The sequence below is a fragment of the Micromonospora sp. RHAY321 genome, from assembly GCF_023896955.1.
Lineage (GTDB): Bacteria > Actinomycetota > Actinomycetes > Mycobacteriales > Micromonosporaceae > Micromonospora.
Genome location: NZ_JAMHIW010000003.1, coordinates 1 through 56340 on the forward strand (window position 1 = coordinate 1; position 56340 = coordinate 56340).

Consider the following 56340-nt stretch of genomic DNA (forward strand, 5'->3'; position numbering starts at 1 on the left):
GTGGTGCGGCGGAGGGCTGCCTCTGGATCCAGGTCGGCGTGGCGGGCTGCGGCGACCGTGGCCAGGAGGCTGGCGCCGAGTCGTGCCTCCTCGTCCACCTGGGAGTCGGCCAGTGGGGGTGGGACGGCAAGGCCGACCCGTGCCGCCCGGTCCAGGATCTTCGCGGCCAGGGCGAGGGCGGGCTGGCTCAGGGCCACACCGTCCAGCACCGACTCACGTGCCTTCTCGGCCTTCTTGATCCGCTCCCAGTTGGCGGTGATCTCCTCCAGGGTGCCCGTCTCCGCACCGGCGAAGACGTGCGGATTGCGGCGGATCATCTTGTCGACCAGGCCACCGGCCACGTCGTCGACGTTCCAGCGCTCACCCTCGGGCAACTCCTCGGCGAGCCGGGCGTGCAGCACCACCTGGAGCAGCACGTCACCCAACTCCTCGCGCAGCGCGTCCGTGTCACCGGCGCTGATCGCGTCGTACGCCTCGTAGCTCTCCTCCAGCAGAAAACCGGCGAGGCTGCGGTGCGTCTGTGCCCGCTTCCACGGGTCGCCGCCCGGGGACGCCAACCGGTCCATGACGGCCACCGCGTCCAGCAGCCGGGCACCCGGCGGGTCCCACGAGCCGTACATCAGCTCCAGCTCGGCCAGCCCCGGCTCCCGGGCCAGCCGCAGACCCAGCTCCCGGGCCAACGCCTCGTCGCCGGCCGGACCGGCCAGCCACACCGCCGCCCCGTGCGCCGCCACCGTGTCCAGCAGCGGCTGTGTCGCCGGGCCCTCCACGACGGTGACCTCGGCGCCCGCCTGGCGCACGGCCGTGACCAGCTCGCTCTCCGCGCCGGTCAGCACCGGATGCGCGCGTACGACATCCCAGGCGGCCGAGGTCATCAGGCCGGCCGGCAGCCGGGGTGAGGTGACCAGCAGGACGATCCGTGCCGACATGCTCAGCTGGCCGTGCCCTCGGTCTCCGGGGCGGCACTCGACGCCGCCGGCTCCGGGCTGGAGATGTCGGTGACCGGACCATCCTCGTTGATGTACGGAAGCGAGTAGAAGACCAGCGACTGACCGGTGCTCACCACCGACGGCACCCCGACCGCCCGGTAACGCGGGTTGATCGAGACGTCGACCTTCGTCGCCTCCTCCTCCAGCGCGGTGCTGAGGGCGGTGGCGGCGCGGACGAAGCCGGCGTCGCCGAACGCCCGGCGGACGTCGGCCACCGGCATCCCGCCCTGGATCGCGCCGGTCTTCGTGAGGGCCTGGTAGACGGCCATCACCGAGTCGTCGCTCAACTCGGCGGGCGGAAGCTGCTGGTTGAGCACCTGGAGCAGGTCGATCCACTCGCCCCAGAGCTTGGTGTACTCGGTGCTGGCCGGCACCCGCAGGTTCTGCTCCAACTGCTGCGGGGTCACCTCGTCGGGCACCTGGAGGTTCTTCGCCGCCGCAACCCTCTTGCCCAGCTCCAGGCTGACCAGCAGGTTCACCACGTCCTGCCGGGTGACGGCGGACCGCAGCTGCTCCGGCGACGGCGTCGCACCGGCCTGACCGGCCTCCTGCCGGACAGCGTCGCCGTACTTCGCCTGCACGTCGGCGTAGATCTCGTCGACCCGCTGCACCGAGTAGGTGGCGTCACCGACGTACGCGGCGACGTCCGGTGCGGACTTCCCGCAGGCGGCGAGGGAGAGGACACCCAGGGCCGCGACGCTGGCGGCGGCGATCAGACGGCGAGCACGCATGCCCGTCACTCTCTCATGCCCTCTCCCGTGCTGTGACGGCCCCCACCTCACCCGGCCGCCACCGCCAGTGGGGCGGGGGCGCCCAGCACATCGGAGAGCAGTTGGGCGCACCACTCGAGCAGCGCCTGGTCGCGCAGCGGCTCGCCACCGACCCGACGGGTGGTCGGCCGGGGCACGCTGACCTGGTCGGTGGCCTGCTTGTAGACCGCGTCCGGGTGGTAGCGCTTCAGCCGCATCTGCTTCGAGTCGGGCAGCGGCAGCGGCCCGAACCGTACGTGCTTGCCCTGCATCGACACGTCGGAGAGGCCGTACCGGCGGGCCAGCAGACGGAACCGGGCGACCGCCACCAGGTTCTGCACCGGGGCCGGAGGCTCCCCGTACCGGTCGGTCATCTCGGCGACCACCTCGCGCAGCCGCTCCTCGTCACGCGCCTCGGCGAGCTTGCGGTACATCTCCAACCGCAGCCGCTCCACGCTCACGTAGTCGTGCGGCAGGTGCGCGTCGACCGGCAGGTCGATCTTGACATCGGCCTCCTCCTCCGGACGCTCGCCCTTGAACGCGGAGACCGCCTCGCCGACCATCCGCACGTACAGGTCGAAGCCGACGCCCTCGATGTGCCCGGACTGCTCGCCGCCGAGCAGGTTGCCGGCGCCCCGGATCTCCAGGTCCTTCATCGCCACGTACATGCCGGCGCCCAGCTCGGTGTGCTGGGCGATCGTGGCCAGCCGCTCGTGGGCGTGCTCGGTGAGCGGCTTCTCCGGCGGGTAGAGGAAGTAGGCGTACGCCCGCTCCCGGCCCCGCCCGACCCGGCCACGGATCTGGTGCAGCTGGGCCAGACCCAGCAGGTCGGCCCGCTCCACGATCAGGGTGTTGGCGTTCGGGATGTCGATGCCGGACTCCACGATCGTGGTGCAGACCAGGACGTCGAACTCCTTCTCCCAGAAGCCGACCATGACCTTCTCCAGGGCGTCCTCGCCCATCTGACCGTGCGCCACCGCGACCCGGGCCTCGGGCACCAGCTCCCGCAGCCGCCGCGCCGCCCGGTCGATCGACTCGACCCGGTTGTGCAGGTAGAAGACCTGCCCGTCACGCAGCAGCTCCCGGTGGATCGACGCGGCGACCTGCCGGTCGTCCTGCGCCCCGACGAACGTGAGGACCGGGTGCCGCTCCTCCGGCGGCGTGGCGATGGTGGACATCTCCCGGATGCCGGTGATCGCCATCTCCAGGGTGCGCGGGATCGGGGTGGCCGACATGCTCAGCACGTCGACCGAGGCGCGCAGCGTCTTCAGGTGCTCCTTGTGCTCGACACCGAAGCGCTGCTCCTCGTCGACGATCACCAGGCCCAGCTGCTTGAACCGGGTGGCGGTCTGCAGCAGCCGGTGGGTGCCGATGACGATGTCGACGGTGCCGTCGGCGACCATCTCCAGCGTCCGCTCGGTCTCCTTCGGAGTCTGGAACCGGGACAGCTGCCGGATCTCCACCGGGAACTGGCTCATCCGCTCGGCGAACGTGTTGTAGTGCTGCTGCACCAGCAGCGTGGTCGGCACCAGCACCGCTACCTGCTTGCCGTCCTGCACGGCCTTGAACGCCGCCCGGACCGCGATCTCGGTCTTGCCGTAGCCGACATCACCGCAGATCAGCCGGTCCATCGGGACGGTCTGCTCCATGTCCCGCTTGACCTCGTCGATCGCGGCGAGCTGGTCCGGCGTCTCCTGCCAGGGGAACGCGTCCTCCAGCTCCCGCTGCCAGGGCGTGTCCGGGCCGAACGAGTGCCCCTTCGACGCCTTCCGGGCGGCGTAGAGCTGGATCAGCTGCGCGGCGATCTCCCGAACCGCCTTGCGGGCGCGGGCCTTGGACTTCTGCCAGTCCGAGCCGCCCATCTTGTGCAGCGTCGGCTGCTCGCCGCCCACGTAGCGGGAGAGCTGGTCGAGCTGGTCGGTCGGGACGAACAGCCGGTCGCCGGGCTGGCCCCGCTTGCTGGCCGCGTACTCGATGACCAGGTATTCCCGGCTGGCGCCGTTGACGGTGCGCTGCACCAGCTCCACGTACCGGCCGATGCCGTGCTGCTCGTGCACCACGAAGTCGCCGGCCTTGAGCTCCAGCGGGTCGATGGTGTTGCGCCGCCGGCTCGGCATCTTGCGCATGTCGCGGGTGGAGGTGCCCCGGCCGCCGGTCACGTCGTTGCCGGTCAGCAGCACGAAGCGGGACGCCTCGTCGACGAACCCGCTGCCCAGCGCGCCGCAGGTGACCACCAGCTCGCCGGGAACGGGCGCGGTCGGCACCTCCTCGGCGAGCCGGGCACCCAGCCCGGCGTCGCGCAGCACCTCGACCGCACGCTGGGCCGGGCCGTGCCCCTCGAAGACCAGCGCGATCGACCAGCCCTCGCCGGCCCAACGCTTGAGGTCGTCGACCACCCGTGCGGTCTCACCGTGGTAGAGCGGGGCCGGCTGGGCGGCCAGGGTCACCGCGATGGCGTCGTCCGGGGTGACGGCCGCCTGCTCGGGCGCGTCCTCCCAGGGCTGCCGCGGCTCGGCGGTGTCCGCCTCCGTCAGGCCGAACGGGGACAGCGTCCACCACGGCTGGCCCAGCTTGCCGGCGGCGGCGCGCACCTCGCCGAGCGTGCGGAAGGCGGCGGCGCCGACGTCCACCGGCGCCTGGCCGCCGACCGCTGCGGCGGCCCAGCTGGCCTGGAGGAACTCCTCCGAGGTACGCACCAGGTCGTGAGCCCGGGTGCGGATCCGCTCCGGGTCGCACAGCAGCACGTGGGTGCCGGTGGGCATGGTGTCGAGCACCAGCTCCAGGGAGTCGGGGCCGACGAGCACCGGCGCCAGCGACTCCATCCCCTCCACCGGGATGCCCTCGGCCAGCTTGTCCAGGATCTCGGCCAGCTCGGGGTGCTCCTGCGCCAGCGCGGCGGCCCGGGCCCTGACCTCGGGGGTCAGCAGCAGCTCCCGGCAGGGCGGCGCCCACAGCAGCGGGACCTGCTCGATGGTGCGCTGGTCGGCGACGGCGAAGGTGCGGATCTCCTCCACCTCGTCACCCCAGAACTCGACCCGCGACGGATGTTCGTCGGTGGGCGGGAAGACGTCGAGGATGCCGCCGCGCACAGCGAACTCGCCGCGCTTGGTGACCAGGTCGACCCGGGCGTACGCCATGTCGATCAGCCGGCGGGCGACCTCCTCCAGGTCGGCCTCCTCGCCGGCGGCGAGCTGCACCGGCTCCAGGTCACCGAGCCCCTTGAGCTGCGGTTGGAGCAGCGAGCGGACCGGCGCCACGAGCACCCGCAGCGGCCCGGTGCGGCCGTGCGCGTCGGCCGACTCCGGGTGCGCCAACCGGCGCAGCACGGCCAGCCGGCGGCCGACGGTGTCCGAGCGCGGGGAGAGCCGCTCGTGCGGCAGGGTCTCCCAGGACGGGAAGACCGCCACCTGCTCGGCCGGCAGCAGCCCGCCCAGCGCGGCGGCCAGGTCGTCGGCCTCGCGGGTGGTGGCGGTCACGGCCAGCACCGGCCGGCCGGCACCGCCAGCGACGCCGTCGGGGTCGGCGGCGACGGCGGCCACCGCGAACGGGCGCAGCGCCGGTGGGGCGGTGATGTCGAGGCCGTCGACCTGCGCGGCACCGGAGCGCGCCAGGTCACGCGCCCGGGTCAGCCCGGGGTCGGCCAGGGCGGCGGAGAACAGACCGGTGAGCATGTGATCACTTCCAGGGGAGTCGACGCACACGACGGCTGCCCCTCGTCCGGTCGGACGGGGGGTGCACGACGACCAGCCTATCCCCGTCGACCGACACCCATCCCCTTCCGCCCAGGTCCGCCGCGCCGCACGCCCCGCACCACCGAGATCCACACAACGAGCCGCGCGGAGATTGATCTTGACCGGTCGCCGATCGGTGTGGTCGGGTTTCCACATGAGCGAGCAGTGCAGGGCGCAGTTCGACGCCGAGGTGAGCTTCGCCAACGGTGGTGGGCTGCGGACCGAGGGGTTCCGGCTGGACATCCCGGGTCGGGAGATCACCGACGAGGACCTGGCCGCGCTGTTCGTCCGGCATCTCGGGCTGTTGATGGTCGCGGAGGTCCGGATCAGCGCGAAGACGATCATCGAGGAGCCGCACAAGGGCGGCCGAGGCGTCGCCGCCGGTGAACCCGGCACCGGCCGGCGGCTGGTCGAGCTGAGCCACGTGATCCGCGACGGGATGACCACCCTGCCCGGCTGGCCCGGCCCGCAGATCGGTGACTGGCTGACCTTCGCGGCGTCCCGGGCGAACTACGCGCCGGGCACCGAGTTCCGGGTGGCCCGGATCGACATGATCGCCAACACCGGCACGTACCTGGACACCCCGGCGCACCGCTGGGCCGACGGCGAGGACCTGACCGGGGTGCCCCTGGACCGGCTCGCCGACCTGCCGGGCGTGGTGGTCCGGGTGCCGGCCGGCACGCGGGCGGTGGACCGGCTGATGCTGGCGCCGTACGAGGTGGCCGGGCGGGCCGTGCTGCTGCACACCGGCTGGTCTGCGCACTTCGGCACCGAGCGGTACGGCGCGCCGGAGGCGCCGCACCTCACCGGGGACGCCGCCGAGGCGCTGGCCGACGCCGGCGCGGCCCTGGTCGGCATCGACTCGATCAACATCGACGACATGAGCCCGGCGGCCGGCGGAGTACGCCCCGCGCACAGCACGCTGCTCGCCGCCGGCATCCCGATCGTCGAGCACCTGACCGGCCTGGACGCGCTGCCGCCGAGCGGCTTCCGGTTCACCGCCGTCCCGCCCCGGATCGCCGGCATGGGCACCTTCCCGGTCCGCGCCTTCGCCGTCGTCGGCGACTGAAGCGCGGTCGAGGGCCGACGGGGACAGGTCAGTAGCGCACCGAGATGCGGCGCTCGACCGCGTCCACCAGGACCTCCCCGCCGTACGGGACGATGAGCTGCGGGTCGGTGTGCCCGAGGTCGACGTCGAAGACCACGACCGCGTCCGGGGCGTACTCGGCGCACGCCCGGGTCACCGCGGCCCGCTGCGCCTCCGCGTACGCCCGACGTTCGTCGAGGGTGTGCGGCCGGTCGAAGTCCCACGCCTTGGCCCGGCCGACCAGCACCGCCGGGAAGCCGGCGAGCAGGCCGCGCTCCCCCATGCTGCGCAGGATCCGGTAGACCTCGGTGGCCGGGGGCAGCTCCTCGGAGGTCTCGACCAGCAGCACCGAGCCGGCCAGCGACGCCGTCGGGGCGACCCGGTCGGCGGCGAGCAGCCAGTTGAGGACCTCCAGGTTGCCGCCCCAGGTGCGTCCGCGCACCACCCGCGCCGGCCCCTGCCAGTGCCAGCCCTCCCCCGGCAGCATCACCGGCTCCTCGGCCAGCGTGGCCGGGTCGCGCCAGTCGCGCGGTTCGTCGCCCCATTCGGTGGCCGGGGTGAGGTCGTACCAGTCGGTGGTGAAGAGCGCCGCGCGCAGTGAGTCGAAGGTCAGCGGGTGCGGCACGCCCGGCCGGCCGAGGTGCACCAGCACCGACCCGCCGTGGTACGCCACGATCCCCAGCCGGTGCAGGTGGTTGAGCACGTTGGTGTTGTCGGAGTAGCCGAAGTAGGGCTTGGGGTTGGCCCGCAGCACGTCGTCGTCGAGATGCGGGGTGACCGTGAGCAGGTCGTCCCCGCCGACGGTGGCGAGCACCGCCGTGATGCCCGGGTCGGCGAAGGCGGCGGTCAGGTCGCGGGCCCGGTCGCGCGGGTCGGCCCCCATCACGCGGGTGGTCGGGTACTCCACCGGCTCCAGGTCGAACTCCTCGCGCAGCCGGCGCAGCCCCAGCTCGTACACGTGCGGAAAGAGGCCCGGCAGGCCGGCTGAGGGTGAGACGACGGCGACCCGGTCGCCCGGCTTTGGCTTGGTGGGGTATCGCGGAGCGTCCATGATCGAACGGTAGCGGTCCGGGCCAGCGGATTTCCGCCCCGAGAAACGCCACAAACAGGGCAAACGCCACCCTAGGCTGACCTGGTGGACGAGGCGCCGGAGGTCCGGGTACGCGACTGGCTGCCCCGCACCGTCGGCCTGCTGCTCGGCACCCTGGCGCTGGCCACCGCGTTCATCGCCGCCTATGTCGGCGCGTTGCACCAGCCCAACCCCCGGGACGTGCCGGTCGGCGTGGCGATGGGCGACCAGCCCGCGCGCAGCGTCCTGACCGCCGTGCGCGACCGCACCAACAAGATCAAAGCCGTCGGGTACGACGACCCGGGTGCCGCCAACGATGGCCTGACCAGCCGCGAGGTGTACGCGGTGCTCACCTCCACGCCCGACGGCGGGCTGGTCCTCACCACCGCCAGTGCCGGCGCGCCGGCCGCCACCGAGCTGGTCGTCCAGGTGCTCACCAGCGCTGCCCAGCAGGCCCGGCTGCCGCTGCGCGTGACCGACGAGGTGCCGGTGGCCGGCAGCGACCCGCGCGGCCTGGTGCCGTTCTACCTGGCCATCGGGTACGTCCTCGGCGGCTACCTGGCCTCGACCGTGCTCGGCATCTCCCTCGGCACCGCACCGCGCACCCTGCGGCGCGCCGGCCTGCGGATCGGCGCGCTCGCGGTGCACAGCGTGGCGCTCGGCATCATCGGCGCGGTGATCGTCGGCCCGGTGCTGGACGTCTGGAACCACGACCTGCCGGCCGTCGCCGGCGCCGGCATGCTGGCCGCCTTCGCCGCCGCGATGGTCGCCGCCGCGATCCAGGGCTGGCTGGGCGTGCTCGGCACGGGGCTGGTCATCCTGCTGCTGGTGGTGCTGGGCAATCCCGGCTCCGGCGGCATCTACGCCCCCGAGTTCCTGCCCACCTGGCTGCGCGGGATGCACCGGTGGAACGTGCCCGGGTTGGCCACGGATCTGATCAAGTCGGCGGTGTACTTCGACCGGCGCTCGATCGGCTGGCCGGTCACCGGGCTGGCGCTCTGGACGGTCCTCGGGCTCGTCGCGCTGATCGCCGCCACCCTGGTCCGGGGCCGTCGGGCGGCACCCACGCGGGCCGTTGAGTGATCTCCGAGGTGTTCCGCGTCACGGCGCGCCATCCGGGGAGCCCCTCCTGCCATCGTGCCCCGCGCGGATACCATCCAGGGAGTCGGACAGCGCTGTCCTTCGTACTCACGTAAGGAGCGCATCGTGACCGACCAGCACGACCACGACGGCCCGGACGCCGCGCTGCGCGCCGACATCCGCCGGCTCGGCACCCTGCTCGGCCAGACGCTGGCCCGCCAGGAGGGCCGCCCGCTGCTCGACCTCGTCGAGGAGATCCGCGCCCAGGTCCGCACCGACGCCCCGGCGGCCGCGCAGCGGCTCGGCGGGCTCGACGTGACCACCGGCACCAAGCTGGCCCGCGCCTTCTCCACCTACTTCCACCTGGCCAACATCACCGAGCAGGTGCACCGTGCCCGGGACCTGCGCCGCCGCCGCGCCGTGCAGGGCGGCTGGCTGGACCAGGCGGCCAAGATGATCGCCGAGCGCGGGGTGCCGGCCGAGGAGATCGCCGCCGCCGCCCGCCGGCTGGCGGTCCGGCCGGTCTTCACCGCGCACCCGACCGAGGCGGCCCGCCGCTCGATCCTGTCCAAGCTGCGGGCCATCGCCGACGAACTGGACACCGAGACCGCCAACGCGATCCTCTACGGCGCCAGCGACGAGGGCCCGGCGAACCGCCGGCTGGCCGAGCTGCTGGACCTCATGTGGCAGACCGACGAGCTGCGGCTGGACCGGCCGGACCCGACCGACGAGGCCCGCAACGCCATCTACTACCTGCGCGACCTGTACGCCGAGGCCGCCCCACAGGTGCTCGACGACCTCGCCGACACCCTGCGCACGCTGGGCGTGGAGACCTCGCCGACGGCCCGTCCGCTGAGCTTCGGCACCTGGATCGGCGGCGACCGGGACGGCAACCCGTTCGTCACCCCGGCGGTGACCCGCGACGTGCTGGCCATCCAGCACGAGCACGGAATCGCGGCCACCGAGAAGGCGATGGACCACCTGATCAACGAGGTCTCCGTCTCCCGCCGGCTGCGGGGCGTGTCACTGGATCTCTCCGCCAGCCTCGCCGCCGACCTGGACGCGCTGCCCGAGGTGGCACCCCGGTTCCGCCGCGTCAACGCCGAGGAGCCGTACCGGCTCAAGGCGCGCTGCGTGAAGGCGAAGCTCGCCAACACCCGGCAGCGGTTGCGGCAGGGCACGGCGCACGTGCCGGGCCGGGACTACCGGGGCTCCGCCGAGCTGATCGCCGACCTGGAGCTGCTGCGCGCCTCGCTGGCCCGCAACTCCGGGCAGCTCACCGCCGTCGGCCGGCTGGCCTCCACCATCCGGACCGTCTCCGCGTTCGGTCTGCACCTGGCGACCATGGACGTCCGGGAGCACGCCGAGGCGCACCACGCGGTGCTCGCCCAGCTCTACGGGGCCGTCGGCGAGATCACCGACTACCCCGCGCTGACCCGGCTGGAGCGCACCAAGCTGCTCGCCGACGAGCTGACCGGACGTCGGCCGCTGTCCACCGTGGACACGCCGCTCTCCGAGTCGGCCCGCAAGACGTTCGACGTGTTCGGCACCATCCGGGAGGCGCAGGACCGGTTCGGCGGCGAGGTGATCGAGTCGTACATCATCTCGATGACCCTGGGCGTCGACGACGTGCTGGCCGCGGTCGTGCTGGCCCGCGAGGCCGGCCTGGTGGACGTGCACAGCGGACGCGCCCGGATCGGCTTCGTGCCGCTGCTGGAGACCCCGGCCGAGCTGAACGCCGGCGGCGAACTCCTCGACGAGTTGCTGTCGCTGCCCGCGTACCGGGCGCTGGTGACGGCCCGGGGCGACGTGCAGGAGGTCATGCTCGGCTACTCGGACTCCAACAAGGAGGCCGGGATCACCACCAGCCAGTGGTCGATCCACCGGGCGCAGCGCGCGTTGCGCGACGTGGCCGCCCGCCACGGTGTGCACCTGCGGCTGTTCCACGGCCGGGGCGGCACGGTGGGGCGCGGCGGCGGGCCGACGCACGAGGCGATCCTGGCGCAGCCGTACGGCACGATGGACGGCGCGATCAAGGTGACCGAGCAGGGTGAGGTGATCTCCGACAAGTACACCCTGCCGTCGCTGGCCCGGGAGAACCTGGAGCTCACCCTCGCCGCCGTCCTCCAGGCGACGCTGCTGCACACCGCTCCCCGGCAGCCGGCCGAGATGCTCGAACGGTGGGACGCCACGATGGACGTGGTCTCCTCCTCCGCGTACCGGTCGTACCGGTCGCTGGTCGAGGACCCGGACCTGCCGGCGTACTTCTGGGCGTCCACCCCCACCGAGCTGCTCGGCGCGCTGAACATCGGCTCCCGGCCGGCGAAGCGCCCGAACACCGGCGCGGGGCTGTCCGGCCTGCGGGCCATCCCGTGGGTGTTCGGCTGGACGCAGACCCGGCAGATCGTGCCGGGCTGGTTCGGCGTCGGCTCCGGGCTGGCCGCCGCCCGGGAAGCCGGGCTGGCCGACGTACTGGCCGAGATGAACCGCAACTGGCACTTCTTCCGCACGTTCCTGTCGAACGTCGAGATGATGCTGACCAAGACCGACCTGAGCATCGCCCGCCGGTACGTCGAGACGCTGGTGCCGAAGAAGCTGCACCCGATCTTCGAGCAGATCGAGCAGGAGTACGAGCTGACCAAGCGGGAGGTGCTGGCGGTGACCGCCTCGCCCGCGCTGCTGGAGAACTCGCCGGTGCTCCAGCGCACCCTGGCCGTGCGGGACACGTACCTGGAGCCGCTGCACCACCTCCAGGTGGCGCTGCTACGGCAGTACCGGGAGTCCGGTGCCGCCGGACGGGCGGTGGCCACCGCCCCCGGCGGCCGGCGCGCCCCGAGCGACGGCACGGCCCTGGAGCGGGCGCTGCTCACCACGGTCAACGGCATCGCCGCCGGGATGCGCAACACCGGCTGAACGACGACGGAAAAGGCCCCGGTCACACTGACCGGGGCCTTTTCGCGTGTCACTCACCGATGGTCAGAAGTCCCCACCGCCGAAGTCGCCCCCACCGAAGTCCCCACCGCCGAAGTCGCCACCCGCGTAGTCGCCCCCGCCGACGTCGCCGCCCTGGTCACCACCGTCGAAGCCCTGGTCACCGCCGTCCCCACCCTGGTCGACGCCGTCGCCGAAGCCCTCCTGGTAGCCCTCGTCGTAGCCGTACCCCGGGTCGGCGAAGGCGGGCGAGAACAGGGCGTCGGCGATCAGGATGCCGCCGAGTACGCCGGCGCCGGTGCCCAGCGCCGTCTTCCACCACGGCGTCGAGTACCAGCCGGCCGGCACGGGCCGGCCCTGATACCGCCCACCCGGGTAGTAGTAGGGCGTTTCCCGGCCGGGCTGGGGGCCGGCCCGGAAGGTCTGCCCCTGCACGTCGACCTCGCGCTCCCTGGTGAGCTGCCCGGCGCCACGCGCGGCGGCCAACTGCGGCAGTTCGGGGCCGGGATCGATGCCCAGCGCCGTCCGTGCCGCCCGGATGTACGCCAGCCCTTCCAACGCGGTTTCCCGGGCCAGCGCGAACTGGTTCGAAGTGCGCGCCTGCTCCAGCTGCGAGCCCGCCGCGTTGTACCGCTCACCGGCGTCGGAGAGCGCCTGGCGGACCGCCGGCTCGTCGCCGTGCAGATTCATCAACTGGCCGCCGAGGCGCTCGTACCAGCGCTGCGCCTCCGCGCGGGCGTCGCCCAGCTCGGTGCGTCGACGGGCGGTGGTCTGCGCGCGGATGAGCGCCGCGGCGCCCAGTGCGCCGACCAGCACGATGGCGAGGCACAGCACAAGTTCCATGTCTTCGAACGTACCCCCGGGTGTCCCGTCGTATCCGTCTGGCAAGCTCCGGTGATGGACGTCTCGACGCTGCTCCTGGTGATCGTGTGCCTCGGCGCCGGCGGGGCGGTGGGCTGGTACGCGGCCCGGTCCCGGTCGGCGGCCGACATCGCCCGGCTGGACGCCACGCTGACCGCGACGCGGGAGGGCGAGGGCCGGCTGGAGCAGTCCATGCGGGCGTTGAGCTACGAGGCGACCGCCCAGTCCCAGGAGGCGGTGGCCCGCGCGGTGGCGCCGCTGCACGACACCCTGCGCCGCTACGAGCAGCGGGTGGCCGAGCTGGAGCACGACCGGATCGACGCGTACGCCGAGCTGCGGGAACAGGTCCGCTCGATGAGCGCGGTCTCCGGCGAGCTGCGCACCGAGACCAAGCAGCTGGTGGCGGCCCTGCGCGCGCCGCAGGTGCGGGGCCGTTGGGGCGAGCACCAGTTGCGCCGGATCGTCGAGGCCGCCGGCATGCTGGAGCACTGCGACTTCTCCGAGCAGGTCACCGCCGACGCCGACGGGCAGGTGGTCCGCCCGGATCTGGTGGTCCGGCTGCACGGCGGCCGGTCGGTCGTCGTGGATGCCAAGGCGCCGTTCGACGCGTACCTCACCGCGATGGAGGCCCGCGACGAGCGCGGCCGGGACACCCACCTCGACGCGCACGCCCGGCACCTGCGCGGGCACGTCGACGCGCTGGCCGCGAAGTCCTACTGGTCCGCGTTCGACAGCTCACCCGAGTTCGTGGTGCTGTTCGTCCCCGCCGACCCGTTCCTCGACGTGGCGCTCCAGCGTGACCCGACGCTGCTGGAGCACGCCTTCGCCCGCAACGTGGTGCTCGCCACGCCGGCCACCCTGGTCGCCCTCCTGCGCACGGTGGCCTATTCCTGGCGGCAGGAGGCGCTGGCCCGCAACGCCCTGGCGGTGCACACGCTGGCGAGGGAGCTGTACAGCCGGCTCTCCACCCTCGGTGACCACGTGGGCAAGCTCGGGTCGTCGCTGGCCGGGGCGGTGACCGCGTACAACCGCGCGGTCGGCTCGCTGGAGGCCCGGGTGCTGGTCAGCGCCCGCAAGCTCGCCGAGCTGGGCGTCTCGGACGAGGAGCTGGCCAGCCCGGCCCAGGTCGAGCTGACTCCCCGCCAGCCGCAAGCACCCGAGTTGCTGGACGACGCCGTCCCCGCCGACCGCGACCGCTGACCGGCCGGCGGGGGCCGCAGGCCGGGGTCAGCTGCGGCGCGCCCCCTCCACGACGAACGGGGTGCCCTGCTGGCAGGTGGTCATCATGCCCGGCTCGACCCGGCCGGTGACGGTCACCCGGGCGCCTGCGGTGAACACCTCGCGGGGGCCGCCGATCAGCAGGTAGCCGTCCAGCAGCACGCAGTTCGGTTCCACCCCGCTGGTGATCGTGCCGGTCAGTTCGGTGGCCCCGACCGGCGGCGGGATGCTGGGTCCACCTGAAGGTGGCTTGGGCGTCGCGGTGGGCACCGGTGTCGCCGTGCCGGGGGTCGACGGGACGGACGCGGACGGGGTGGGCTGCCCGGTGACCGGTGACGGCCCACTCGGGGTGGAGGTGGCGGGGCCGTCCGTGCCGCCGCAGGCACTCAGCGCCGCGCAGGCGATCAGGGCGGGGACGACGAGCCGAAAGGTCCTCATGCCCGGTTCGACGTTGCGGGGTGGCGGAGCGTTCCCGTGGCGGCCCGACCCGGGCTGATCAACCGCGTGCCGCCGCGGCCTTCATGTCCCGCTTCAGCTCCTGGGGCAGCGAGAAGGTGAGCCGCTCGTTGGCGGTGGTGATCTCCTCGACGTCGCCGAAACCGCGCGCGGCCAGGTGGTCCAGCACGTCCCGCACCAGGTCCTCCGGGACGCTCGCGCCGGAGGACACGCCGACCGTGCGCGCGTCGACGAGCCAGGCGTCGTCGATCTCGTGGGCGAAGTCGACCAGGTGACCGGCGCGGGCGCCAGCGTCCAGGGCGACCTCGACCAGGCGCACCGAGTTGGAGGAGTTCGTCGAGCCGACGACGATCACCACGTCGCACTCCGGGGCGATCTCCTTGACCACGTGCTGGCGGTTGGAGGTGGCGTAGCAGATGTCGTCGCTCGGCGGGGACTGGAGCAGCGGCAGCCGCTGCTTGAGCCGGGCGACCGTCTCCAGCGTCTCGTCCACCGACAGCGTGGTCTGGGAGAGCCAGACCACCTTCTCCGGATCACGAACGGTGATCTTGTCGACGCCGTCGGGGCCGTCCACGAGTTGGATGTGCGCGGGAGCCTCACCGGCGGTGCCGACGACCTCCTCGTGCCCCTCGTGGCCGATCAGCAGGATGTCGTAGTCCTCGGCGGCGAAACGCTTCGCCTCCTGGTGCACCTTGGTGACCAGCGGGCAGGTCGCGTCGATCGCCTTCAGCGACCGCTGCTTCGCCTGCTCGTAGACCTCGGGGGCCACGCCGTGGGCCGAGAAGATGACGGTGGCGCCCTCCGGCACCTCCTCGTTCTCCTCCACGAAGATCGCACCCTGGGCCTCCAGGGTCTGCACGACGTGCTTGTTGTGCACGATCTGCTTGCGGACGTAGATCGGGGCGCCGTAGAGCTTCAGCGCCTCCTCGACGGTCTGCACCGCCCGGTCGACGCCCGCGCAGTAGCCGCGGGGCTTGGCCAGGAGCACGCGCTTACCGGTCTGGGGAGTCGCCTGAGCCTCGGTCACCCGCCCATCGTACGTGTCCGGTTCCCCAGCGGCAGCGCCTGCGACCCGCACCACAGCGACCGCCCACCACCCACCCACCCCCCGGTGATCAAGAGGTTTGCGTCGGAAACGCGCCTGGGACCGACGCAAACCTCTTGATCACCGCGAGGGTCCGTAGGGTGGGCGGGTGAGCACGGGTGATGGGGCGCGCAGCAGCGCGGAGGAGCCTTGGCCGGTCCGGGTCGTGAGCCAGAAGGTGGGCGCCTGGATCGCGAAGCTCGGCTGGGTGTGGGTGGACGGGCAGGTGGCGCAGATCAGCCGGCGGCCCGGCGCCAGCACCGTCTTCCTCACCCTGCGTGACCCGTCGGCCGACCTGAGCCTGACCGTCACCACCAACCGGGACGTGCTGGACCTCGGCGCGCCGGAGCTGCGCGAGGGCGCCCGGGTGGTGCTGCACGCCAAGCCGGAGTTCTACGCCGCCCGGGGCACCCTGAGCCTGCGGGCCGACGAGATCCGCCAGGTGGGGCTCGGTGAGCTGCTGGCCCGGCTGGAGAAGCTCAAGAAGCTGCTCGCCGCCGAGGGGCTGTTCGACCGTGCCCGCAAGCGCCGGCTGCCGTTCCTGCCCGGCCGGATCGGGCTGATCACCGGCCGGGCGTCGGCGGCCGAGCGCGACGTGCTGACGAACGCCCGGCGGCGCTGGCCGGCCGTGGAGTTCCGCACGGTCAACGTGGCCGTCCAGGGCCCGTCCGCGGTGCCGCAGATCATCGACGCGCTCAAGGTGCTGGACGCCGACCCGACCATCGACGTGATCATCATTGCCCGGGGCGGCGGCGGCATCGAGGACCTGCTGCCCTTCTCCGACGAGGCGCTCTGCCGCGCGGTGTTCGGCTGCCGTACCCCGGTGGTCAGCGCGATCGGCCACGAGACGGACGCACCGCTGGTCGACTACGTCGCCGACGTGCGCGCGTCCACCCCGACCGACGCGGCCAAGCGGGTGGTCCCCGACCTCACCGAGGAGGTACGCCTCATCGGCCAGGCCCGGCATCGGCTCCAGCGGGCGGTGCGCAACCTGGTCGACCGGGAGTCGCACCGCCTCGACGGGCTGCGTTCCCGGCCGGTGCTCGCCCGTCCCCAGGTGATGGTCGAGCAGCGGGCGACCGACCTGACCGCGCTCCGCCAGCGTGCCGGACGCTGCCTGGACCACCGGCTCGGCGCGGCCGACGACGAGCTGCGGCACACCCTGGCCCGACTGCGCGCCCTCTCCCCCGCCGCCACGCTCGACCGGGGGTACGCGATCGTGCAGCGCGCCGACGGCCACGTGGTCCGCGCCGCGGCCGAGGTCGGCAAGGGCGACCCGCTGCGGGTCCGGCTGGCCGACGGCGAGCTCGCCGCCACGGTGGACGGCTGAGTGGCGGGCCGCGGCGGCCGACGGGTGGTGTGCTGAGATGGACGCGATGACTGACGACACGAAGGCCGGGCCGGACGAGCGGCTCAGCTACGAGCAGGCCCGCGCCGAGTTGGCCTCGGTGGTCGAACGGCTGGAGGCCGGTGGCACGTCCCTGGAGGAGTCGCTGGCGCTCTGGGAGCGCGGCGAGGCGCTGGCGGTGATCTGCCAGCGCTGGCTGGACGGCGCCCGGGCGCGGATCGAGGCGGCCCGGCAGGAGCCCGCCTCCTGACCGCCGGTGGGGCGACCGGAGTCGCCCCACCCGCGTACGACCGTCAGCCGAACAGGCTGTACAGCTCGGCCGGCGCCTCGACGACCTGGTCCGCCGGCGGCTTCTGCGCGGCGGTGGCCGCACCGTAGTCGGAGTACGTCATCCGGATCTCCTGCGCGGCGGTCTGCCCGGCGGCCGGCAGTTGCAGCACCAGCTCGCTGAGCCGACCCTGCGGGTCCACCTTCGCCGTGAACGGGACCGTCTTCGCCTGCGTGCCGAGCGCGGCGATCGTGGCGGCGTTCAGCGAGCCGGCCTCGGCAGCCTTGGTGACGTCGATGGTGCCGGCGTACGTGCCGGTGCCGGTGCTCCGGACCTCGGTGATGCCCTGGGTGAGCACGGCGCTGCCGGCGGGGTCGACCTTCTCGAAGTCGAAGCCGAGGCTGCGGTTGCCCTTGATCCGGGTCTGGTCCAGGTGCTGGTACTTGCCGAGGTTGAGCTGCTTGATGGCCGGCAGGCTGTTGGCGGTGGGGCCGGTCAGCTCCAGCTTCACCCAGCTGTCCGGCTTGAAGTGGATCACGTCGAGCTTCATGGCCAGGTCGGATGAGGGGCCGCCGATGGCGATCTTCATCGCCGCGCTCTGACTCGGCTGGTGCACCTGGCCCTCCGCCGTGGAGCCGGCGCCGGCGAGGGTGAACCGGAAGTTCCCGTTGCTGATCTCCCTGGTGGAGTCGAGCAGCGCCTGCTTGGCGTCGCCCGCCACCGGCGTGCCGGACGCGCTCGCCGTGGCGGAGGCGCTCGCCGTCGGGGAGGCGGTCGATCCGGCGGTCGGTGTCCCACTGCTGTTGCAGGCGGCAAGGCCGGGCGTGAACAGAGCGGCGGCGACCAGGCCGGCGCTGAGTCGTCGAACAGTCATGTGTGTCTCCCAAGGGGGTCACCCGACGACCTGGACGGCGCCGGAAACCGGGCGACGCAGCAGCACCGTCGGCTGCGCCGCGCGACCCGGGCCGAGCAGGGCGCCCGGGTCACTCCCTCTCTGTTCCCTGTCGACGCGTCGGACAACCGCCCTTCCGTCCGATTCCTGCGCCGACCTCAGCTCACGGCGCCGGCGAGTTGGCGCAGTTCGTTGTCCCGGGCGTCGCCGACGACGATGACCGTGCGGGTCGGCTCCAGCAGGACCAGCGCCTGCTGGTTGCCCCGGGCGGTGTAGCGCTGCCAGGTGCGTCCGGCCAGCTCGGTCGGGCCCTGCGGCTGGGCCTGGCCGGTCAGCTCGGTCGGGAGCAGCCGCTCCGCCGGCACGCTGCTCTGCAACAGCTGGACGCCCCGCCCCTCCGGGGTGAGGTAGCCGATCCGCAGGTGCGCGCCACCCTCGACGGTCTGGTAGCGGGCGCTGACCGTCCGCCACCCGGAACCCAGCCCCTCCGGCTGGCTCACCGGGAAGGTGTTCGCCGCGCGGGCCTGCTCGATCGCCGGTGCCGGATCGACCGTGGCGGCCTCGTCGCCGCCGAGGAAGCCCCGGTAGAACGCCAGCAGCAGCGCGATCGGGATCAACAGCACCAGCAGCGAGATCGCCATGTCCTTCGGCGACCGCTCGGATCGCGCTGATTTTTCCAGGCGCGGCGGAGGTGCCGGCAGCTCGCCGGTCTCCGCGCTGCCGACTCCGGTGCCGGGCCGGCCCGGCACCGGTTCGTCCACCGGCGGCGCGGCGGACGGATTCGACGCGACGAGGGCCGGCTCACCGACCGGCGGCGTCGTCGGGTCGGTCGCGGCGGGCTCCCCACCGGTGCCGGCGGGAAGGTCGGCCGGCGGCTGGCCGCCGGGCGGGGTGCGGTCGGCGGGTACGCGGTCGGCTGGCTGTGCGGGTTCCACCCTGCCATCTTCGCAGCCGCCCGACCGGCGGTATCCGGCCCATCACCGCCCCGCGCCGACGCCGGTTCCGCCATCGTGTGAGGATCAGCGACAAAGCCGGCAGCGGGGAACGCCCCGCCGCCGGTCGTCCCCGCACCGTCGCGAGGAGGAGCAGCCGTCATGACGAACACCAGGACGCGGATCCCGCAGGATCTCGACCGTAACCTTGCCCTCGACCTGGTCCGGGTCACCGAGGCCGCGGCGATGGCCGCCGGCCGCTGGGTCGGCCGGGGCGACAAGGAGGGCGGCGACGGGGCAGCCGTCGACGCCATGCGCAAGCTGATCAACTCGATCCAGATGCGCGGCGTGGTGGTGATCGGCGAGGGCGAGAAGGACAACGCCCCGATGCTCTTCAACGGCGAGCAGGTCGGTGACGGCACCGGCCCGGAGGTGGACGTCGCCGTCGACCCGGTCGACGGCACCACGCTGATGAGCAAGGGCATGCCGAACGCGCTGGCGGTGCTCGCCGTCTCCGAGCGCGGTGCGATGTTCGATCCGAGCGCCGTCTTCTACATGGAGAAGCTCGCTGTCGGGCCGGCGTACGCCGACGTGGTGGACATCAACGCCGGGGTGGCCGACAACCTGCGCCGGATCGCCAAGGTCAAGGGCACCGACGTCTCCGAGGTGACGGTCTGTGTGCTGGACCGCAGCCGCCACGACGACCTGGTCACGCAGATCCGCCGGACCGGCGCGGGCATCCGGTTCATCTCCGACGGGGACATCGCGGGCTCCATCGCGGCGGCCCGGGGCGAGTCGGATGTGGACGTGCTGATGGGCATCGGCGGCACCCCCGAGGGCATCATCTCCGCGTGTGCCCTGAAGTGCATGGGCGGGGCGATGCAGGCCAAGCTCTGGCCGCGCGACGCCGAGGAGCGGGAGAAGGCACTCGCCGCCGGGCACGACCTGGATCGGGTGCTGGGCACCGACGACCTGGTCACCGGGGACAACTGCTTCTTCGTGGCGACCGGGGTCACCTCCGGCGACCTGCTGCGCGGGGTCCGCTACCGGGCCGGCGGCGCGTACACGCAGTCGATCGTGATGCGGTCGAAGAGCGGCACGATCCGGGTGATCGACTCGTACCACCGGCTGGAGAAGCTGGCGCTCTACTCGGCGGTCGACTTCGACGGTCGGCCACTGGCCGAACAGGAGTGACCGTCACCGGCACTGCGACCCCGCAGTCCCTCTCGGCCGCCCGCCGGATCACCGGTGTCGCGCTGGCGTCGGTCTCCGGGGTCGCGGTGGCGGTGCAGTCCCGAATCAACGGCGAGCTGGGGGTACGCCTGGCCGACGGTTTCGCCGCAGCGGTGATCTCGTTCGGCGTCGGCCTGATGGTGCTGCTGGTGCTGGTTCCCGCCACCCCCGGTGGGCGGCGGGGTCTGGCGGCGCTGCGGCCCGCCCTCAGGTCGGGCGCGCTGCGCCCGTGGCAGTGCCTGGGCGGGATGTTCGGTGCGTTCCTCGTGGCCACCCAGGGGCTCACCATCGGCTCGTTGGGCGTTGCGGTCTTCACCGTGGCGGTGGTCGCCGGCCAGACCGGCAGCAGCCTCGCCGTGGACCGGGCCGGCATCGGGCCGACCGGCCGGCAGCCGATCACCCGGCAGCGGCTGGCCGGAGCGGTGCTCACCGTGCTGGCGGTCGGCCTGGCGGTCGCCGACCGGCTCGGTGACCCGGGCACGCTGGCGCTGGCCCTGCTGCCCCTGCTAGCCGGGGTGGGTATCGCCTGGCAGCAGGCGGTCAACGGCCGGGTCCGGGCGGCGGCGGACAGCGCCCTGACCGCCACGCTCGTCAACTTCGCCGTGGGCACGGTCGTCCTGCTCGTCGCGTTCGCGATCGACATCGCGATACGCGGCTGGCCGACCGGCAACCTGCCGACCGAGCCGTGGTTCTACCTGGGTGGCCCGATCGGCATCGTGTTCATCGCGATCGCCGCCGCGATCGTCCGCTTCACCGGGGTGCTGCTGCTCGGGCTGGCCACCATCGCCGGCCAGATCGTGGGAGCTGTCCTGTTGGATCTGGTGCTGCCCACCGCGGCCTCGCATCCCAGCGTGAACACCCTGCTCGGTGCCGCGCTGACCATGGTGGCCGTGCTGATCGCCGCGCTCGCGCCACCCGGCCGCCGCTGAGCGGGACCGGTCTCGGCCGGGTGGCGGGCGGGGTTCAGCGACGGAGGGCCTCGACCGTCTCCTTCACCACCTGCTCGATGGGTGTCGGCTGGACGCCGAGGGTGGCGGTGGCGGCGGTCGAGTCCAACAGGTACGGCCGGTCGAACTGGTAGGCGGTCTCCCGCAGCTCGCGGATGAACGGGTCGGTCAGGCCACCCAGCCACAACACGGGGTAGGGCATCCGCGTCAGCTTGGGCGCTGGCGCGCCGGTCAGCGCGGCGGCCCGGCCGGCGAGCTCGCGCATCGGCGTGGCCGGGGCGCTGGGCACGTGCCAGGCCCGTCCCCATGCCTGCGGGTCGGCGGCCGCGGCGACGAGCGTGCGGGCGACATCCGGGATGTACGTCCAGGTGTGCGGGGCGTCCCAGTCGACGGGCAGGAAGACCCGCTGCCCGGCGATCACCCGGGGCAGCACCATCATCGCCAGCGACGTGCCGGCGGCGCCGACGTAGTCGGAGCCGCGCACCTCGGTGACCCGGACACGCCCGGCCCGGTGGGCGGCGAGAGCGTCGGCCCACATCCGGTTGCGCACGCGGCCTTTCGTACCGGTCGCGGCCAGCGGGGTCTGCTCGGTCATCGGGCCGTCGACCGGCCCGTACCCGTAGAGGTTGCCGACCGTGGCGAGCACCGCGCCGGTCCGCTCGGCGGCGGTGAGCAGCGCGCCGGCCAGCGGCGGCCAGTCGGTGGCCCACCGGTGGTACGCCGGGTTCGCGCAGTTGTACAGCGCTGCGGCCCCGGTGGCGAGTTCGGTGAGGCGGTCGGCGTCAACAGCGTCGGCAGCGACCCGCTCGATGGCTGGGTGCTCTGGTCCGTTGCCCCGGCGGCTGATGACGCGGACCTGCTCGCCGCGCTCCGCGAGGAGACGTGCGGTGGCGGTGCCGACCGGACCGGTGCCGACGATCACGTGCAGCGACATGAGGAAGCCTTTCGAAGCAGGGGTACGAAGTGAGAGCAGTGCTCTCTCTGTGCACCACCACCATGCATGCCGGTCGGCCCGCCCGTCAAGAGCAGTGCTCTCTATTTTGATTGGCGCTCCGTTTCGTGGCAGAGTGATCCCATGTCCGCTTCCTCGATCCGCGCCCGCGTCCGCGCCGAGATGATCGACGAGATCAAGGCGGTGGCCCGCCGTCACCTGGCCACCGACGGTGCCAACCTGTCGCTGCGGGCCGTCGCCCGGGACATGGGGATGGTGTCCTCCGCCATCTACCGCTACGTCCCGAGCCGCGACGATCTGCTCACCGCACTGATCCTGGAGGCGTACGACGGGCTCGGCGACGCCGTGGAGGCCGCCGACTCCGGCACCGACCCGGACGACCTGCGCGGCCGCTGGCACCACGTGTGCCGGGCCGCGCGGGACTGGGCGCTCGCCCACCCCGCCGAGTACGCGCTGCTCTACGGCAGCCCGGTGCCCGGGTACGCCGCCCCCGCCGACACCGTGCTACCCGCCCAGCGTCCCCCGCTGACCCTGGTCGGCATCCTCCGCGACGGCCTGACCCACGGTCGGCTCACCGTCCCCGCCGAGGAGCTGCCGGAGCCGGTACGCGCCGACCTGACCGAGCTGGCCGACGCCTTCTTCCCCGGGATGCCCAGCGCACTGCTGGCCCGGGGAATGGCCGGCTGGACGCAGCTCTTCGGGCTCATCAGCTTCGAACTGTTCGGCCGGTTGAACCAGACCATCTCGCACCGGGACTCGTACTTCGAGCATCAGGTCGGGTTGATGGCGGACCTCATCGGCCTGCCCCGACCGGAGTGACCGCACGGGCCGCGGACCGATCCGGTGCCGCGGGTCAGCCGGCGTCGGAGGAGTGCCCGGGGAACAGGTGGGCGCTCGGGTCGATCGCCACGGCGGCGTTGTTCACCGCCGTCGCGGCCTCGCCGAAGCCCGTGGCGATCAGCCGCACCTTGCCCGGGTACTCGGTGATGTCACCGGCGGCGAAGACCCGCGGCAGGTTCGTCGCCATCGCGCTGTCCACCAGGATGTGGCGGCGGTCCAGCCGCAGCCCCCACTCGGCGAGCGGGCCCAGGTCGGCGGTGAAGCCGAGCGCGGCGACCACGATGTCCACCGGAAGAGTCTCGGCCGCGCCGCCGCGCACGGTCACCTCGGCACCGGTGACCGTGCCATCCCCGATCAGCCGGGTGACCTCGGCGTTGACCACGACCCGCACCGGCAGCGACAGCACCCGGGCGACCGTCGAGGCGTGCGCCCGGAACTTCTCCCGCCGGTGCACGAGGGTCACCGACCGGGCCAGCGGTTGCAGCGTCAACGCCCAGTCGAAGGCGGAGTCGCCGCCACCGACGATCAGCACGTCCCGATCGGCCAGCTCGGCCGGCTCGGTGACGAAGTAGACGATCCCCGAGCCGGGAGCACCGTCGGCGCAGGGCAGCGGCCGAGGGCTGAAGCTGCCCAACCCGCCGGTGACCACGACCGCGCCACAGCTGAGCTGCTCACCGCCGGCCAGGCCGAGCACCGGCCGGTCGTCGGCGTACGAGAGCTTCTCGGCCCGGGTGCCGAGCAGGTACTGCGGCCCGAACGGGGCGGCCTGGGCCACCAGGTTCGTCACCAGGTCGCGGCCCTTGACGGCGGGGAAGCCGGCCACGTCCAGGATGAGCTTCTCCGGGTACATCGCCGTGACCTGTCCGCCGGGCTCCGGCAGCGCGTCGATCACCGCCACCGACAACCCTCGGAAGCCCGCGTAGTACGCGGCGAAGAGGCCGGCCGGACCGGCCCCGATCACGGCGATGTCGACCTCGCGCATGGCGTACCGTCGCTTTCCGCTCACGGATCAACGCTTGCTGATCTCGACCGTAGGCGGGTGACAGCGGGCGGGCAAGCACGTCCCAGAGGCGCGCCGAGGAACTGGTCAGGGCAGGCTGAGGGTGGACCCCGAGTAGTCGGAGCCGCCGGCGACCGGGCGGCGACGGCGGAACAGGATCGCGGCCACCACGCCGCCCAGCAACCCGAACAGGTGCCCCTGCCAGGAGATCCGCTCGTCGGTGGGGAGGATGCCGACCAGTTGCCAGCCGTAGAGCAGGCCGACCAGCAGGAAGACGGCGAAGTTCCACCAGCTGCGCTCGACGATGCCCCGGGTCAGCAGGATGCCCAGGTAGCCGAAGATCACCCCGCTGGCGCCGACCACGACGGAGTTGGGCGAGCCGGTGAACCAGACCCCGAGCCCGCTGACCAGGATGATGATCAGGGTCGACCAGAGGAACCGGCGGGCGCCGGCCGCCAGCACGAAGGTGCCCAGCAGGATCAGCGGGATGCTGTTGCTGTAGAGGTGGTCGAAGCCGTGGTGCAGGAACGGGGAGAAGAAGACCCCGTCCAGCCCGTCGATGCGCTTCGGGATGATGCCGGCGGTGGCGTCCAGGCCGAACGCCAGGCCCTGGTCGGCGGCCTCGATGAGAAAGAGGAACGGGACCACCGCGCACATGGCGACGAAGGCCCGGCCGAGCGCGGCGTAGAACGCCTCGGTGCCGAACCGGTAGGGGTCGCCGTTTCCAGGCTGCAGGGTCACCCCACAACTGCTATCAGCAAAAGGGGCCGACCGCCACTCACGTCCCGCCCGCTCGGCCGGGTACGCGAAGGCGGGGCGAGTGCGCCTCCACCCGCCCCGCCTTCGACGCCGTCAGTAGTGGCCGTTGTTCTGGAAGTAGCTCCAGGCGCCACAGGGCGTCTTGTACCTGCCCTTGATGTAGCCCAGCCCCCACTTGATCTGGGTGGCCGGGTTCGTCCGCCAGTCGTCCGCGATCGAGCCCATCTTGCTGCCCGGCAGCGACTGCGGAATGCCGTACGCGCCGGAGGAGGAGTTGCTGGCCTTGTGGTTCCAGCCGCTCTCCTTGGTCCAGAGCTTCTCCAGGCACGGGAACTCCGCGATGCCGAAGCCCGCGTCGATCATCAGAGCGCAGCCGATCTTCCGGTTGCCGCTGTACTCCTCGCAGGACGCCGGGATCGGCCCGTCGTACGGCTTGGCTGCGGCGTTCTGCGCCGCACGCTCGCGCTTGCGGGTCGCCGCGGCGGCCTCGGCCTTGCGGGCACGCTCGGCGGCCTCCTTGGCGGCCTGCGCCGCCCGGAGCTTGGCCTGGTACTCGGCGGCCCGCTGCTTGGCGACCTTCACCTGGTGGGCGGACTGCCGCTCGCGCTGGTAGGCGAAGTCGACGCGGTCGACCTCGGCGCTCACCTGCGCGGTCAGGCCCTGTTGCTGGGTTTCCCGGTCTTCGCCCAGGTAGAAGCCACCGGCAACGCCCACAGAGAGCAACGCGACAGCAGCCGTACGGGCGCCCAACCGGCTCCACAGCCGACTCACGAAGTGGTCCCTTCGTCGGGGGCAAGGACGCGGCGCGGCGTCGGGCCACAGGAGGGCCCTCGGCCGTACCGCGAGCGCCCCGACCGGTACCGGTCGCGCCGACGCACCGACCTTCGCCGATGTCCGCCCGTCTCGGGACGAACGATCACCAACGATGCCTGTGGCGCGTGGGCGCTCGTTGGACACCATCGCGCACAGTGAGGCTGATGGGAAACCAACCGAGCGGTTTGTGATCTGCGCCACACATAAAATACGGATAAACCCCTATAAAAGCACCATCATAGCGGGATGTCCTCCAGCAGATCCGTCACCATCGCTGCGATCGGAGACCGCTCCGAACGGCTGAGCGTGACATGTGCGAAGAGCGGATGGCCCTTGAGCGCCTCGATGACGGCGGTGACGCCGTCGTGCCGGCCGACGCGCAGATTGTCGCGCTGGGCCACGTCGTGGGTGAGCACCACCCGCGAGCCCTGCCCGATGCGGGACAGCACGGTCAACAGCACACCGCGCTCCAGGGACTGGGCCTCGTCCACGATCACGAAGGCGTCGTGCAGGCTGCGCCCACGGATGTGGGTCAGCGGCAGCACCTCCAGGATGCCCCGGGAGGTGACCTCCTCCAGCACGTTCTCGTGCACCACCGCGCCGAGCGTGTCGAAGACCGCCTGGGCCCACGGCGACATCTTCTCCGACTCCGACCCGGGCAGGTAGCCCAGCTCCTGGCCGCCGACGGCGTACAGCGGGCGGAACACGATCACCTTCTTGTGCCGGCGGCGCTCCATCACCGCCTCCAGCCCGGCGCAGAGCGCCAACGCCGACTTGCCGGTGCCGGCCCGGCCGCCCAGCGAGACGATCCCGATCGACTCGTCGAGCAGCAGGTCGAGGGCGACCCGCTGCTCGGCCGAACGGCCGTGCAGCCCGAACGCCTCCCGGTCGCCGCGGACCAGCCGGACCGACTTGTCCGGCAGCACCCGGCCGAGTGCGGAGCCGCGCGTCGAGTGCAGCACCAGGCCGGTGTGGCAGGGCAGACCGGCCGCCTCGTCGACGTCGAGCGCCTCCCCGGCGTACAACCGGCCGATCTGCTCCTCGCCCAGGTCCAACTCGGCCATGCCGGTCCAGGTCGGGTCGCTGGCCTGCCCGTGCCGGTACTCGTCGGCCCGCAGGCCCACCGAGGCGGCCTTGACCCGCAGCGGCATGTCCTTGCTGACCAGGGTGACCTCCCGCCCCTCGGCGGCGAGGTTGAGCGCCACGGAGAGGATCCGGGCATCGTTGCTCTCGGTGCGGAAGCCGGGCGGCAGCACACCGTCGTCGGTGTGGTTGAGCTCCACGCGCAGTGTGCCGCCGACGTCGTTGGCGGGCACCGGCCGGTCCAGCCGACCATGCTGGATCCGCAGCTCGTCGAGCATCCGCAGCGACTGCCGGGCGAACCAGCCCAGCTCCGGATGGTGCCGCTTGCCCTCCAGCTCGGTGATGACCACCAGCGGCAGGACCACCTCGTGCTCGGCGAACCGGTGGAACGCCGCCGGATCGGAGAGCAGCACGGATGTGTCCAGGACGAATGCCTGGCCGGCTGGTCGCGGCTCCTTGGGGTCGGCCGGCGCGGCGGCCGCAGTACGGCGGCTCCGGGTGGCGCGGCGGGTCGTGGCAGTCGCGGCCGGGGTCTGGTCGGCACCGGCGGTGGTACGGCGAGTCGTCACAGGCCTGCTCCGACGGATGGGCACCCGGCCACCCGTGTTCCGCCTCGTCCGGTGCCCGGGTGACACGGGGTCGGATGCGGGCCCCGTGCGCGAGGTCGCAGGTCCGGGCGGGCCGGTTGGCTCGGGAGAACCCCGTGCCATGCCTAGACGCTAGCGGCGGCGGACCGTCCCGGCTAGAGGGCGATCGTGGATCTCCGGAGACGGCCGTGTGAACAGCCCGGCGACTCAGGCGACGGGCGCCGGTCGCCGCCCAGCCGCTGGGCGGTGGACGCGGCGAAGCCGGCCGGGATGCATGCCCCCTGCGCGCATCCCGGCCGGCGGGGCCACCGTCACCGGTCTGACGTGGCCCCGACGGTGCGTGTCCGCCGCGGACGACGCACCGCGCTCGTGGCGCCGGTCGGCGGAACCGCCCGGGGCGGCCCCGCCGGCCGACCTCAGCCGGTCCGTCGGACGAGCGTGCCGGTCGGGTGCCGCCCGGTGATCGGGGCGGCCGGCGCGGTGAACGACGAGCCGGTGTAGGTGGTGCCGGGGCCGACCACAGCGCCGGAGCGGGCAGTGGCGCCGGGGCGGGCGACGGTGCCCGCGGAGCGGACGACGCCCGCCGGCGAGACCGACAGGGCGGAGGCGATGGCGGCCTGGGCGTCCCTGCGCCGCCGGTTCCAGGCGCCCCGGTCGCCGTCGAAGTAGCCCTGCCGGTAGCCGAAGCGGTAGCCGATGCGGTAGCTGAGCTGCCCGTGCAGACGGCCGGCCGCGTAGCTGGTCGCACCGAGCACCAGGACGAGGAAGACCGCCAGGAACGGGCTCATCGGGCGGCTCCGGCCGGTCCCGGACGTCGCGTCATCGTTCCTCCGGCTCGACGGTGGTGGGATCCGCGACCAGCAGCCGGTCCAGGTCGTCGGTGCTGACCTCCTCGACCAGCTCGACGCTGATCCGGCAGCCGTCCAGGACGACCTCGGCCACGGACGAACGGCGGATCTCGCCGCCGGCGTCGTAGACGCGGACGCTCAGCTCCGGGCAGCCGAGATGGGTACGCCAGGCATTCCACTCGGCGCGGTCGCCGACGCTCAGCGACAGGTAACGGCAGCCTCGGGCGAGGTAGAGGCGCCAGGGAGCGCACAGCCCCGCGGCCACCCCCTCGGCGATCAGCCCGAAGGCCTGGGCTCGGGTGGCGAGCTCGGTCACCACACCTCCCTGGCAACGGAGGTGTGACGCATGTGAGCACCAGTCGTCTCATGCACGAGACACACCGTAGATTGTCCCATGAGCGTGACAGTATCAGCTTTTCGGCCGTTTACCGCCACCACTACGGGCATCTATTCTGCCCGGGTGACACCCCTCAAGAGCGGCACTGGATCGTTTACCGGAAATCCGAGGAACCCGTCACGTTCGCGTGACAGCAGCGCGCCGGGTCGCGCGGGCGCGGCCGAGTGGCCGTACCGTCACGGGGTGACCGAGACGGCCAATGCGCGGAAGATCGCCTTCGCCACCTTCGTCCGACGCGCGCTCGAAGAGGCGCGGGCGACCCGGGCCTGGAGCGGCACCGAGGTGTCCCGACGCACCGGCGTCTCGCGGCAGACCATCAACCGGTGGGTCCGCGGCGACTGGGCCAGCGACCCGGAGGCGGAACGGGTGGTCGCCTTCTGCGAGGGCCTGGGGCTCAACCCGGCCGCGGCCTTCGCCGCGCTCGGCTGGGACCGCACGGCCGCCGGCCCGCGCGCCGGTCAACCCGCGCCGCCGATGGACCCGGACGTGGAGGCCCTGCTGCGCCGGCTGATCGACCCCAACGTGTCGGACGCGGAGAAGTTCCACATCCGCGAAACCATCCGCTACCTCGCATACCGCCCAACGTTGCCGGTCGATGTCCGAAAAAGAGGGAATCAAGCAGGGTAGTTCCTCAGATGGCGAAAGAACGCCTGGTCGGGTTCATTCGTTTGCCTCCGGGGCCGGAACGGGCACGCTAGCGTCCCTATTCGTACTGCTTGGGCTCGTCGTCGGCGGGGGGACGGGACAAGGCCGAACCCAGCCCTGCGGGACAGAAGGAGGGGTCTGTCCATGACCCTGAAGTGGTTGGCAGTCGTGGTCGCCACGGTGTCCATGACACTGTGGGTGACCGGCAACGTGGTGACTCTCGCGGTCAACGGCGGGCAGCTTCCGCTGCTCGTCAACCTCCTCGTGCTCACCAGTGCCGGCACCGCGGTCATCCTGGCCGTCGTCGCCGAGCTGCACGAGCGGCTGAACGACCGGATCAGCGCACTCACCGAGTTCCTGGTCGCGCGGCTCAACGAGATCGAGAACCACACCGGTGATCGCAACACCGGGTTCGTGGAGGGATATCTCCTGAGCCACGGACAGGAGGCGGCGGTGGTGCCGTTCGGCCGCCGCGGGCGAGGAGCCGCCGAACGCTGACGATGCGCCGCCGGGCGGGCCGGCTCGGCCAGGAATGAGCCCCGATCGCCGGGGTACGCTGACGCGCGTGCCGCCGTTGAATCTGGGCAATCAGACGCCGAGGACCCCGTTGAACGCCGACCAGGCATGGCGGATAACCGCCGGCCGGGCCGCGGGGACCGTGCTCTTCTTCGACTTCGACGGCACGCTCGCGCCCGTCGACGACGATCCGACCGCGGTACGCCCCGCGCCCAAGGCGCTGGCCGCCATCGAGGCGCTGGCCCCGGTGGTGCAGCGTGTCGCGATCGTCTCCGCCCGACCGGTGGAGTTCCTCCGGGACCAGCTCGGCGGGCTCGCCGGGGTGGATCTCTACGGCCTCTACGGGCTGGAGCACAGCCACTCCGGTGGCGAGACGGTCACCGAACCGGCCGCGCTGCCCTGGGTGCCGACCATGGCGGAGCTGGCCGACCTGGCCCGGGCTGAGCTGCCGCCGGGCACGCTGGTCGAGTACAAGCGGCTCTCCGTCGCGCTGCACTGGCGTACCGCGCCGCAGCTCGGTCCGACCGTGCAGCAGTGGGGGCAGGCGCAGGCCGACCGGCTGGGGCTGCGGGTGCAGGCCGGGCGCATGGTGCTGGAGCTCAAGCCGCCCGTCGACCGGGACAAGGGCATGGTCATCGGCGAGGTGATCCGGGAGGCCACCGGCGCCTGGTACTTCGGCGACGACGTCTCGGACATCAAGGCTTTCGCCGCGCTGCGCGCCCGGGCCGCCGCCGACCCGGACTTCCTCGGCGTCTGCGTCGCCGTGGCCAACCCGGAGACCGGCCACGAGGTGGCTGACGCCGCGGACCTGACCATCGAGTCCCCGGCCGCCCTGGGCGACTTCCTCACCCGGGCGCTGACGCACCTGCCCTGAGCAGGCCGACAGCACGTCCGCTTCGGGTGCCTGTGCGGTGTGTCCGCTCAGGCGCCGTAACGGCGTTGCCGGGTGGCGTACGACCGCAGTGCGCGCAGAAAGTCGATGTGCCGGAAATCCGGCCAGTTGAGCTCGCAGAAATAGAACTCCGAGTGCGCGGACTGCCAGAGCATGAAACCGGACAGGCGCTGCTCGCCGCTGGTGCGGATGACCAGGTCGGGGTCGGGCTGGCCGCGGGTGTAGAGGTGCTCGGCGATGTGCTCGACGTCCAGCACCTCGGCCAACTCCTCGATGGTGCCGCCGGAGGCGGCGTGCTCCAGCAGCAGCGAGCGGACCGCGTCGGTGATCTCCCGCCGACCGCCGTAGCCCACCGCGATGTTGACCTCCGCGCCGCCGCTGCGCTCCCGGGTGCGCTCCTCGGCGCCCTTGAGGGCCGCCGCCGTCTGCGCGGGCAGCAGGTCGAGCGCGCCGACGATGCGCAGTCGCCAGGGGTTGCCCTCCTCGGCCAGCTCCACCACCAGATCCTCGATGATCTTCAGTAGCGGATCCAGCTCGCTGGCCGGCCGGCGCAGGTTGTCCGTGGCCAGCAGGTAGAGCGTGACGTGCCCGATGCCGGCCTGGTCGCACCAGCCCAGGACGTGTTTGATCTTCGCGGCGCCGACCCGGTGCCCGTCGTTCGGGTCGACGTAGCCCATCTCCCTGGCCCACCGGCGGTTGCCGTCGCACATCACCCCGACGTGTCGGGGCACCGGCTTACCCGCGAGCTTCGCCGTGAGCCGGCGCTCGTACACGGAGTAGATAAGGTTCCGCAGCGTCATCACCTAGCAGCGTAGCGACCCGCCGGACGGATCACCGCCTCGGAGCCCCATCCCCGCCGGGGAGCCCGATACCGATCATGGCCAGGGTACGGGCGGTGAGCCGCCCGTCGCCGAGCCCCAACTCGACCACGTCGTCGAACACCCGGTCGTCCCGACGGGCCGCCCGGACCGCCGCGTCGACCACTCGCCGGCGTCGCGCCAACCAGGCCGCGACCGAGCTGTGCCGCAGGTGGGTGCCGAGCCGACGGCGCAGCCCGTCGGCGTAGCGGCGGGCGGCGCTCTCGGGTGCCCGGGCCGCCGCTGCCCCGGCCAGCGCGCCGGAGAGCAGCGCGTAGAAGATGCCCTCCCCGGTGAATGGATTGATCAGCGACAGGGCGTCGCCGACCAGCAGCGTCCGGCCCCTCCCGGGTGCGGGCCGATGGGTGGACAGCGGCAGGTGGTGGGCGCGCAGCGCGGTCACCGTCGCCAGGTCGGTGCCGGGCAGCAACGCGGCCAGCCGGTCCAGCAGGTATCCCCGGCTCAACGGCTCGCCGCGCAGCACCTCCCCGTACCCGACGTTCGCCCGCCCGTCGCCGATCGGGAACGACCAGGCGTACGCCGGCCAGCGTGCGTGCGAGGTGACGATGAGCTGCTCCGACGGGCCGGGCAGCGCCGGCGCGTACCCCCGGATCGCCAGCGCCAGGTGCCGGTCGGGGTTCACGGGATGGCCGAGCGCACGGCGGACCACCGACCCGGCGCCGTCCGCGCCCACCACCACCCGTCCGGACAGCTCACCGTCGAGGACCACCCGGTCGGCGCGCGGCTCGACCCGCCGCACGGTGTGCCGGCGCAGCTGCGCGCCGGCGGCCACCGCCGCCGCCACCAGCCGCGCGTCGAAGACCTGCCGGGGCACGGTGTACGCCGGTCGGGGCAGCGCGCGGGCCACCGCACCGCCGCCGGGGGCGATCATGCGCAGCGCCGGCAGCGGGGCGTAGCCCGCCACCGCCTCGGTCACCCCCAGCTCGGCGAGTACGTCCACCGAGTGCGCGGCGATCCCGTCGCCACACGCCTTGTCCCGGGGAAAGTCGGCCCGGTCCAGCAGCAGCACGCTGGCACCCGCCCGGCGGGCCGTCAGCGCGGCGGCCGCCCCCGCCGGCCCCGCTCCCACCACCACCACGTCGAATTCGTCGCTCACGCGCGCCTCCCTCCGCCGACGCGGCCCGGCCGTTCCCGCCCGCCCGACGAACCGCCTGCGCCGCCGACGCCGGCCGCTGTGACCGGCGCCACCCGCCATCCTGCCTCCTGCCCGCTCGCGTCGACCGGGTTCAGGCCGGGGCGGCGTCGGCGGCGCGGGAGGCACGCCAGAGACCGTGCAGCGTCAGCGCGGCGGCGGCGAGCAGCGGGGCGCCGTCCCGGACCAGGCCGTCCACGCCCAGCAACCACCAGCACAGCGGCAGGTCCACGGCGAGCACGACCACCGTGACGACGACCAGCAGCCCGCGAGCCCAGCTCTTTCCGCGCATGAGGAACGCGGTGCAGAACAGCACCGCGTAGCTGGCCGCGATGCCGGCGCCGAACCAGAACAGCACGGCCGGCACCGCCTCCAGCCGGTCGTCCAGGATGGAGCCGCCGGCCACCAACGCCGGCACCAGCATCAGCGGGCTGTAGGTGAACGCGGCGACCCGGCTGGTCAGCAGCCAGGCGCTGACCTGTGGCCGGCGCGGCGGGGTCTCCCGCCAGGAGATGCCGGCCCGGTCGATGACCAGCCGCGGCCGGTGCCGAACCAGGTGACCGGCCAGCGCCGACGAGCGGTAGAGCATCCACACCACCGCCGCGCAGAGCGCGGTGAGCGCGGCGAAGCCGAGCAGGCCGGGCAGCGGTGGCACCCCCTGCCGGGGCACGATCAGCCGGCCGACGGCGAAGACCGTGGTGACCGCGAGGATCAGTCCGAAGGGGCGGGCCACCGTCCGCCCCCGGCGGACGTGCCCGATCAGCAGCAGGAAGCCGAACGAGCGCAGCATCGCCCAGCCGGTCCGCACCGCCAGGCCGAAGCCCTGCTCAGGGGCGTACCACCAGTTGAGCAGCTCGACCACGACGGTGGCCGCCGCGGTCGTCGCGAGCAGGATGGTGAGCACCCGGACGGCGGACGGCCGCCGGACCTCGGTCTCGGCGGCCGTCCTCATGGGATCCGATGATGCCCGTGACGGGCTCGTCTCACACCTACCGCTGCGGCTGCTCGGCGTCCAGGCGTGCCCGCAGCGCGTCCAGTTCGGCCCAGAGCACGCCCGGCAGCTTGTCACCGAACTTCTCGAACCACTCGGTGACCAGCGGCAACTCGTTGCGCCACTCGTCCGGGTCGACCTTCAGCGCGATCCGGACGTCCTCCGGGGTCATGTCCAGGCCCTCGACGTCCAGCGAGTCCGGCGCGGGCACCATGCCCACCGGGGTCTCCACCGCGTCGGCCCGGCCCTCGAGCCGCTCGACGATCCACTTGAGCACACGCGAGTTCTCGCCGAAGCCCGGCCAGAGGAAGGAGCCGTCCGGGTCCTTGCGGAACCAGTTGACGTAGTAGATCTTGGGCAGCTTGGCCTCGTCGCCGTCGGCGCCCTTACCCATCTCGATCCAGTGCCGGAAGTAGTCACCGGCGTGGTAGCCGATGAACGGCAGCATGGCCATCGGGTCGCGGCGGACCACGCCGACCGCGCCGGACGCGGCGGCGGTCGTCTCCGAGGAGAGCGTGGCACCCATGTAGACGCCGTGCACCCAGTCGCGGGCCTCGGTCACCAACGGGATGGTGTCCTTGCGGCGGCCGCCGAAGAGGATCGCGTCGATCGGCACCCCGTTCGGGTCGAAGTACTCGTCGGCGAGGATCGGGCACTGGGTGATCGGGGTGCAGAACCGGCTGTTCGCGTGCGAGGAGAGGCTGTCGCTCTCCGGCGTCCAGTCGTTGCCCTTCCAGTCGATCAGGTGCGCGGGGGGCTCGCCCATGCCCTCCCACCAGACGTCCCCGTCGTCGGTGAGACCCACGTTGGTGAAGATGGAGTTGCCCCGGTCCAGCGTCCGCATCGCGTTGGCGTTGGTCTTCCAGTCGGTGCCCGGCGCGACACCGAAGAGGCCGTACTCCGGGTTGACCGCGTACAGCCGGCCGTCCTGGCCGAACCGCATCCAGGCGATGTCGTCGCCGATGGTCTCGACCTTCCAGCCCGGGATGGTCGGCTCGACCATCGCCAGGTTGGTCTTGCCACAGGCGGACGGGAAGGCGCCGGCGATGTGGTGGACCTTGCCCTCCGGCGAGGTGATCTTGAGGATCAGCATGTGCTCGGCGAGCCAGCCCTCGTCACGCCCCATCACGCTGGCGATCCGCAGCGAGTAGCACTTCTTGCCGAGCAGCGAGTTGCCGCCGTAGCCGGAGCCGAACGACCAGATCTCCCGGGTCTCCGGGAAGTGCGAGATGTACTTCGTCTCGTTGCACGGCCAGGCCACGTCCTGCTGGCCGGGGGCGAGCGGGGCGCCGATCGAGTGCAGCGCGTGCACGAAGTCGGCGTCGTTGCCCATCGCCTCGAGGACGGACGCGCCCATCCGCGTCATGATGCGCATCGAGGCGACCACGTACGGGCTGTCGGTAATCTCGACGCCGAACATGGGGCTCTCGGACTCGACCGGCCCCATGACGAACGGGATGACGTACATGGTGCGACCGCGCATCGAGCCGCGGTACAGGTCGGTCATCGTCCGCTTCATCTCGGCCGGCGCCATCCAGTTGTTGGTGGGGCCGGCGTCCGCCTCGTCGACGGAGCAGATGAAGGTGCGCTCCTCGACCCGCGCGACGTCCGTCGGGTCGGTACGCGCGTAGAACGAGTTGGGCTTCTTCTCCGGGTTCAACCGGATCAGGGTTCCGGCCTCGACCAGCTCGTCGGTGAGGCGGCGCCACTCCTCGTCGGACCCGTCCACCCAGACGACACGGTCGGGGGTTGTCAGTTCCGCGACCTCACGGACCCAGGCGAGCAGTTTCGGATGGGACGTCGGGGCCTGATCGATACCCCGCACAACAGCCGGAGCAACCATGACACATCTCCTTGGTGGTCGACGCTGACCGATCTATGGGATGCACGAGTCTCAGCGGCGCGATGCGTCGCCTTCGTGGAAACCTGGGATTGGCCTCAGCGTAAACCGGGCAGCCTTCCGAGTCAGTGGGACAGGTTGTGAAGAACTGCACAAGGTACGGCCACGCTGCGGCATCACGATCTGATACCCGCTTTCCCGCGCAGTTTCACGCAAATTTTGTTGTGCACCCCGGCCGACGTGAGTGGCGGTCGGGCCGTGGACCGGTCCCGCCGACCGGTTGAGTGATTCCCGTTCCGCAGCGCGTCAGTCCTCCTCATTGGTTACGCTGCGTTCAACAACGGCGCACCCGACGGAGGGTCGGCACCAGTGACGACGCCTGCTCGCCGTTGCTACCCCGCTGACTGGTCAACAGCCGGTAGGCTCGGCCCGTGGCCGCGACAATGACCGGGGAACAACCGGGTCCCCGGCAGACCCGACCGGGTCTGGTCCGCGCACTGCTCGACCGTTTCGGTCACCTCGTCCGCGAGTTGAGCAAGTTCGCCACGGTGGGCGGCATCGCCTTCCTCCTCGACTTCGCCCTCTTCAACTACCTGACAACCGCGCGCGGCATGGAGCAGGTGACGGCGAAGACGATCTCCACCGTGATCGCCGCCTCCGTCGCGTTCGTCGGCAACCGGTTCTGGACGTGGCGGCACCGCCAGCGCAACAACCCGGCCCGGGAGTACGCGCTCTTCTTCTTCTTCAACGCCGTCGGTCTCGGCATCGCGGTGGCCTGCCTCGCGATCAGCCGGTACGGGCTCGGCAGCATCTGGCCGGCCGTCTTTCAGACGCCGCTGGCCGACAACGTCGCCAGCTTCGTCGTCGGCACGGGCCTCGGCACGCTGTTCCGATTCTGGTCCTACCGGCGGTTCGTCTTCGTCGAAGCGGGAACCCCGACCGTTCCGCAGGTGAAGCACGACCGTGACCACGGGGCGTGACCTGCCGCCCACCTCGTTCGGCCGGTGATCGCCGGCTTCACCGACTGACCTAAGGTGTTTCGCATGCGTCTTGTCCGTCTGCTGCCTGAGCGCTGGCAGAAGTTCATCCACGAGGCGCTCAAATTCGGCATCGTCGGCGGCATCAACACCGTCATCAATTACGCGGTGTTCAATGCACTTGCACTCACGGTCTTTGCCGACGGCCAACTGAAGGCCACCGTGATCGCGACCATCGTCGCCACGATCACGTCTTATCTAATGAATCGTCACTGGACGTACCGGGATCGCCCGAAATCGGCGCTCAGACGCGAGTACGTCCTGTTCTTCCTGTTCAACGCGACCGGCCTGATCATCGAGCTGGGCGTTCTGGCCGCGGCCAAGTACGGTCTCGGCGTGCACGGCCTGCTGGCGCTGAACGTGGCGAAGACGGGCGGCGTTCTACTGGCCACGTTGTTCCGGTTCTGGTCGTACCGGACCTTCGTCTTCCAGCCCGTCGAACCGGCCCAGGCCGACGCGAAGCCCGAGCCCACCTGGCACAGCATTCCGCGCGACGAGTGGGACACGATGGCCGGGATGGACCCGGTCGCCGAGCTCGCCGAATCCGTCTCCGAGCTCGAGGAGGCGCAGGCCGACGAACGCCCCGCGCCGACACCCAGCCCGAACGGCGCTCCCACCCAGGGGCGGTCCATGCCGTTGACGACCGGCCTCACCGCCGACCTGGACGCGGAACTCGCCGCGGAGCTGCACGCCGGCACCCGCCGCTCGCCCCGCCGGTGACCGCGCCCACCACGCGCTCCGGCACCGGAGCCCCCGCGGCACTGTTCTTCGAAGACCTCGTGCCGGGTCTCACGGTCGACCTGGGCGTTGTCACCGTGGACGGCGACGAGATGGTGGCCTTCGCCCGCCGCTTCGACCCGCAGTGGTACCACGTCGACGCGGAGCTGGCCGGGGAGAGCCGGCACGGCGGGCTCATCGCGAGCGGCTTCTACACCGTCAGCCTGTTCATGCGGGCGTACGTCGACCACCTGCTGTCACGGGCGGCGGCGGACGCCTCCCCCGGTCTGGAGGAGCTGCGCTGGCTCGCCCCGGTGCGTGCCGGAGACCGGCTCGCCGTCCGGGTCGACGTGATGGGCGCCCGCCCGTCCACCGCCCGTCCGGGCCTCGGCACCGTCAGCCTCACCGGCACCATGCTCCGCCTCGGCCCAGACGACCGGCCCGAGCAGGAGGTGCTGCGGACCCGCTTCCGTGGCTGGTTCGCGCTGCGCCCGACCGAGCCCGCAACCGAGGACGAACCGCCCTCGGCGGACCCGTCCGGGAGCCCGTCCGACTGACCCGCCCCGACCCGTCGGCCGGGGCGGTCACCCGTCCGGATCAGGTCGTGGTGTCGCGCAGCGGCTTGCCCTCGCGCATGTCGGCGAGGATGTCGCGCATCTCCCCGTCGCCCAGCGAGTGCTTGTCGTGCTGCGCCTCGACCAGTTCGTACAGCTTGGTCTGCACCCGGCCGACGCCCGGGACGTCCGAGAGGACCGACTGGCCCCGCTCGCCGGCGGACTCGATGGTCAGCGTGCCGCAGCCGAGCACCCGCTCCAGGAACCGCTGGTTCATCGAGTGGTCGTTGATCCGGGTGAGCGGGATGTCCCGCCGATCCCGGGAGAAGACGCCCTGCTGGAGCAGCACCCGCTCATCGGTGAACAGGTAGTGCGTGGTGCGCCAGACCAGGAACGGCCACAGCCCCAGCCAGAGCGCCGCCACCAGCGCGATCACACCGATCACGGCCAGCGCGACCGACCCACCACCGCCCGAGGGCAGAAGCAGCACGCCGGCCACCACCGCGGCGACGGCGAGCACCAGCACCGCGATCGGCCGGATCAACGCCTTCCAGTGCGGGTGCAGGTGCAGCACGACATGCTCGTCCTCGGTGAGCACGTCTTCGGGGAACGCCACGGCAACCTCCAACGGGGAAACGACGCGCTGACCGTAAACCCCCCACCCGGGTACACAACATCCGCCACGCGGCCACCCACCCACTCTTCGCGATCTTGCACTTCCGGTCGCCGTTGTGCGGCTTTCGCCCTTTTCGTCCAGGCAGCAACTGCAAGATCGCGGAGAGTGGGCGACGGGTCAGCGCAGGTGGAGGACGTCGCCCGCCGCCAGGACGCGGTTGCCGGCGGGGGTGGTGATGAGGAGTTGGCCGTCGGCGTCGACGCCGGTGGCGGTACCGGTCAGGTCGTCGCCGTTGGGCAGCAGGACCCGCACCTCACGGCCGATCGTGGCGCAGGCCGCCAGATAGGCGTCGCGCAGGCCGCTCGCCACGGCGTCCCCGCCGGCGGACCGCCAGCGGTCGTACCAGTCGGCCACCGCCCGCAGCAGCGCCCGGAGAAGCGGGTCCCGGTCGGTGGCCGCCGCGCCGGCCAGTTGCAGCGAGGTGGCCGGCAGCCCGGTCGGGTTCACCGGCAGCTCCTCGGCGCGCAGCGTCACGTTGAGGCCGATGCCGAGCACGATGGCCGGCGGCTGGGCCGGCGAACGCCCGGGAATCCCCTCGGCCAGCACGCCGGCGCACTTGGCGTCGCCGATCAGCAGGTCGTTGGGCCACTTCAGGGAGGCCTCCAGCTCGGCCAGCCGGGCCACCGCCTCGACCAGCGCGACGCCGGCCAGCAGCGGCAGCCAGCCGTACCCAGTGGGCGGTGCCGCCGGCCAACCGCGGTCCGGCACGGCCTCACCGGGCCGCAGCAGCACGCTGGTGGTGATCCCGGCCCGCGGCGGTGACTGCCAGACCCGGCCGCGCCGGCCACGCCCGGCGGTCTGCCGCTCGGCGACCACGACCAGTCCCTCCGGCTCGCCGGCCCGGGCCGCCTCGGCCACGTCGGCGTTGGTGGAACCCGTCTCGGCGAGCAGCTCCAACCGGGCCCACGGGCCGTGCGGCGCGACCAGCGCGCGCCGCAGCCGGGTCGCCGACAGTGGCGGGCGGTCCAGATCGGTGTACGGGGAGCCCGGCATGCCGCCAGCCTACGGCGGCGCCCACACCGCACTGAGGTGTACTGCACAGCGGCGGCGACCTGAACCATCGTTATATTCCCAGGGTGACTACCGAGACCGGGACCAACATGCACAGCACCGCGGGCAAGCTGGCGGACCTGGAGCGCCGCGTCGACGAGGCGGTGCACGCCGGATCGGCACGCGCGGTCGAGAAGCAGCACGCGCGCGGTAAGAAGACCGCCCGCGAGCGGATCGAGATGCTCCTCGACGAGGGCTCCTTCGTCGAGCTGGACGAGCTGGCCCGGCACCGGTCCACAGCCTTCGGGCTGGAGAGGAACCGCCCGTACGGCGACGGCGTCGTCACCGGCTACGGCACGGTGGACGGCCGGCAGGTCTGCGTCTTCGCGCAGGACTTCACGGTCTTCGGCGGTTCGCTCGGCGAGGTCTTCGGCGAGAAGATCGTCAAGGTGATGGACCTGGCCATGAAGATCGGTTGCCCGGTGGTCGGCATCAACGACTCCGGCGGGGCGCGCATCCAGGAGGGTGTGGTCTCGCTCGGCCTCTACGGCGAGATCTTCTTCCGCAACGTCCGGGCCTCCGGCGTCATCCCGCAGATCTCGCTCGTGATGGGTCCCTGCGCCGGCGGCGCGGTCTACTCCCCCGCGGTCACCGACTTCACCGTGATGGTCGACCAGACCTCCCACATGTTCATCACCGGCCCCGACGTGATCAAGACGGTGACCGGCGAGGACGTCGGCATGGAGGAGCTGGGCGGCGCCCGGACGCACAACTCCCGCAGCGGCAACGCGCACTACCTCGCGAGCGACGAGGAGGACGCCGTCGAGTACGTCAAGGCGCTGCTGTCGTACCTGCCGTCGAACAACCTCGACGAGCCGGTGGTCTACGAGGCTCCCGCCGAGCTGGCGATCAGCGACGAGGACCGCGAGCTGGACACGCTGATCCCGGACTCGGCCAACCAGCCGTACGACATCCACCGGGTGATCGAGCACGTGCTCGACGACGGGGAGTTCCTCGAGGTCCAGCCGCTCTACGCGCAGAACATCGTGGTCGGCTACGGCCGGGTCGAGGGACGACCGGTCGGGGTGGTGGCCAACCAGCCGATGCACTTCGCCGGCACCCTGGACATCGCCGCCTCCGAGAAGGCAGCACGGTTCGTCCGCACCTGCGACGCGTTCAACATCCCGGTGCTGACCTTCGTGGACGTGCCCGGATTCCTGCCCGGCACCGGCCAGGAGTGGGACGGCATCATCCGCCGGGGCGCCAAGCTCATCTACGCGTACGCCGAGGCGACCGTCCCCAAGGTCACCGTGATCACCCGCAAGGCGTACGGCGGGGCGTACGACGTGATGGGTTCCAAGCATCTGGGCGCGGACCTGAACTTCGCCTGGCCGACCGCGCAGATCGCGGTGATGGGCGCGCAGGGCGCGGTGAACATCCTCTACCGCTCCGAGCTGGCCGGCGCCGAGGACCCGGCGGCGGTCCGCGCCGAGAAGATCGCCGAGTACGAGGACACCCTGGCCAACCCGTACGTGGCGGCCGAGCGCGGGTACATCGACTCGGTGATCCCGCCGCACGAGACGCGCACCCAGATCGTCCGGGCGCTACGAGTCCTGCGCACCAAGCGCGAGACCCTTCCCCCGAAGAAGCACGGCAACATCCCCCTCTGAGCGCGCTCGCGGCCTGCGCAACTTCAGGGAAAGAGTGGCCTCGGGACGCCCGGAGGCGCCTACATCCCTGAAGTTGCGCGGATCAGGAACCGGCTCATGTCAGCACGGCGGGTTGGCGGCGAGGCACATGCGGTGGGCAGCCACCTCGGCGAGGCGGCTCAGCTCCGGCTCGGTGCCGTCCCGTCCCAGGGTGAGCACCGCGACCACATCGCCCACCTGCACCACCGCCGTGCTGGTCGGTCGGGGCGCGTCGCCAATGGTCTCGCCGGTCTTCTGGTCGCGGACGGGCGACTGGGTGTGGCGCACCATGGCGGCCCCGTCGCCTGCAAAGCTCCGCTGGACGACTGTCCAGTTGTGCACCGCCTGCGCGGTGACCGTCTGTTCCGCCATCGTGTAGGGCCCGGCGCTCGCCCACTCGGCGCAGGTGGCCAGCAGTCGGTCGAGGTCGGCGAACAACGACGCACCCGTCTCCGGCGCCACCCGGTACAGATCCTGCTTGAGTAGCAGGTCACCGACGGTGTGGTCGACGCCGACGGGGCGTTCCCGCAGCAGGGTCTGCGACCGTGACCAGCGGGATATCGGCCAGGTGGGCGTCATCCCCCGGCTCTGCCCGCAGTGACCCAGCATCGAATCCACCAGGATCGGCTGCGCGAAGTCCGACTCGCTGAGCTGCACCTGCGCCGGTTGCGACAGGTCGGCCGGTTGCACCAGGGACTCAGCGGCGATCTCGCCACGGGCGGGTGGGGTCGGGGAGGCCGAAGCCGCCACCGGAGGCGGCGCCGACTCTCCACCGCCTCCGGTCGCGACGAAGGCGGACACGCCCGCCAGCGTCAGCACGACCGTCGCCGCCACGGCGGTACGTCGGCTGCGCCGGCGGGCGCGGGCCCGGATGTCCTGTGGCTCCGGCCATCGCACGTCCTCCAGGTCACGGCGGACCTGTTCGACGAATGCCAGGTCGTCACGCATCGGTAGCCTCCTCCAGATCAGAGACGGCGAGCAGCCCGGCGAGCGCGGCGCGCCCCCGGGAGAGCCGGGCCTTGACCGTGCCGACCGGAGCATCGGTCTCCCGTGCCACCTCGGCGACCGGCATGCCGACCAGGTAGTAGAGGGCGATGGCGACGCGTTGCTCCTCGGGCAGCCGACGCAGCGCGGCGACCACCTCGACGGTGTCGGTGCCCGGGCCGGGAACGGTCTCGGTGGCCCCGTGCCGCAGGTACGCGCGGGCCCGACTGCGCAGGCTGCGCCACCGGCTGACCGCGATGCGGCTGGCCACCACCCGCACCCACGCCTCCGGCTCGTCGTACTGGCTGACCGTCGACCAGCGCTGCCACGCCCGGATGTACGCCTCCTGCACGGCGTCCTGCGCCTCGACCCGGTCGCCGGTGAGCACGTAGACGAAACCGAGCAGCCGTTGCCGGCTCCCTCGGTAGAACTCGTCGAACCCGTCGACGTCCGGCACCCACTACCTCCCCGTGTCGGTCGCAGGGAACACGCGCCGGGCGGGGCCGTCGGTTGCCGCGATCAGGCGATCATCTTCTCCAGCTCGGCGAGCGGGAACGCGCCGGCCGCGATGCGCTCCCGGACGGCCCGGCGCACCGCGCGCTGCACGGCCACGTTGGCCGGCGTCGGTACGCCGTGCAACCTGCCCAGCAGCGTGATCTCCCCGTTGAGGTGGTCCACCTCGGTGGAGCCGGTGCCCCGGGCGAGACTCTGCCAGGTGGAGCCGCCGGAGCGACCCTCGCCGTCGACGGGCCGCTGCTGGACGAGGTCTCCGCGTTCGGCCTTCTCCTCCTCCGGCGAGGTGTGGGCGATGCTCGCGGCTGCGAACGCGGCCAGGCCCTCGGCGCGTACCCGCTCGATCAGCGCCTCCGGGATGTCCCGGCCGAGCAGCGCCTGCAGGCCGTTGCCGAGGTTGCTGAGCAGCTTGCCGTACTTCCAGCGCATCACGTCCGGCCGGATCGGAGCGACGAACCCGGCGGCGGTGAGGTCCGCGGCGACCCCTTGATCGGTGTCGTCGGCGCCGGACGGGTACCGCCCGACATGCAGCATCCCGGGGTGCGGGTATCCGTTCGCCACCACCATGCCCGGCTCCAGGTGTGTGGCCGGCAGCCACACGCAGACCGGATGCACGTCGGCGAAGAGTCGCAGCGCGGCGCGCTCGTTCGCCACCCCGTTCTGCGCGGTGACCAGCGGCAGCCGCTCGCCCGCCGTGCCGCCGCCGGCCACCGGCGCGTCCACCCAGGCGGCCAGCGCGCCGGCGGTGTCCTGCGACTTGACGGTGAGGACCAGCACCGTGTCGGCGGGCAGCGGCTGGTCGTCGGGGCCGTCCACGGCGGCGAGCCGGGCGGTGACCTCGCCGTCGGGCTGGCGCAGGGTCAGACCCCGCGCGCGGATCGCGTCCAGGTGCGCGCCCCGGGCCACCAGGGTCACGTCCCGGCCGGCCTGGGCCAGCCGTACGCCGATGGTCCCGCCGACCGCGCCCGCCCCGATGATCACATATCGCATGGCCTCATTCTGCCCGTCCGGCGAGGTGGCAGAGCCGGCGCTGGCCGACCGGCGGTCGGGCTCTGCGATCAGACGGTCAGGCCGGCGTCGCTGAGGATCGGGCCCGCCAGCAGCAGGGCTCCGGCGACGAGCGCGACCACGTTGACCAGGGCGAAGAAGGTCACCCAGAAGAACGCCGGGAACGGGGTGAGCCCGGCGAGCTGATCGGCGTCGGAGGCGGGCATCCGGCCGCGGGAACGCAGCCGTTGCAGCTCCACCACCGGCCGCACCCCGCCGAGCAGCAGGAACCACACCCCGGTGTACGCGAACGCGGCCTGCACCTGCGGGGTGGCGTACCACGAGACTGCGAGCACCAGGGCGCCGGTGACCAGCAGCGACACCACGCCGAAGGCATTGCGGATCATGACCAGCATGGCGAGCAGCAGCGCCACCGCGACCCAGAGCAGCAGGGTGATCCGGTTGCCGCCGAGCAACCAGGCACCGGCCAACCCCACCAGCGGTGGGGCGACGTAGCCGGCGAGCAGGGTGAGGATCATCCCCGGCCCGGTGGGCCGGCCGGCGGAGAGCGTCAACCCCGACGTGTCCGAGTGCAGCCGGATGCCGCGCAGCTTGCGGCCGGTGAGCAGGGCGATCAGCGCGTGCCCGCCCTCGTGGGCGATGGTGATGGCGTTGCGGGCGATCCGCCACGGCAGTCGGGTGCTGACCACCACCAGAGCGACGGCCGCGGTGATCAGCACCAGCAGTGGGGGCGGGTCCGGCTGTGCGCCGAACAGCGTGTCCCACAGGTCGCCCAGCCCGTCGATCGACATCATGGGGCGCGAGCCTACCGGCGGCGATCGGTGTCGGTTCCGGGCCACCTCCTCGTATCGTGTGAGACTGATCGGGTGGCGAGCGGAGCGGGAGGTGAACGCACGTGAGCGCAGCGCCCCTGGAGCCGCATGTCGGACTGTGGACCGAGGCCGACTACTTCGCCTTGGGCGAGACGCCTGACCGGATCGAACTGCTCGACGGGAGCCTGTTGGTGAGCCACGACGAGGGCACCTTTCTCGACGCCGATCGAGTGTCTCTCGTCGGTGAGGTCGTCTCGCCGGGTAACGCCGCCGCCGATCGTCTGCTCAAGATGCAGCTCTACGCCATCGCGCGGATCCCCTGGTACCTGCTGGTCGAACAGGACGGCGACGGGCACTCCCTGCGGCTGTTCCGGCTCGACGGCGGGCACTACGTCGAGGACCAGGTGGCCAAGCCCGGCGAGACGCTGACCATCGTGGAACCGTTCCGCTGGCAGCTCGACCCGGCCGCCCTGCGCTGACCCGGTTCACCGCGATGTCGCCGGCCCACCAACACCCGTCGATGAAAGTTTCTTCAGCAACTCTTGTGATCTAGGGCACTAAGCTCCAAAGATGGGCGTCAATAGAAGACGTCCTTGGAGGCAGCCATGGCCCGTACCAGATCACCGCTGCGCCGCGTGCTCGCGACCGGCCTCACCGTCCTCGCCACCGCTGCGGCGGCCCTGGTCGCGACCGCCGGCCCGGCGGCCGCGGCGACCACGCCCGGCATCGACGTATCCCGCTACCAGGGCACCATCAACTGGACGAGCGTCCGCAACGCCGGCATCCAGTTCGCCTTCATCAAGGCCACCGAGGGCACCAGCTACAAGGACCCGAACTTCAACGCCAACTACGTCAACTCGTACAACGCCGGGGTGATCCGCGGGGCGTACCACTTCGCCCGGCCGAACATCTCCGCCGGTTCGACCCAGGCGAACTACCTCGCGTCCAACGGCGGCGCCTGGTCGGCCGACAGCCGGACGCTCCCCGCCGCGCTGGACCTGGAAGCCAACCCGTACGCAGGCGGCTACTGCTACGGGCTCAGCACCACCGGCATGCGCAACTGGGTGCAGGACTTCCTGAACACCTACCGCTCCCGCACCGGCCGCTACGCGGTCATCTACACCACGACCAGCTTCTGGAACCAGTGCACCGGCAGTTGGACCGGCCCGTGGGCGAACCACCCGCTCTGGCTGGCCCGCTGGTCGAGCACGCCGGGCACGCTGCCGGCCGGCGCTCCGGTGTGGAGCTTCTGGCAGTACACGAGCACCGGCGTCGTCTCCGGGATCAGCGGCAACGTGGACCGCAACTACTGGAACGGTGACCGCACCCGGCTGATCGCCCTGGCCAACAACACGCCCTGATCCGCACGGTCCGCCCGCCTGGGGAGGCAGTTGGCGGCAGCGGGATCGGCTGTCACCTCACGGTCGACAATCGGTCCGGCTGCCGCCACGCCACCGGTACGGGGTCAGGCCCGCCGTCGGCTCATGACCGGCACCGCCACCGGCGCGTCCTCACGCACCAGAGCGCCCCGCCGGGTCAGCTTCCACACGCCCACCCCGCAGACGGCAACGGTCACGACGCTGAGCAGTGCGATGAACGCCCCGATGCCCGCGCTGACCAGCAGCAGGACCACGTCACCGAGTGCGACGAGCATCCACAGTGCCAGCCGGGGCCGAGCGTCCCTCCGTCGGTAACCCATGTCGTACCTCCTTCCGTCGTCGAAGGTCAGGTACCCAGGACGACGGAAGGTCATGCGAATCAGTTTCGTGCCGGGTGCGAATCCCGCCGCTCAGTCCTGGCGGTCGGGCACGAACCCCTTGGCGATCCGGTCGAAGTTCGGCAAGTTGGCCTGCCAGTCCTTCTCGGCGATCTCCCACCGCAGGGCGTACCCACGATTGCTGGCCGTCACGAAACCCCGGTTGCGGACGTGGATCCTGGTCCCGGCGCGGTTCTCCAGCCACTCCCAGTCCGCACAGGTCTTCCAGAAATCGCAGGGCTTGATGCTGAGGTACTGGTAGTTGCTCACGAAGTTCTTGCGGTCCGGCTCTTTGTCCTGCCAGTCCTTGACCGCGTCTCGCGCCGGCGAGCCCGTCCACTGGACGAGCAACTCGCCCGGCCCGTTGGACTGGTCGAACACGATCGTGCTGCCGTCGACCTGTCGGCGTACCCAGCCGTCGGGCAGCGGCAGGCTGAAACCAACGGGGTCCCGGTGCAGCTTCCAGCCCGGCGGCAGCGGGTTCGGGTCGACCGAGGGAGTTGCCGACGGGGTGGGACTCGGAGCGCTGCTGGTGGGCGGGGGCACCGCCGGCGCGGACGTCTGCGCGGGCGCCGACGTCCCGGCGGCCCCGGTCGGGCCGGCCTGCGGGGTGTCCTCGTCCTTGCCGCCGAGCTTCGGCACGATCACCGCGAGGCCGACGAGCAGCAGGACCACCACGGCCCCGATCAGCAGGTTGCGTCGGTTGTTGTTCGGCTTCGTGCCGTCCGACGGCGGCACCGCCGCGCGCCCGACCGGGTCCACCGCCGCAGGCATGACGGACGTGGGAGTGGGCGGCCTGCGCTGCTCCGGTGCCACCGGTGGGCCGTCGACCGCGGTCGGCTCGTCGTCGGCCGCCGTCGTACCGCCGCCGGCTGAGTCGTCCGGAGCCGCGGCGCTCGTCGTCGGCTCAGCGGCTGAGACCTCCGGGCGGTCGATCGTGGCGGTCGGTTCGGCGGGCACGGCCGCGGTCGGGTCAGCGTCCGCGCCGGAATTCACGACGGCCGTCGGCGTCGCGTCGGCGGCGGAGGTCGCGGCGGGGGTCGCGGCAGCAGCCGCCGGCGGCGGGGTGGGTGCCGGCGGTGACACCGGCTGGTCGGCGCGGTCCTCGGCGGGTCGCGGTGCCGGCACGTGCGGCGGGCGCGGTTCGCGCGGGCCGTTCGGCCCGGGCCGGCGTACGCCATCAAGCAGCGAGATGCTGCGCGCCCGCTTGCCCCCGGCGCGGCGCAGCAGCCTCTCCGCCACCTCGGCGGTGATCCGCTCGTCCGGGTCCTTGCGCAGCAGTCCGTTGAGCACGGCCTTGAGCGGGCCGGCGTTCTTCGGCGGCGGTATCGGCTCGGTGGCCAGCGCGGCCAGCGTGCCGATCGCCGACGGGCGGGCGTACGGCGACTTGCCCTCGACCGCCGCGTAGAGCGTCGCGCCCAACGACCACAGGTCGGCCTCCGGCCCGGCGGTGCCGTCCCGGGCCCGCTCCGGCGAGATGTACGCGGGCGAACCGAGCACCATGCCCGTGCGGGTGACGTTCGGGTCACCCGGAATGGTGGCGAGACCGAAATCGGTCAACACCACCCGCCCGTCGTCGCCGAGCAGCACGTTGCCCGGTTTGACGTCGCGGTGCATGACGCCCGCCTTGTGCGCCGCGTTGAGGGCGCCCAGCACGCCGAGCCCGATCTCGACCGCGCGGGCCGGCGACACCGGCCCGTCCTCGGCGAGGGTGTCCTGCAACGACTTCGACGCCACGTACTCCATGACGATCCACGGGTCGCCGTCGGTACGCAGCACGTCGAAGATGCGCACGACATTGACGTGGTTGAGCCGGGCGATGGCCCGCGCCTCCCGCAGCGAGCGCTCGCGCATCTCGCGGCGCTCCTCGTCGGTGAGGCCGGGCGGCGGCACCAACTCCTTGATGGCGACGTCCCGGTGCAGCACCTCGTCACGCGCCTTCCACACCCGACCCATGCCGCCCTGGCCGAGCGGCGACAGAAGCCGGTATCGGTCAGCGACAAGTTGGGGAAGCGCGTTCGACATCGGTGAGACGGTACCCGGAGCGCCCGACTGTCACACCGCCGGCACGCCACTGTGCGTTCCCCGCAACTTCGCGCCGCGTACCCTGGCGTCATGTCTGCCGAAGAGCCCCTGTTCCGGGTCGTCCGCGGCGTGCCCACCGCCGAGGAACTCGCTGCCCTGGTCGGGGCGATCGTCGTCCGGTCCCGCCCGGCCGCCGCCCCCTCGCCGGTGGCCGCGTCCGCCTGGGCGCGCAGCGGTCGACCGGCCGGCACGGCGCTCGCGGCCGGTCCCGGCGGGTGGCGCTCCGCCGGCCTGCCCCGCTGACCCGAACCGCCGCGCGGGGGCTGCCAGGGTCGCTCCCAGCCGTTAACCTCACTCAGGGAAACGGTGCAGTGACGGTAGGGAGGATCGATGATCCCCGAAGAGGACCAGCCGACGCCCTGGCTGCGTAACTACGGCGGCATCGAGGCCGACATCCGACAGCTCCGGGAGTTCGCCGACCGGCTCGCCGCCGAGGTCGAGAGCAACTACGCGCCACACCTGTCGTACATCGCCGACGACATGTCCGCGAAGGTGCCCAACCCCTGCGACGCCTTCATCGAGCTGGTGACGTTCCTGCACGCACACCACGAGACGCAGCAGGCCACGACCGACATGGTGTACGCGGTCCGCGGCGCCACCGGCCACCTGGCCGCCGCCGCAGACCGGGTCGCCACCCAGTACGCCGAGACCGACGCCTTCTCCGCCGCCCGGGTGGTGGACGTCCAGCGGGCACTCGCCGACCCGACGACGGTCCTGCCCGGCGGCCCGACGCCAATGCTCAGCGATCCCACCGGCCCCGGCAGCGAAAGGCCGGTGGTCCTACCGTGATCGAACGGGGCAGCGGCCGCACCTCCGGCTTCACCGACTGGCAGCTGATGGACGTCAACAGCATGTGGGCGTGCCTACAGGACCACGACACCGCCAACCACTGGAAGCAGGTCGCCGGCTGGCGCAAGGTCTGCGACCTGGCGCAGATCCACCTCGGCCGCCTTCAGGAATACCGGCGCGGCCTCGCCGAGGCATGGCCACCGCAAACCAGCGCCGCCTCCGGCACATACCTCGCCCAGCTCGACGAGCTGATCGACAAGGTGCGCCGCACCCACGACGCCGCCGCCGCCAACTACACCGCACTGTCCGCCGCCACCCAGGCCATCGGCACCACCCGCGCCGAACTCCGCAAGGTCTACGAGGAGTACGCGGCCAAGCTCCAGCAGAAGCAGGCGTACGAGGCGACGGCCGCCGACCCGAAGGCGATCATGGGCAGTCGGGTCACCGAATCACCCGTGACCGACGGTGAACTGGAACGGCTGAACGCGCAGGCCCGCGCCATGATGTTCAACCTCAGTGGCGAACTCCAACAAGCCCAAGCCACTCTCCAAAAACCACCCCCACCACCTCGTCGAGCTGGCCATCAGCCGAATGATGCTGATGCGTATGACACCAGCGCAGCTGGCCCGGTTATACCTCCAGTTGTCGCAGTGCCAATGGCAGCTACTGTCCGCCCATCGAGGACGCAAAAGCAGTCGCCCGTCGGGCCTGTACCTCTCCAGCCACCTTCGGCGGTTGGGCCAGTACTAGGGGGAACAGGATCGGCACTAGCACCGGCCACGGCAAACTCAGGCACGCCTGGAGTAGCCGTCCCTGCATCAACAACCCCCAGCGTCCCCACGGCTCTTCCCCCCAACTCTCTCACCCGGCCTATCGGCGCTCCAAAGCACAATCCGGCAGGGCCAATTGGTAAGCCGGCCGCCGGGGATGGGGCCAGCCCCTACCGACCCACGCCACCAGCTTCCACACGGCCCATGGCACCAGGGGGCCTCATCGGCGGGGCACCAGGCATGGGTTTGGGTCAGCCAGGCCAAGGAGCCGCTGCCCCTCGCCGCGTCAATCCGATCGGTGGCGTCATCGGGGGCGGCGGAGCAGGCACAGCGCCAACTGGTGGTGCAGGCTCTAGACCGGGCACTGGCCGTGGTCTCGCCGCGACGCAAGGCATCGCACCAATCGGCGGCGCTCCTGGACTAACCGGCAGCGCCGGCATGCCCCCGACCTCTGGTCGACCGAACGTTCGAAGGCAACCAGATGGTAATCCGGACCAGTGGGATCCCGATCACCCATGGGAGACTGAAAAGGGTGTGGCGCCGGTAGTCCGTCCACCTGATGATGATGGGCCGATTAACCCGGGTCCCGCTATAGGCTTCAGCCGGTAATGTCGCTCGTTGTTCGAGCCACACTAGTCGCGTTGACCTTGAACTTAGCTGCCGCTGGGCTGGCAGCAGAGACTCGCCCACCTTCTACAATCGTCGCATCTTTGCGTGATGAAGGCGCGCGCATCCGGGGCGACCAGTGGCATCTTCGCTATCTCAATGTCGCCCAAGCACAGACAATCAGCCAGGGTGACGGGATTGTTGTAGCCGTGCCCGACACTGGAGTCGATCCCCATCCTGATCTTGCTGGAAATCTTCTGGCTGGGGTCGATGTTGTTGGCGACGGCGACAGCTCGGGAGACGGCCGACAGGATTTGAACAGCCACGGCACAAGCATGGCTGGCTTGATCGCGGCACACGGCAGAGGCGGGAACGCGGGCGCGCTGGGTATCGCGCCCAGGGCCAAAATTCTTCCTATAAAGTCTGCGGCTGCCGACAATTACGGCGAACCTGACGATCTCGCTGAAGCTGTCGAATACGCAATATCGAATGGTGCCCAAGTTATCAGCATTTCGAGCGGAGGCGCATCGACACCACGTCTCATTCAGGCAGTCGACACCGCCCTCACGGCAAATATAATCGTCGTCGCAGCAGCAGGCAATTTGCATGAAGGATCAGGCATTGCCTATCCGGCCTCTGACCCAAGAGTAATCGCCGTAGGCGGTGTCGACCGCGCCGGACAGCATGCTGCTGTCTCGGTAACTGGACCACAGATTGACGTGGTCGCACCGGCAGTCGACATCTACAGCACCAGCTACGACGGGAAGTACTCAAAGGGAACTGGCACCTCGAGTGCGACCGCGATCGTGGCGGGGGCCGCAGCCCTCATCCGGTCCAAGTACCCCTACCTGCCCGCCCAGGAGGTGGCGCACCGCCTGACGGCCACGGCCGTCGACAAGGGTCCGCCTGGGCGCGACGACGAGTACGGCTATGGCGTGATCGACCTGGTGGCGGCGCTGACGGCAGACGTACCCCCGCTGGGGTTCGAGTCGGCGAGCGCGCCGGCCGGCGGTGGCCCGACCACGACGGCCGGCGCTCGGCCGGGCGACGACGACGGCGCGACGGCGCGCGGTCTGGCGACCCTCGGCGTGATCGTGGCCGCCGGTGCGGTATGGGCGCTGGTGGTGCGGCGTCGTCGGCGCGGCGACGATCCGCCTCCCCGAATCAGTCGCTGAGCGGAAGATTGACCGGCGATCGACTCGGGATCAGTGATGTCGGGGTGTCAGGGGTGGTGGGACAGCCCGATATCAAGGAACTGGAGTGGATCATGGCCTGCAAAGCGGAGTGGCCGCGACCGCAGCCGGCCGGAAGGTCGTGGCGGGCGGGGTGGTCGGGGTGGTGAGCCGGTAACGTCGGTCGGGTGTCTGCTTCCCTGCCGCTCCGCCTCGTGCTCGCCTCGGCGAGCCCTGCCCGTCGCAAGTTGCTCCAGGCCGCCGGCATCGAGCCGGACGTGCTGGTCAGCGGGGTGGACGAGTCCCTGGTGGTGACCGAACGAGCTGAGGACCTGTGCCTGGAGTTGGCTCGGCTCAAGGCGCAGGCGGTGCTGACCCGGCTGAGCCCGGCCGCCGACCAGCGGACGCTGGTGATCGGCTGTGACTCGGTGCTCGCGTTCGACGGGGAGATCCTCGGCAAGCCCTCCGATCCGGCGGACGCCACCCGGCGGTGGCAGCGGATGCGAGGGCGCAGCGGCGTTCTGCACAGTGGGCACTGTCTGATCGACGTCGCCGCCGGGCGTCGCGCGGAGGCGGTCGCCTCGACCACCGTCCACTTCGCCGACATCAGCGACGACGAGATCGCCGCGTACGTGGCCAGCGGTGAGCCGCTTGCGGTGGCGGGCGCGTTCACCATCGACGGGTTGGGTGGGGCGTTCGTGGAGCGGATCGAGGGTGACCCGGGGACGGTGGTCGGGCTGTCGATGCCGCTGCTGCGCCGCCTCCTCGCCGAGTTGGGTCTGCGGGTCACCGACCTGTGGACGAAGGTCGCGCCGGGCGGCCAGACCGTCGAGCCGCTCGGTAACGTCCCGTCATGACCACCAAGTCGATCCCGCTCACCGACGAACTGCACGCGTACCTGGTCGCGCACGGCTCCCCGCCGGACGAGATCATCCGGGACCTCGCGGAGGAGACCCGGTCGGTGCTGCCGGAGCACGCCACCATGCAGGTGGCCCCGGAACAGGCCGCGTTCCTGACCTTCCTCACCCGGCTACTCGGTGCGCGACAGGCCGTCGAGGTCGGCACGTTCACCGGGCTCTCGTCGCTGGCGATCGCCCGGGGCTTGCCCGAGGATGGGCGGTTGACCTGCTTCGACATCTCCGAGGAGTTCACCGGCATCGCCCGGCGCTACTGGTCTCGGGCGGGGGTGCAGGACCGCATCGACCTGCGGATCGGCCCGGCCGGGGACACCCTGCGGGAGCTGCCCCACGAGCGGTACCTGGACTTCGCGTTCATCGACGCGGACAAGACCGGCTACCCGATCTACTGGGCGGAGCTGGTGCCCCGGATGCGTGCGGGCGGGGTGATCGCCGTCGACAACGTGCTGCGCGGCGGCCGGGTGATCGCGCCGCAGAACGAAGCCGACCGGGCCATCGCCGCCTTCAACGACGAGGTCCTGGCCGATGTGCGGGTTGACCCGGTGATGTTGCCGATCGCCGACGGCCTGACCCTGGCCCGGGTGCGCTGAGCGCCGGTATCCCCTGGACGCGGATATCGGGGTGTCCTCGTGTGAGGACACCCCGATATCCGGTGAAAGCCAGAAGGCATGCCTCAGCGGACGCTGCGGGCGAACTGGCGGGCGGCCCAGACGACCCCCGCCGCGGCGAGCACCGCCGTGATGCCCAGGCCCTGCCAGACCTTGTCGCTGCCCAGGTCGCCGGCGAACAGCGCCCGGGTGCCGTCGACCGCCCAGGAGAACGGGTTCCAGTCGGCGATGCCCTGCAACCAGCCGGGCGCGAACGTCAGCGGCAGCAGGATGCCGGAGAGCAGCAGCACCGGCTGCGCCACCGTGTTCATCAGCGGGGCCAGGGCGTCCTCGCTCTTGACCTTGAGCGCGACGCCGTAGGAGACGGCCGAGGTCATCAGCGCGATCAGAGCCAACATCAGGTACGCCAGCAGCAGGTCCCCGATGAACACCCGCAGGTCGAACAGGAGCGCCAGCAGGGTGATGATGATGGCCTGCGCCATGAGCGAGACCACGTCGCGCAGCGAGCGGCCGAGCAGCAGGGCGAGCCTGCTGATCGGGGTCACCCGGGAGCGTTCGATGACCCCGGCGCGCAGCTCGGCGATCAGGCCGAAGCCCTGGAACAGGCCACCGAAGATGGCCAGCAGCACCAGCAGACCGGGTACGAAGATCTTGTAGGCGGCGGCCTGGGTGGGCGCGTTCAGCGCCGGCTTGAGCAGCGGGGCGAAGAGCAGCAGGTACATCACCGGCTGGAAGACGCCGACGAAGACCCAGACCGGGTTGCGCAGCAGCAGCTGGGTCTGCCGCTGGAAGATCAGCCAGGTGTCACGGGCGAATTTCATGAGTCGTCTCCGGGTGGTCAGGACTCGCGCAGCGAGCGGCCGGTCTTGGTGAGGAAGACGTCGTCCAGGCTGGGCCGGTGCAGCTCGATCGAGCGCAGGTCCAGCCCGGCCTGGTCGAGCCTGCGCAGCACCTGCGGGATCGCGGTGGCGCCCTCGTCGACGTAGAGGCGCAGGCCGCCCTCGTCGGCGGTCTCCAGCTTGTTGACGTACGGCTCGGCGTCGAGCAGCTGGGCGGCCTGTGGGGTGGCGGCCAGGTCGAGGCCGACCAGCACCACGTCGCCGGAGATCTCCCGCTTGAGTTCGGCCGGGGTGCCCTCGGCCACCACCTCGCCGTTGTCCATGATCGCGATCCGGTCGCAGAGCGCGTCGGCCTCGTCCAGGTAGTGCGTGGTGATGAAGACCGTCATCCCGTCGCGGCGGAGCCGTCGGATCTCGTCCCACATGTGCGCGCGGCTCTGCGGGTCGAGGCCGGTGGTCGGCTCGTCCAGAAAGACGATCTTCGGCTCGTGGATGATGCCGAGCGCGATCTCCACCCGCCGGCGCTGACCGCCGGAGTAGGTCTTGCACTTGCGGTCGGCGTACTCGGTGAGCTGGAAGGCGTCCAGCGCGCGGGAGGCGCGCTGTTGCGCGTCGGCCTTGCCGATGCCGTACATCCGCGCGTGCAACACCAGCTCCTCGCGGGCGGTCGACTCGTCCCAGGTGCTGCCGCCCTGCGGGACGTAACCGATCCGGCGGCGCACCTCGGCCGGGTCCTTGCGCAGGTCGGCGCCGGCGATGGTGGCCTCGCCACCATCGGGCTCGATCAGCGTGGCGAGCATCCGCAGCGTGGTGGTCTTGCCGGCGCCGTTCGGGCCGAGGAAGCCGAAGATCTCACCCTCGGCGACCTCGAGATTGACGCCGCGCACGGCGTCCACCGTCTTCGTCTCTCGACCCGCGCGGGAGCGGAACGACTTCCGCAGCCCCCTGGTCTCGATCATCTCTGCTCCTGGTCGTCCGGGCCGGCGGCGGCCGGCCGTCGAGAGGGGACGACGCCGGACGGCGCACTCCCCCGCTGTGCCGACAGCAGGCTAACGCGATATAGCTCTTATGGTCAACGTTGATTATTTCGCGTCGGGCGCTCCGTCGGTCCACTGCGGCCAACCCTCGGCGTTCTCCAGCTCAGCAGGCAGGTACGACACTCCGGAGTCGATCTTCTCGGCGATCCGCTCGCACCAGGCCATCTCCGCCTCCGCCCGCGCCGACCAGAGCTCGAACATCCACCCGACGTGTACGGGCTTGGTGTTGCGCACCCAGTCCGACTGCAGGGAGGCGCGCATCGACTCGATGCCGGCGCGCAGCAGGTTGGCCCGGTTGCGCAGGGCCGCCGCAGCCTCGGACCGTGGCATCGCGGGCAGGAAGGAGAACGCCGCCGTGAACGGGTCCACCGGCTCGGAGAAGTTCCACCAGAGGTTGCGCAACAACGTCTCGAACTCGTCATCCCCCTTGGCGGTCACCTCGTAGGTGGTACGCGCCGGACGGGCACCCACCTGCTCGGTGGCGACGGCGCGCAGCAGCCCTTCCTCGGTGAGTTTGCGCAGCGCGTGGTAGATCGACCCGGGCTGCACGTTGGCCCATTTGTCGGCGCTCCAGCTCAACAGCTCGCGGCGCACGTCGTAGCCGTGCACGGGCTGCATCCACCGCACCAGCCCGAGGATCATCATCCGAGTCGCAGACACCGCACAAGCGTATTAGCCAAGTTTGACTAGGGCCGGCAGGGACAGTGCGGCATCCCACACTGAGCGATCGTTAGGGCCACCTGGGTGGCCGATACACTCCCGGTCAGTAACCTGCCGGGAGGAGCCACGAAGGTGCGCAAGGTACTTATCGCCAACCGCGGCGAGATTGCCGTCCGGGTGATCCGCGCCTGCCGCGACGCCGGCCTGGGCAGTGTCGCGGTGTACGCGGACTCCGACCGCGACGCCCTGCACGCCACGCTCGCGGACGAGGCGTACGCCCTCGGCGGGGACAGCGCGACCGAGACGTACCTGCGCATCGACAAGCTGCTCGACGTGGCCGCCCGGGCCGGCGCCGACGCCGTGCACCCCGGCTACGGCTTCCTGTCCGAGAACGCCGACTTCGCCCAGGCCGTCATCGACGCGGGGCTGACCTGGATCGGCCCCACCCCACAGGCGATCCGGGACCTGGGTGACAAGGTCACCGCCCGGCACATCGCCCAGCGGGCCGGCGCGCCGCTGGTCCCCGGCACCCCGGACCCGGTGGCCAACCCGGACGAGGTGATGGCGTTCGCCGTCGACCACGGTCTGCCGGTCGCCATCAAGGCCGCCTTCGGTGGCGGCGGGCGCGGCCTCAAGGTGGCCCGGACCATGGAGGAGATCCCCCAGCTGTTCGAGTCGGCGACCCGGGAGGCCGTGGCGGCGTTCGGCCGGGGCGAGTGCTTCGTCGAGCGCTACCTGGACCAGCCGCGGCACGTCGAGGCGCAGGTCCTCGCCGACCAGCACGGCAACGTGATCGTGGTCGGCACCCGGGACTGCTCGTTGCAGCGCCGGCACCAGAAGCTGGTCGAGGAGGCGCCCGCGCCGTTCCTCACCGACGCCCAGCGCGCGCAGATCCACGACAGCGCCAAGGCGATCTGCCGTGAGGCCGGCTACCACGGCGCCGGCACGGTGGAGTACCTGGTCGGCGCCGACGGCACCATCTCCTTCCTGGAGGTCAACACCCGGCTCCAGGTCGAGCACCCGGTGACCGAGGAGACCGCCGGCATCGACCTGGTCCGCGAGCAGTTCCGGATC

At 71.7% G+C, this 56340-nt stretch carries 55 protein-coding genes (1 of these 55 only partly in view); 24 read left to right on the forward strand and 31 right to left on the reverse strand.

Annotation, left to right across the window (positions count from 1 at the left end):
- The 3 genes from M8C17_RS07985 to mfd all read right to left on the reverse strand — a co-directional run.
- Window positions 1-929 (reverse strand): nucleoside triphosphate pyrophosphohydrolase (locus M8C17_RS07985; protein ID WP_252415768.1); only part of this gene is annotated, 929 nt, incomplete at its 3' end.
- A 2-nt stretch (window positions 930-931) separates the two neighbouring features.
- Window positions 932-1720, reverse strand: coding sequence for a hypothetical protein (locus tag M8C17_RS07990; RefSeq protein WP_252415769.1), 789 nt, complete (start codon window positions 1718-1720; stop codon window positions 932-934).
- A gap of 47 nt (window positions 1721-1767) precedes the next feature.
- Window positions 1768-5409 carry a transcription-repair coupling factor gene (gene mfd, locus M8C17_RS07995; RefSeq protein WP_252415770.1) on the reverse strand — a complete coding sequence of 1214 codons (3642 nt, stop codon included), beginning with the start codon at window positions 5407-5409 and terminating at the stop codon, window positions 1768-1770.
- A gap of 214 nt (window positions 5410-5623) precedes the next feature.
- On the opposite strand from mfd, the gene M8C17_RS08000 reads away from it, so the two are divergent.
- Window positions 5624-6538 carry a cyclase family protein gene (locus M8C17_RS08000; RefSeq protein ID WP_252415771.1) on the forward strand — a complete coding sequence of 305 codons (915 nt, stop codon included), beginning with the start codon at window positions 5624-5626 and terminating at the stop codon, window positions 6536-6538.
- Window positions 6539-6566: 28 nt separating this feature from the next.
- Here M8C17_RS08000 and M8C17_RS08005 read toward each other — a convergent pair whose 3' ends face one another.
- On the reverse strand, window positions 6567-7607 hold the full coding sequence (locus M8C17_RS08005; protein ID WP_252415772.1) for a S66 peptidase family protein: 1041 nt from the start codon (window positions 7605-7607) through the stop codon (window positions 6567-6569).
- A gap of 84 nt (window positions 7608-7691) precedes the next feature.
- On the opposite strand from M8C17_RS08005, the gene M8C17_RS08010 reads away from it, so the two are divergent.
- Window positions 7692-8708: a hypothetical protein gene (locus tag M8C17_RS08010; RefSeq protein WP_252415773.1), complete on the forward strand. Its 1017-nt coding sequence runs from the start codon at window positions 7692-7694 to the stop codon at window positions 8706-8708.
- 123 nt (window positions 8709-8831) lie between these two features.
- Window positions 8832-11618, forward strand: a complete 2787-nt coding sequence (ppc, locus tag M8C17_RS08015; protein ID WP_252415774.1) for a phosphoenolpyruvate carboxylase — start codon at window positions 8832-8834, stop codon at window positions 11616-11618.
- 63 nt (window positions 11619-11681) lie between these two features.
- Here the strand turns inward: ppc and M8C17_RS08020 are convergent, their stop codons facing one another.
- A complete protein-coding gene (locus tag M8C17_RS08020; protein WP_252415775.1) occupies window positions 11682-12479 on the reverse strand; it encodes a hypothetical protein in 798 nt (265 codons plus the stop codon).
- A gap of 54 nt (window positions 12480-12533) precedes the next feature.
- On the opposite strand from M8C17_RS08020, the gene M8C17_RS08025 reads away from it, so the two are divergent.
- Window positions 12534-13697, forward strand: a complete 1164-nt coding sequence (locus M8C17_RS08025; protein WP_252415776.1) for a DNA recombination protein RmuC — start codon at window positions 12534-12536, stop codon at window positions 13695-13697.
- A gap of 27 nt (window positions 13698-13724) precedes the next feature.
- On the opposite strand, the gene M8C17_RS08030 is transcribed toward M8C17_RS08025, so the two are convergent.
- Together M8C17_RS08030 and M8C17_RS08035 are read right to left on the reverse strand one after the other, a co-directional pair.
- Window positions 13725-14153, reverse strand: coding sequence for a hypothetical protein (locus M8C17_RS08030; RefSeq protein WP_252415777.1), 429 nt, complete (start codon window positions 14151-14153; stop codon window positions 13725-13727).
- Window positions 14154-14211: 58 nt separating this feature from the next.
- Window positions 14212-15198 carry a 4-hydroxy-3-methylbut-2-enyl diphosphate reductase gene (locus M8C17_RS08035; protein ID WP_252415778.1) on the reverse strand — a complete coding sequence of 329 codons (987 nt, stop codon included), beginning with the start codon at window positions 15196-15198 and terminating at the stop codon, window positions 14212-14214.
- Window positions 15199-15364: 166 nt separating this feature from the next.
- On the opposite strand from M8C17_RS08035, the gene xseA reads away from it, so the two are divergent.
- On the forward strand, window positions 15365-16585 hold the full coding sequence (gene xseA, locus M8C17_RS08040) for an exodeoxyribonuclease VII large subunit (protein ID WP_252415779.1): 1221 nt from the start codon (window positions 15365-15367) through the stop codon (window positions 16583-16585).
- Between the two features lie 46 nt (window positions 16586-16631).
- Window positions 16632-16853 carry an exodeoxyribonuclease VII small subunit gene (locus M8C17_RS08045; RefSeq protein WP_053655421.1) on the forward strand — a complete coding sequence of 74 codons (222 nt, stop codon included), beginning with the start codon at window positions 16632-16634 and terminating at the stop codon, window positions 16851-16853.
- 43 nt (window positions 16854-16896) lie between these two features.
- Here M8C17_RS08045 and M8C17_RS08050 read toward each other — a convergent pair whose 3' ends face one another.
- Both M8C17_RS08050 and M8C17_RS08055 read right to left on the reverse strand, forming a co-directional pair.
- Window positions 16897-17745: a hypothetical protein gene (locus M8C17_RS08050; protein ID WP_252415780.1), complete on the reverse strand. Its 849-nt coding sequence runs from the start codon at window positions 17743-17745 to the stop codon at window positions 16897-16899.
- A gap of 176 nt (window positions 17746-17921) precedes the next feature.
- A complete protein-coding gene (locus M8C17_RS08055) occupies window positions 17922-18698 on the reverse strand; it encodes a DUF4245 domain-containing protein (protein WP_252415781.1) in 777 nt (258 codons plus the stop codon).
- 159 nt (window positions 18699-18857) lie between these two features.
- On the opposite strand from M8C17_RS08055, the gene glpX reads away from it, so the two are divergent.
- Together glpX and M8C17_RS08065 are read left to right on the forward strand one after the other, a co-directional pair.
- Window positions 18858-19889: a class II fructose-bisphosphatase gene (glpX, locus tag M8C17_RS08060; protein WP_252415782.1), complete on the forward strand. Its 1032-nt coding sequence runs from the start codon at window positions 18858-18860 to the stop codon at window positions 19887-19889.
- The gene (locus M8C17_RS08065; protein ID WP_252415783.1) at window positions 19886-20857 is read left to right on the forward strand and encodes a DMT family transporter; all 972 of its coding nucleotides are present in this window, start codon (window positions 19886-19888) and stop codon (window positions 20855-20857) included. The genes glpX and M8C17_RS08065 overlap by 4 nt, the downstream gene beginning before the upstream one ends.
- A 34-nt stretch (window positions 20858-20891) precedes the next feature.
- Here M8C17_RS08065 and M8C17_RS08070 read toward each other — a convergent pair whose 3' ends face one another.
- Window positions 20892-21809 (reverse strand): NAD-dependent epimerase/dehydratase family protein, encoded by a 918-nt coding sequence (locus M8C17_RS08070; protein ID WP_252415784.1) that lies wholly within the window; start codon window positions 21807-21809, stop codon window positions 20892-20894.
- Between the two features lie 141 nt (window positions 21810-21950).
- Between M8C17_RS08070 and M8C17_RS08075 the strand changes: the two genes are divergently transcribed.
- The gene (locus M8C17_RS08075) at window positions 21951-22646 is read left to right on the forward strand and encodes a TetR/AcrR family transcriptional regulator (protein ID WP_252415785.1); all 696 of its coding nucleotides are present in this window, start codon (window positions 21951-21953) and stop codon (window positions 22644-22646) included.
- A gap of 34 nt (window positions 22647-22680) precedes the next feature.
- Here the strand turns inward: M8C17_RS08075 and M8C17_RS08080 are convergent, their stop codons facing one another.
- The 6 genes from M8C17_RS08080 to M8C17_RS08105 all read right to left on the reverse strand — a co-directional run bounded on the left by M8C17_RS08080 (window position 22681) and on the right by M8C17_RS08105 (window position 28073).
- Window positions 22681-23649: an NAD(P)/FAD-dependent oxidoreductase gene (locus tag M8C17_RS08080; protein ID WP_252416316.1), complete on the reverse strand. Its 969-nt coding sequence runs from the start codon at window positions 23647-23649 to the stop codon at window positions 22681-22683.
- A 105-nt stretch (window positions 23650-23754) separates the two neighbouring features.
- The gene (locus tag M8C17_RS08085; RefSeq protein WP_252415786.1) at window positions 23755-24408 is read right to left on the reverse strand and encodes a rhomboid family intramembrane serine protease; all 654 of its coding nucleotides are present in this window, start codon (window positions 24406-24408) and stop codon (window positions 23755-23757) included.
- A gap of 111 nt (window positions 24409-24519) precedes the next feature.
- Window positions 24520-25197 (reverse strand): lytic transglycosylase domain-containing protein, encoded by a 678-nt coding sequence (locus tag M8C17_RS08090; RefSeq protein ID WP_252415787.1) that lies wholly within the window; start codon window positions 25195-25197, stop codon window positions 24520-24522.
- A 278-nt stretch (window positions 25198-25475) separates the two neighbouring features.
- The gene (locus tag M8C17_RS08095; protein WP_252415788.1) at window positions 25476-26891 is read right to left on the reverse strand and encodes a PhoH family protein; all 1416 of its coding nucleotides are present in this window, start codon (window positions 26889-26891) and stop codon (window positions 25476-25478) included.
- 434 nt (window positions 26892-27325) lie between these two features.
- Window positions 27326-27697 (reverse strand): hypothetical protein, encoded by a 372-nt coding sequence (locus M8C17_RS08100; RefSeq protein ID WP_252415789.1) that lies wholly within the window; start codon window positions 27695-27697, stop codon window positions 27326-27328.
- Between the two features lie 31 nt (window positions 27698-27728).
- Window positions 27729-28073 carry a hypothetical protein gene (locus M8C17_RS08105; RefSeq protein ID WP_252415790.1) on the reverse strand — a complete coding sequence of 115 codons (345 nt, stop codon included), beginning with the start codon at window positions 28071-28073 and terminating at the stop codon, window positions 27729-27731.
- 264 nt (window positions 28074-28337) lie between these two features.
- Here M8C17_RS08105 and M8C17_RS08110 point away from each other — a divergent pair, with 264 nt between their 5' ends.
- From M8C17_RS08110 to otsB, 3 genes are all read left to right on the forward strand, one after another.
- Complete coding sequence (locus tag M8C17_RS08110) at window positions 28338-28781, forward strand: helix-turn-helix domain-containing protein (RefSeq protein ID WP_252415791.1); 444 nt, start codon at window positions 28338-28340, stop codon at window positions 28779-28781.
- 162 nt (window positions 28782-28943) lie between these two features.
- Window positions 28944-29297, forward strand: coding sequence for a hypothetical protein (locus tag M8C17_RS08115; RefSeq protein ID WP_252415792.1), 354 nt, complete (start codon window positions 28944-28946; stop codon window positions 29295-29297).
- A gap of 67 nt (window positions 29298-29364) precedes the next feature.
- Window positions 29365-30189 (forward strand): trehalose-phosphatase, encoded by an 825-nt coding sequence (gene otsB, locus M8C17_RS08120; protein ID WP_252415793.1) that lies wholly within the window; start codon window positions 29365-29367, stop codon window positions 30187-30189.
- Window positions 30190-30236: 47 nt separating this feature from the next.
- On the opposite strand, the gene M8C17_RS08125 is transcribed toward otsB, so the two are convergent.
- The 4 genes from M8C17_RS08125 to M8C17_RS08145 all read right to left on the reverse strand — a co-directional run bounded on the left by M8C17_RS08125 (window position 30237) and on the right by M8C17_RS08145 (window position 35051).
- Entirely contained in the window at window positions 30237-31007 is a 771-nt protein-coding gene (locus M8C17_RS08125) for an isoprenyl transferase (RefSeq protein WP_252415794.1), read from the reverse strand.
- Between the two features lie 31 nt (window positions 31008-31038).
- Window positions 31039-32181: a geranylgeranyl reductase family protein gene (locus tag M8C17_RS08130; protein WP_308209385.1), complete on the reverse strand. Its 1143-nt coding sequence runs from the start codon at window positions 32179-32181 to the stop codon at window positions 31039-31041.
- Between the two features lie 130 nt (window positions 32182-32311).
- Window positions 32312-33169, reverse strand: coding sequence for a hypothetical protein (locus M8C17_RS08140; RefSeq protein ID WP_252415795.1), 858 nt, complete (start codon window positions 33167-33169; stop codon window positions 32312-32314).
- Between the two features lie 37 nt (window positions 33170-33206).
- On the reverse strand, window positions 33207-35051 hold the full coding sequence (locus M8C17_RS08145; RefSeq protein ID WP_252415796.1) for a phosphoenolpyruvate carboxykinase (GTP): 1845 nt from the start codon (window positions 35049-35051) through the stop codon (window positions 33207-33209).
- Between the two features lie 440 nt (window positions 35052-35491).
- Here M8C17_RS08145 and M8C17_RS08150 point away from each other — a divergent pair, with 440 nt between their 5' ends.
- From M8C17_RS08150 to M8C17_RS08160, 3 genes are all read left to right on the forward strand, one after another.
- Window positions 35492-36028 carry a GtrA family protein gene (locus M8C17_RS08150; protein WP_256482386.1) on the forward strand — a complete coding sequence of 179 codons (537 nt, stop codon included), beginning with the start codon at window positions 35492-35494 and terminating at the stop codon, window positions 36026-36028.
- A 63-nt stretch (window positions 36029-36091) separates the two neighbouring features.
- Window positions 36092-36805 (forward strand): GtrA family protein, encoded by a 714-nt coding sequence (locus M8C17_RS08155; protein WP_252415798.1) that lies wholly within the window; start codon window positions 36092-36094, stop codon window positions 36803-36805.
- Window positions 36802-37359 carry a MaoC/PaaZ C-terminal domain-containing protein gene (locus tag M8C17_RS08160; protein ID WP_252415799.1) on the forward strand — a complete coding sequence of 186 codons (558 nt, stop codon included), beginning with the start codon at window positions 36802-36804 and terminating at the stop codon, window positions 37357-37359. Before M8C17_RS08155 ends, M8C17_RS08160 begins: the two co-directional genes overlap by 4 nt.
- Before the next feature lie 40 nt (window positions 37360-37399).
- On the opposite strand, the gene M8C17_RS08165 is transcribed toward M8C17_RS08160, so the two are convergent.
- Both M8C17_RS08165 and M8C17_RS08170 read right to left on the reverse strand, forming a co-directional pair.
- Window positions 37400-37972: a PH domain-containing protein gene (locus M8C17_RS08165; RefSeq protein WP_252415800.1), complete on the reverse strand. Its 573-nt coding sequence runs from the start codon at window positions 37970-37972 to the stop codon at window positions 37400-37402.
- A 177-nt stretch (window positions 37973-38149) separates the two neighbouring features.
- A complete protein-coding gene (locus M8C17_RS08170; protein ID WP_252415801.1) occupies window positions 38150-39025 on the reverse strand; it encodes a biotin--[acetyl-CoA-carboxylase] ligase in 876 nt (291 codons plus the stop codon).
- Between the two features lie 83 nt (window positions 39026-39108).
- Here M8C17_RS08170 and M8C17_RS08175 point away from each other — a divergent pair, with 83 nt between their 5' ends.
- On the forward strand, window positions 39109-40692 hold the full coding sequence (locus tag M8C17_RS08175) for an acyl-CoA carboxylase subunit beta (protein WP_252415802.1): 1584 nt from the start codon (window positions 39109-39111) through the stop codon (window positions 40690-40692).
- 99 nt (window positions 40693-40791) lie between these two features.
- Here M8C17_RS08175 and M8C17_RS08180 read toward each other — a convergent pair whose 3' ends face one another.
- From M8C17_RS08180 to M8C17_RS08195, 4 genes are all read right to left on the reverse strand, one after another.
- Window positions 40792-41658, reverse strand: a complete 867-nt coding sequence (locus tag M8C17_RS08180) for a hypothetical protein (RefSeq protein WP_252415803.1) — start codon at window positions 41656-41658, stop codon at window positions 40792-40794.
- Complete coding sequence (locus M8C17_RS08185) at window positions 41651-42151, reverse strand: SigE family RNA polymerase sigma factor (RefSeq protein WP_252415804.1); 501 nt, start codon at window positions 42149-42151, stop codon at window positions 41651-41653. Before M8C17_RS08185 ends, M8C17_RS08180 begins: the two co-directional genes overlap by 8 nt.
- A gap of 62 nt (window positions 42152-42213) precedes the next feature.
- A complete protein-coding gene (locus tag M8C17_RS08190; RefSeq protein WP_252415805.1) occupies window positions 42214-43197 on the reverse strand; it encodes a ketopantoate reductase family protein in 984 nt (327 codons plus the stop codon).
- Window positions 43198-43265: 68 nt separating this feature from the next.
- On the reverse strand, window positions 43266-44009 hold the full coding sequence (locus M8C17_RS08195) for a M50 family metallopeptidase (protein WP_252415806.1): 744 nt from the start codon (window positions 44007-44009) through the stop codon (window positions 43266-43268).
- Window positions 44010-44110: 101 nt separating this feature from the next.
- Here M8C17_RS08195 and M8C17_RS08200 point away from each other — a divergent pair, with 101 nt between their 5' ends.
- Both M8C17_RS08200 and M8C17_RS08205 read left to right on the forward strand, forming a co-directional pair.
- Window positions 44111-44506, forward strand: a complete 396-nt coding sequence (locus M8C17_RS08200; RefSeq protein ID WP_252415807.1) for a Uma2 family endonuclease — start codon at window positions 44111-44113, stop codon at window positions 44504-44506.
- 126 nt (window positions 44507-44632) lie between these two features.
- A complete protein-coding gene (locus M8C17_RS08205; RefSeq protein ID WP_252415808.1) occupies window positions 44633-45388 on the forward strand; it encodes a GH25 family lysozyme in 756 nt (251 codons plus the stop codon).
- Between the two features lie 104 nt (window positions 45389-45492).
- Here the strand turns inward: M8C17_RS08205 and M8C17_RS08210 are convergent, their stop codons facing one another.
- Together M8C17_RS08210 and M8C17_RS08215 are read right to left on the reverse strand one after the other, a co-directional pair.
- Complete coding sequence (locus M8C17_RS08210; RefSeq protein ID WP_252415809.1) at window positions 45493-45726, reverse strand: hypothetical protein; 234 nt, start codon at window positions 45724-45726, stop codon at window positions 45493-45495.
- A gap of 90 nt (window positions 45727-45816) precedes the next feature.
- Entirely contained in the window at window positions 45817-47808 is a 1992-nt protein-coding gene (locus M8C17_RS08215) for a serine/threonine-protein kinase (protein ID WP_252415810.1), read from the reverse strand.
- Window positions 47809-47898: 90 nt separating this feature from the next.
- On the opposite strand from M8C17_RS08215, the gene M8C17_RS08220 reads away from it, so the two are divergent.
- The 5 genes from M8C17_RS08220 (at window position 47899) to M8C17_RS08245 (ending at window position 52712) form a co-directional block, all read left to right on the forward strand.
- On the forward strand, window positions 47899-48111 hold the full coding sequence (locus M8C17_RS08220; RefSeq protein WP_252415811.1) for an acyl-CoA carboxylase subunit epsilon: 213 nt from the start codon (window positions 47899-47901) through the stop codon (window positions 48109-48111).
- Between the two features lie 87 nt (window positions 48112-48198).
- Window positions 48199-48657, forward strand: coding sequence for a hypothetical protein (locus tag M8C17_RS08225; protein WP_252415812.1), 459 nt, complete (start codon window positions 48199-48201; stop codon window positions 48655-48657).
- Between the two features lie 1411 nt (window positions 48658-50068).
- The gene (mycP, locus tag M8C17_RS08235; RefSeq protein WP_252415814.1) at window positions 50069-51208 is read left to right on the forward strand and encodes a type VII secretion-associated serine protease mycosin; all 1140 of its coding nucleotides are present in this window, start codon (window positions 50069-50071) and stop codon (window positions 51206-51208) included.
- Window positions 51209-51393: 185 nt separating this feature from the next.
- Window positions 51394-52062: a nucleoside triphosphate pyrophosphatase gene (locus M8C17_RS08240; RefSeq protein ID WP_252415815.1), complete on the forward strand. Its 669-nt coding sequence runs from the start codon at window positions 51394-51396 to the stop codon at window positions 52060-52062.
- A complete protein-coding gene (locus tag M8C17_RS08245; protein WP_252415816.1) occupies window positions 52059-52712 on the forward strand; it encodes an O-methyltransferase in 654 nt (217 codons plus the stop codon). Before M8C17_RS08240 ends, M8C17_RS08245 begins: the two co-directional genes overlap by 4 nt.
- 83 nt (window positions 52713-52795) lie before the next feature.
- Here M8C17_RS08245 and M8C17_RS08250 read toward each other — a convergent pair whose 3' ends face one another.
- From M8C17_RS08250 to M8C17_RS08260, 3 genes are all read right to left on the reverse strand, one after another.
- A complete protein-coding gene (locus M8C17_RS08250) occupies window positions 52796-53551 on the reverse strand; it encodes an ABC transporter permease (RefSeq protein ID WP_252415817.1) in 756 nt (251 codons plus the stop codon).
- A gap of 17 nt (window positions 53552-53568) precedes the next feature.
- A complete protein-coding gene (locus tag M8C17_RS08255) occupies window positions 53569-54528 on the reverse strand; it encodes an ATP-binding cassette domain-containing protein (protein ID WP_252415818.1) in 960 nt (319 codons plus the stop codon).
- Window positions 54529-54651: 123 nt separating this feature from the next.
- The gene (locus M8C17_RS08260) at window positions 54652-55251 is read right to left on the reverse strand and encodes a PadR family transcriptional regulator (protein ID WP_252416318.1); all 600 of its coding nucleotides are present in this window, start codon (window positions 55249-55251) and stop codon (window positions 54652-54654) included.
- A gap of 147 nt (window positions 55252-55398) precedes the next feature.
- Between M8C17_RS08260 and M8C17_RS08265 the strand changes: the two genes are divergently transcribed.
- Window positions 55399-56340: the 5' portion of a biotin carboxylase N-terminal domain-containing protein gene (locus M8C17_RS08265; protein ID WP_252415819.1), read on the forward strand. 807 nt of this gene lie beyond the right edge of the window; 942 of the gene's 1749 nt are visible here — the first part of the coding sequence; its start codon is at window positions 55399-55401; its stop codon lies off the right edge, out of view.

What these genes read in the sequence shown, in the direction of transcription:
- M8C17_RS07990 (WP_252415769.1), bottom strand. Translation starts at nt 1,720, where the DNA reads ATGCGTGCTCGCCGTCTGATCGCCGCCGCCAGCGTCGCGGCCCTGGGT.
- mfd (WP_252415770.1), bottom strand. Translation starts at nt 5,409, where the DNA reads ATGCTCACCGGTCTGTTCTCCGCCGCCCTGGCCGACCCCGGGCTGACC.
- M8C17_RS08000 (WP_252415771.1), top strand. Translation starts at nt 5,624, where the DNA reads ATGAGCGAGCAGTGCAGGGCGCAGTTCGACGCCGAGGTGAGCTTCGCC.
- M8C17_RS08005 (WP_252415772.1), bottom strand. Translation starts at nt 7,607, where the DNA reads ATGGACGCTCCGCGATACCCCACCAAGCCAAAGCCGGGCGACCGGGTC.
- M8C17_RS08020 (WP_252415775.1), bottom strand. Translation starts at nt 12,479, where the DNA reads ATGGAACTTGTGCTGTGCCTCGCCATCGTGCTGGTCGGCGCACTGGGC.
- M8C17_RS08025 (WP_252415776.1), top strand. Translation starts at nt 12,534, where the DNA reads ATGGACGTCTCGACGCTGCTCCTGGTGATCGTGTGCCTCGGCGCCGGC.
- M8C17_RS08030 (WP_252415777.1), bottom strand. Translation starts at nt 14,153, where the DNA reads ATGAGGACCTTTCGGCTCGTCGTCCCCGCCCTGATCGCCTGCGCGGCG.
- M8C17_RS08045 (WP_053655421.1), top strand. Translation starts at nt 16,632, where the DNA reads ATGACTGACGACACGAAGGCCGGGCCGGACGAGCGGCTCAGCTACGAG.
- M8C17_RS08050 (WP_252415780.1), bottom strand. Translation starts at nt 17,745, where the DNA reads ATGACTGTTCGACGACTCAGCGCCGGCCTGGTCGCCGCCGCTCTGTTC.
- glpX (WP_252415782.1), top strand. Translation starts at nt 18,858, where the DNA reads ATGACGAACACCAGGACGCGGATCCCGCAGGATCTCGACCGTAACCTT.
- M8C17_RS08070 (WP_252415784.1), bottom strand. Translation starts at nt 21,809, where the DNA reads ATGTCGCTGCACGTGATCGTCGGCACCGGTCCGGTCGGCACCGCCACC.
- M8C17_RS08075 (WP_252415785.1), top strand. Translation starts at nt 21,951, where the DNA reads ATGTCCGCTTCCTCGATCCGCGCCCGCGTCCGCGCCGAGATGATCGAC.
- M8C17_RS08080 (WP_252416316.1), bottom strand. Translation starts at nt 23,649, where the DNA reads ATGCGCGAGGTCGACATCGCCGTGATCGGGGCCGGTCCGGCCGGCCTC.
- M8C17_RS08100 (WP_252415789.1), bottom strand. Translation starts at nt 27,697, where the DNA reads ATGAGCCCGTTCCTGGCGGTCTTCCTCGTCCTGGTGCTCGGTGCGACC.
- M8C17_RS08115 (WP_252415792.1), top strand. Translation starts at nt 28,944, where the DNA reads ATGACCCTGAAGTGGTTGGCAGTCGTGGTCGCCACGGTGTCCATGACA.
- M8C17_RS08125 (WP_252415794.1), bottom strand. Translation starts at nt 31,007, where the DNA reads ATGACGCTGCGGAACCTTATCTACTCCGTGTACGAGCGCCGGCTCACG.
- M8C17_RS08140 (WP_252415795.1), bottom strand. Translation starts at nt 33,169, where the DNA reads ATGAGGACGGCCGCCGAGACCGAGGTCCGGCGGCCGTCCGCCGTCCGG.
- M8C17_RS08145 (WP_252415796.1), bottom strand. Translation starts at nt 35,051, where the DNA reads ATGGTTGCTCCGGCTGTTGTGCGGGGTATCGATCAGGCCCCGACGTCC.
- M8C17_RS08150 (WP_256482386.1), top strand. Translation starts at nt 35,492, where the DNA reads ATGACCGGGGAACAACCGGGTCCCCGGCAGACCCGACCGGGTCTGGTC.
- M8C17_RS08155 (WP_252415798.1), top strand. Translation starts at nt 36,092, where the DNA reads ATGCGTCTTGTCCGTCTGCTGCCTGAGCGCTGGCAGAAGTTCATCCAC.
- M8C17_RS08170 (WP_252415801.1), bottom strand. Translation starts at nt 39,025, where the DNA reads ATGCCGGGCTCCCCGTACACCGATCTGGACCGCCCGCCACTGTCGGCG.
- M8C17_RS08180 (WP_252415803.1), bottom strand. Translation starts at nt 41,658, where the DNA reads ATGCGTGACGACCTGGCATTCGTCGAACAGGTCCGCCGTGACCTGGAG.
- M8C17_RS08190 (WP_252415805.1), bottom strand. Translation starts at nt 43,197, where the DNA reads ATGCGATATGTGATCATCGGGGCGGGCGCGGTCGGCGGGACCATCGGC.
- M8C17_RS08195 (WP_252415806.1), bottom strand. Translation starts at nt 44,009, where the DNA reads ATGATGTCGATCGACGGGCTGGGCGACCTGTGGGACACGCTGTTCGGC.
- M8C17_RS08205 (WP_252415808.1), top strand. Translation starts at nt 44,633, where the DNA reads ATGGCCCGTACCAGATCACCGCTGCGCCGCGTGCTCGCGACCGGCCTC.
- M8C17_RS08210 (WP_252415809.1), bottom strand. Translation starts at nt 45,726, where the DNA reads ATGGGTTACCGACGGAGGGACGCTCGGCCCCGGCTGGCACTGTGGATG.
- M8C17_RS08215 (WP_252415810.1), bottom strand. Translation starts at nt 47,808, where the DNA reads ATGTCGAACGCGCTTCCCCAACTTGTCGCTGACCGATACCGGCTTCTG.
- M8C17_RS08220 (WP_252415811.1), top strand. Translation starts at nt 47,899, where the DNA reads ATGTCTGCCGAAGAGCCCCTGTTCCGGGTCGTCCGCGGCGTGCCCACC.
- M8C17_RS08225 (WP_252415812.1), top strand. Translation starts at nt 48,199, where the DNA reads ATGATCCCCGAAGAGGACCAGCCGACGCCCTGGCTGCGTAACTACGGC.
- M8C17_RS08245 (WP_252415816.1), top strand. Translation starts at nt 52,059, where the DNA reads ATGACCACCAAGTCGATCCCGCTCACCGACGAACTGCACGCGTACCTG.
- M8C17_RS08250 (WP_252415817.1), bottom strand. Translation starts at nt 53,551, where the DNA reads ATGAAATTCGCCCGTGACACCTGGCTGATCTTCCAGCGGCAGACCCAG.
- M8C17_RS08255 (WP_252415818.1), bottom strand. Translation starts at nt 54,528, where the DNA reads ATGATCGAGACCAGGGGGCTGCGGAAGTCGTTCCGCTCCCGCGCGGGT.
- M8C17_RS08260 (WP_252416318.1), bottom strand. Translation starts at nt 55,251, where the DNA reads ATGATGATCCTCGGGCTGGTGCGGTGGATGCAGCCCGTGCACGGCTAC.